Here is a 49,878-nt window from a genome sequence, read left to right on the forward strand (position 1 = left end):
GCCGATAACAAAATGATAACATTAGCTCGTATAGGCAGGATAATATGGATATATCAAATAATCAAAAGAACGAGAAACATTACAGAGAATAATTCCTAAACAAAAAGCGTTAGTCTTTGTAGAGTTTGAATAAAAAAATGGAGCTCGGAAATCCAGCATTTATGCGGGTTTCCGGGCTCTTACTATGTCTGTTGAGTACAGTTTGAGTACAAATTATTAATTTGAGTTAATTATTTTTTTGTAAAATGAGTTAGCACAAACCTTGGTATTGTTTTTGTCTAAACTTGTTGAAAATTTTATGAATTCCTGTATTTTGGAATTACTATATTCAAATGAAATGAGATTAAAGTTTTTGACGATATCACACCACCGCTCTGTGCGCATATCCCCAGCAGAAATTTTTTGGAGAACTTCTTCATCATGAGGTAAACATTGTTCAATATAGTAAATCCAATCGTTTTGAGAGAGTTTTTGTAATATATTAGTTGCGGGTGTAACAGCTTCATAGGATTTTCCGTAAGCATTTCCTAAAAGAACCATTAATGTTGCACTAATACACTCTTTAATTGCAGGTCTTGGAATTTTTGTTCCCATTTTATTTAATTTGTTAACGGGACCAGGTTCATTATAAAAATTATTCATAGCATAATGTGTGCTTTTAATCTTTTTGGCTGCTTCAATAAAGCTCAATGAACGTAAGTTTTCTGGAACATAGTCGAAACCGCCAACAGACATTAAGGCTTTCGTATATGCTGAGATAAGTTTAGTATTTCCAGCATTCTTATGTTTGCTAAATGTTAATCCTAAAAAATATTTATCATCAGATGTAAGACCAGCCCAAAGTGTTTTTATTATTAGAATGAAATTTGATTCTACCGTTTCGAATTCAGCACCTTCTGTTGATGAAAGCAAATTAACCAAAGTTCGTATAGTTGTTTTTTTATAAAAATATGGACTGGTATTAAGAGATTCCAGTTTTGCAGGATTGTTGACAAGATTTTCAATTTTTAAACTTGTTCTGAAGTCAGTATACTCAATTTGAATATTTGAATCTTCATATCCTAAAATATATTGTATACAAGGTCTGATGACAGAATCACTTTCATTTTGTGGCATTTCTTCTGTAACATCACGCCCTAAATAATGTTGAACTATTTCATTAGCATGTGTTAATCGCATCTTTCCTGTAGAATTTATAAAACCTAATTCCATTGCCAAATTTATTACTTCAAAAGCAGGTAGATTGTGAATATAATCAAGATTATCAATTCCCACCATTTCACTAACAAACTGAGGTCCTAATGCTAAAACTCTATTGCGTAAAATGGTAATAGAACGATTCCAAATAGATTCAGAAGCCATTTCAAAGAAACCAGCATTATAATTTGTGGAGATTGCAGATAGTTCCCGTGTTTTTAACTGATAATTATAACTCAATATAACATCCAAATTTGCAACTTTTGGAAGTTCTATACCGGAGTTGCTTTGCCAGAGAGTTTGAGAAACTATATTTGCATTATTTACCGGAACAATCTCTAAATGTGTATTTTCCACAGTAATAACCTCCTCCTTTTCATGCGAAATAAGTGCATATTCATAAGAGTTTGAGTTCCTATTTGCGATAGACGGGTTCCCAACTATTGTACCAATTAAAGTAGGTGTTTGTTTTTTATAATTTTGTGAACACCAAATTTTCAGATTTTCACATATTTGTATTTTTAACTTGTCTAAGAGTATTGGTTGATCTGGCGGACTATTTTTTATAGCTTCAGCAAGATAATAAGTAAACACTCCTTGTTCCAAATTTGTATCAGGATAACTACATTCGTTTTCAGAACAAGAGGCTAATGTAACACAACTTTTATCTGATAGGGTTTCAATGAACAAATTACCTATATCACCTCTGGGCAAAATGCCAGAATGACAAGCATCTAAAATTATAAAACAGTTACATGTTTTATTTAACATTATTTCATTTAGCTTTTTTAATTCAAGAGCTGTGTTTGAAACGTTGTTTCTTTTAGTGTTTGGTAGTATTAAGAAACCTTCTGTTCCAATTTTCATGCCATGCCCTGCAAAATAAAACATAACTGTATCATCAGAAGATGCATTGTTTATAAGTTGTGATAGTTTTCCGTAAATTTGTTCGGGTGTATTATCATCATCGATATATGCCATATTCAATTCTAAGTTTGAATAATCATAATCACAGTAGTTCGTGAGTGTTTCTTGCATCAGAAAAGCATCACTGTGACAATAATAAATATCATCATATTGTTTATATTCTTCACAACTAAGAAGTAATCCATATCGTTTCATAATTTATCATCCTTGATGTTGGCGTGATTTAAAGTGGTTGTTGTGACTTCTGTAATTCCAACTCCACTTTTTCTTTCGTTTCTGTAATTTCATCAATAGCTGCTTGAGTAGCCTCGTTTGGATTTCCTCCAGCGGACTTCAAAGCACTATGGTAAATGAAATTCATTTTTTCCCACTTTAACAGGTCATTCAATACTTTGTAGCTTTTGATATTTAACAGAATATCCTGCAAGGATAATGTGTGTGCTTTCCATCTGGTGGTATATCCAAATTCCAGATAAGAGGAAAGGATAGGATTGAATTGAATAGATACTGTTTCTTCTTTCAATAGCTTATCCTCCCCACGTTCGCCACTGATCTGTAGGATGCCGGAATTACAAAGCACCATAAGCACGCCAATGAGGTCACCGACTGTTTTCAGACGGAGCCCGGCAGTGTCACTGCCGTTCAGTGCGTTGTAACTAACACCGAGAGCAGCTGCGATCTTCTCTAATTGAGGAGGTTGTGGCTGCATTTTGTTTGTTTCATATTTTCGGATGGAAACAGGATGGATACCAGTTAATTCAGCTAATTTATCCTGTGTGATACCGATTTGTTTTCTGCAATACTTAATTTTTTGGCCTATGGTCATTTTCATCACCTTTCCTGTATCGAGATGACTACATTATATCATGATTAAAAAATTTTTTCTATAAGCATTTTAAAACGCTTGACAATAGCGATATCGCTACATATAATGAAGATATAAAAAGTAGCGATAAGGCTACAATGAGAAAAGGAGGAAAGAAATATGGCAGAAGAAAACAAAATTTATATTACTGCAAGTGAACTCGCTGAGATGTTGGGCGTTTCTGTTGGACATGCTTATAAGATTATTCGAAAGCTGAATCAGGAACTGGCTGAACAGGGATTCCTGGTCATTGCAGGCAAAGTTCCCAGACGTTATTTAGAAAAACGCTGGTATGGCTATAGTACGTAAGAAAGGAGAGGTAAGACATGAAGGCTGAAAAGGATCCTAAAACAGGAAAATGGTTAATCCAGTATCGATTTACGGATTGGCAGGGAAAGCGCCGGAAATCAACAAAACGGGGATTTGCTACCAAAAGAGAAGCGGAGGAATGGCTGAGGACTTTTCTTGTCACACAAAAAGCCGATTTCGATATGAAATTTGAGGAGTTTCTGAAGATGTATTACGCAGACATGGAAACACGTCTGCGTGAGCATACCATGAGAACGAAAAAATATATTATCGATTTGAAAATTCTTCCGTACTTTGGGAAGAAACGTGTGAATGATATTACCGCTGCGGATATCAGACGATGGCAGAACGAACTGATTAAAAAAGGTTACTCGCCTACCTATCTGAAAACAATCAATAACCAACTGAGTGCAATATTTAATTATGCGGTCAAGTATTATGACCTGAAAGGCAATCCCTGTACAAAAGCCGGAAGTATCGGAAAAAGCAGGGCAGAGGAAATGAGTTTTTGGACGATAGACGAATTCAGACAGTTTGTAGATTGCATCATGGATAAGAGGCAGTCATATATGTCCTTTATGATACTGTACTGGACAGGGATGCGTTTGGGAGAACTGCTTGCTCTGACATCGGCAGATTTCAATTTTGAAAAGAAAACACTTCGGATAAACAAGTCATATCAGAGGCTGGAAGGTAAAAATGTAATTACAGACCCGAAAACACCAAAGAGTAACAGAACCATTCTAATGTAAATAAGGTATGCATAAGTCCTGCATAGCTGTCAATATCCGGGATAGCCAGTGCATGCGGAGAGACATCAAAAATATCAGCCAGTGCATTCAGATAGTTTTCTTTTGGACTGCGGGCACCTCAGCAGAGAACGAAGGATTGGCTTTACAAATCATAGAATCCAGAGAAGACGTACAGCTTTTGAAGGAAAGTAAAGAACAGGCGCTTAGAGATAAAAAAGCCGCAGAAAAGCGTGCAGAAACAGCAGAAAAACAATTAAAAAGCCTGGAAGAACGCAGGGAATAGTTACAGCCGATTATGGATAATGTGAGTAAGGAAATAAAAGAATATGGAACAGTTAAAATGTTGTTACCGGAAGCAGGCACGTTGGAACGGGCAGCAACCTACCGGGACAAAAAAATCAAACCGCTGTTTCTTCAGATAAAAAATAAGGTTGGGGCAATGGCTGCACAGTTTAAAGAACTTACAAAAGAGGTGGAAAATTGGAAGAGCAAATATCAAAAGCTGAAACAAAAATATAACGGTATTCAGAAGGAGTTGGATGATATGCGTAAAGAAAATCATAAATTATCAGAAGAAAAGAATATAATGCAAGGCGTTTCTGATAGGTATGATCGTGTTGTGTGTGTTCTGGGAATAGAGACGGTAGATGCGGCAGTACAGCAGGATATTTGCAACGAGAAAGCTCTGGAAGAAAAGTAGCGGATGGAACAAATGCCGAAGGGAAGTATTCATGAAAGATTAGCCTGGGGAATAAAAAAGAGTGAGATGGAGAATCAGCAGCGTAAGAAAAATAAATTAAAAAATAGAGAAATGGAGAGATAAAATCATGGAAAAACACATTTATGATGAAAAGAACGGATTAAGCTATATTCTGTGTGGAGATTATTATTTGCCGAATCTGGTATTGAATGAAGAAGAACCGACATATGGAAAATATGGAATGTTACGGAAACAGTTTTTGAAAGAACATAGACCAATACGGTATTAAAACTTGTTATTATCTGGCAAGTTGACAGCACATTTGAATCAGATTGACCAGGAAGCAACAGAGCAGGTAGAAGTGTTAATGAAACAGATGGCAGAAAAACAGGGCGTGAACGAAAACTTAAAGAGGCAGGATCAGATGAAATGGGTTGGTTTAATGAATGGCATCAAAGTCTGTGCAGAAGAAATTGTGTTGAAAGAGAGGGTATATATGTGAGTAGAAAGGGTGATCGAAAGGCTGCTTTTTACAAAGATGAAAATAAAAATTGCTGAAAAGGCATGAGTGTTGTAGTGTAAAACTCTTTTGACATTGTGTTTTCCGTTAAGTAAAATATCTTTGATAGACAGATAATGAAAAAATGATTATTCTTGGCTCAGATCAAGAGAACAAATTACTTGCGAAGGGAGGAAATTATATGGAGCTGAGTATACAGATAAAAAAATACCGAACAGAGCTTCATCTATCACAGGAGGAATTGGCAGAAAAGGTATATGTAACAAAGACAGACAATTTCTAATTGGGAAAACGAAAAGAGTTATCCTGATATTCATAGCTTGTTACTTCTTAGTTCATTGTTTAATGTATCTCTCGATCAATTAATTAAAGGAGATATAGAGAAAATGAAAGAAATTATTAGCGAGCAAGAAATTAAAAAGTTTAATTATTATGGTTCCATCTATACAGTTCATTTGGCCGTGTTGATTATATCGGCAGTACCTTTGTTTATGTGGCTCGGAAGGTATGCGTATATTCCGTTTGGGATTTTATTTATTATTACAAAGTACTGGGCGTTAAAGGTTGAAAAACTAAAAAAGAAAAATGATATACAAACCTATAAGGAAATTGTTGCATTTACGGAGGAAAAAAAATTGGATGAACTTCATAAGGCAGTTGAAGTGGGAAAACGTCCTTATCAAAATATATTAAAGGTTATTATCAGTGCGGGTGTTACAGCGATGATTTGCTTCTTAATTGGAGTACTGATGCACTTATTCTTGAATTAATTAAATTTAAGGATATTTTTATTTGTAGAACTATAAAATAGAGCATTTTTCTCGCAGATTTTAACCGGTAGTTAAGAAATCGAAGCCATAATTAAACGAAGGCTCAATTGTAAACACATATTAGAAATACTATAATGAGAATATAAACAGGAGGTAGGAACAATGCAAATTGGTGAGAAGATAAAAAACTATCGGAGAACTGCGGGATTAACACAAGAACAGGTGGCGGATTATTTGGACGTTTCTACTCCTGCGGTAAATAAATGGGAAAAAGGAAACACATATCCAGATATATCATTACTTCCGGCAATTGCTCGATTATTAAAAATTGATATGAATGAACTATTTTCATTTCGTGAAGAATTGACAGAAAAAGAGATTGGACAATTTGTGAATGAGCTTTCGGAAGTTTCATTGGATAGCTTTATAAAGGCTTTTGAGATGGGAAAAAATAAAATAAAGGAATATCCTCATTGTGATTCGTTGATTTATTCAATTGCTACTGTTCTAAATGCGGCGCTAACTTTATCCGATGTCGATGATGAGAAAAAGTTGGAATGCAATAATGTGATTGTTGAATGGCTGGAACGAACTGCTGAAAGTCCGAATGAAAAGGTAAGGATTTCCAGTATTTTTATGCTTGCGGCCAAATATATACAAATGGAAAAATATAAAGAAGCAAATATCTTTTTGGGTAAAATTCCAGATACTGTGATAGATGGCACAATTATGAAAACGAATGTATTAGCACACCAGGAAGGGACAGATATTGCAGCGTTCTTTTTAGAGGGAAAACTGATGCAGACAGTTACGAATATACAAAACTATCTGTATAAGTTGATAGAAATGGAAGAAGAAACCGGAAATCATTGTAAAGCAGAGGAGATTGCCGAAATCACAGAACATATGGTATCGTTATTTGGTCTGTGGGATTACGGTAAAGTAGTACCATATCTATTGATTGCCGTGTATCGAAAGGATGTAGAAAAATGTATTCAGTTGATAAAAGAAGTGCTGATGGAGTCACAGAAGCCATGGAAGATGGTGGAATCACCTTTATATTACAGATATGCGGATACAGTACAGGGAAAGTCTTCTTCAGGCGTTGGAAATAATTTTGTTCGTGCATTAGCTACAGAAATTGAAAATAAAGAAGAGTATGAATTTTTGAAAGAAAATAAAGAATTGGAGGCGATTTTTTCTCAATATTTAAAATAGATTGCGATAAAAATATATAGAAATGATAAAATAAAAGCTGTAAAAATCTACGTTGAATTTTACAGCTTTTTGTGTATAATAGAAGTAGCAGAAACAATTTGAAATCAAAGGAAGGAGCAGAAAGAATATGGCAAATATTTTACCAGTATCTGATTTGAGAAATTATAATGAAGTCCTGAAGAACTGTCATAAAGGAGAACCAGTATATCTGACTAAGAATGGCAGAGGACGTTTCGTTGTCATGGATATTGAAGATTATGAACGTGACCGGGCAGAGAAAAAGCTTCTGATGAAGCTGCAGGAAGCTGAAGAAGCAGTGAAAGACGGAGAAGGCTGGCTGGATTTGGATGAATTAAAAGCACTTGTGGGGGAATAAGATGTTAAAACTGCGGATCAATCCGATTGTTGCAAAGGATTTGAAAGATATCCGGGATTATATTGCCGAAGACAACGAGGAATATGCTGCGAAGACGATAAAAGAGATTTATGATAAATTTGAAAATCTTCAGATATTTCCTGGAATGGGGTCGGATCTCTCCAAACGGGTCAGCTTTCGGACAGATTATAAATATGCGATATGGGAAGATTATGTGATTATCTATAAGGTCGGTAACGAATATGTAGAGATTTATCGTGTAGTTAACCGATATCAGGATATTACAAGGATTTTTGAATAAGATTTTCCGTGCTTAAAAAGTTGGTGCAAGAGGACGCATAATTATGGATAAAATAATAAATTGGATTAGTGAAAATAAGGAATGGTTTTTTAGTGGTATAGGAGTAACTGCCGTAACATTGATACTTGCAGCAATAAAAAAAGTGTTTTGTAAGAAAAAGCAAGAAAAAAATCAAACAAGAATAGAGCAAGTTAATTATGGTACAAAAAGCACGCAAATAGGAATTCAAAATAACTATTATACGAAAGAGGAAAACGATGAGTGATGAGACAAAAGTAATACAGAAATCAGCACTGGGATCCGATACAACACAGATTGGGGAACAAAATAATTATTATGGTATGACAGCAGAAGAAGCGAGTAATTTAGCTATAAAATTGTTTATGGATAATTTTCCTAGACTGCAAGAAGAAGCCAAGAAGATTGCTAAAGAGCGAGCAGAAGAATTGTGTAAAAATATAGTAGATAAACTAAAAAAACAAGGGAAAACAAATTTCTCTGAATTTTCAGATCCTGATATTCAATATATTTTAAATAAGTCACATCAGGAATATGCACGATTTGGAACTCAAACATTACATGATTTGTTAAGTGATCTTATTGTTAACAGAATAAATTATGATAATGACTACTATATGAAAATCCTTTTAGATGAAGCTGTAGAAATTGTAAAATCACTATCAGAAGTTCATTTAAATTATCTTTCGCTAATATTTTTATGTAAAGAAACAAGGATGAATTCTATTAATTCTATTGATTTACTTAAAGAACATTGTGAATATATTTGCTCAAAAATGCCAATTACAAATGGGATAGAGAGCAGTGTCCCCTTTTTATATATGCTTAGATTATTAACTATTTCTTTAGGAAATGCAGACGAGGTGTATGCGAAAAGATACAATTTGGATATAGGCAAGGTTAAAGAAATACTACCATTAGCAATGAATAGTATTCCAGGGGATTATAGTTTAACCCCAGTAGGAATTATAATTGCAATTATAAATATACATAATAAAACAAATCTAAATTTAGACTTTAAAATGTGGATAAAATCTGTTTAAAGAAATATTGAAAAATTGTCTTAGGAAAATGATAACATATATTTGATAACAAAATGATAACACCGTTCAGTACAGCCTATGGATTTAGGACAGTAGGACACATATAAAACCAAACAGAACCATAATACCAATACTAAAAAGTATAGTGTCAAGATTTTATTTGCGAGTTTGAATAATTAAAATTCTATATGGGTTATTTTAGATGACAGGCAGTCTATGAGATTGCCTGTTGTTTTTCTATTAGGCTGTATTTTAAGGAAATAGACATTGAAATTCGTTATCAACGTAAAATTTTAACTGTGGATTTATTTATGAGATGGTGTGTGATATGCTTGTAGCACAAGTGTAGAGCATATTTGAAAAATAGAATGGGCGGGGTGAAGAGAAAATATGAAGAATATGAAAATAGATGCCAATGGAACAGAAATCAGAGTGATGGGCGATGTTGTTAATGAAGACGCTTACATTTCACTCACTGATATTGCAAAATATAAAAATCCAGACAATGCTTTTATCGTGGTAGCAAACTGGATGCGCAATCATTCTACGATTTCATTTTTGGGCTTGTGGGAACAAATTCACAATCCCAATTTTAAACCTATCGAATTCGATAGGTTTAAAGCAGAATCTGGTGATAATGCTTTTACGCTGACACCGCAGCAATGGATAAAAGCAACAGATGCAATCGGTATCGTATCAAAATCGGGACGGTATGGCGGCACTTATGCCCATACAGATATAGCTTTCGAGTTTGCTTCATGGATTTCACCGGAGTTTAAGCTTTATATTATCAAAGATTATCAGCGGTTAAAGAAAGATGAAGCAGATCGGTTAGTGATTGGATGGGATGTAAAGAGAGAACTTTCAAAAATAAACTATCGTATCCACACAGATGCAGTAAAAGAATTTTTGATAACGCCCACATTATCTCCGCAGTAAATGGCATATACATATGCTTCAGAAGCAGATATTTTAAATATGGCTTTGTTTGGAAAAACGGCAGCACAATGGAGAAGTGAAAAAGGAATAAAGGGGAAAACTCCTAATATCAGAGATTTTGCTTTAGCAGAAGAATTGGTTGTGCTTATCAATCTGGAAGATACAAATGCAGATTTGATAAGACAGGAAGTGTCTAAAATTGAAAGACTGAAAATATTAAGAGAAAAAGCGTACAGGCAATTAGAGCTTTTGAGAAAGAACCAGGATACGATTGCGGCATTAAAGAAAAATCTTATTGAAGATACAGAAACAAATGGTTGATTTCCTAAGCAAAACCGCTTATAATCTGAATCGGAATATATTGCTATTATCCACAGCTACGGAGCGGGTGTTATCAATACCGATAACAAATTGATAATATTAGCCTGTATAGGCAGGATAATATGGATAAATTAAATAATTGAAAGAAAAGCGAACATGGCAATAAATAATCTCTAAACAAAATTGATTAGTAATTGCCGAGTTTGAATAACGGATTAAAATGCCGAAATCCTGTATTTATGCGGGCTTCCGGCATTTGTTTTATCAAATGGCTCCAGTTTGGCTCTATTTGTGGGCGGGATAAGGGTTGCGAAAGCACTGATGGAGAAATAAAGGCATAATGGTAAGGAAAAAGTGATATATGCATCTTGGAAGCACAGCAATACTGAAAATTATAAGTTCAGCTGGAACAAAAAGTATGTTATGTACTGGAGAATTCCGGGGATCTGTGGGGAGTAATTGCGGGAAAAAAGGGAAAAGCGTATAATGCAAGAAAATAATGTTTTCACAGTGTAAAATAGAGGAGAGAACTATCATGCAGAAAATACTGATTGTAGAAGATGACACAAATATCAATAATCTGCTTCAGGAAGCATTATCCAAAGCAGGCTATTCCTGTGAGCAGGCGTTTTCCGGAACTGAGGCAAAGCTGCTTTTGAATATGCAGGAGCATAGCTATGCACTGGTGTTGCTGGATTTGATGTTGCCGGGAATTACAGGAGAAGTAGTTCTGGAGGAAATACGGAAAAAGGGAAATCTTCCGGTTATTGTTTTGACTGCGAAAGATAGCTTGGATGAAAAGGTAAAGGTTTTAACTAGTGGGGCTGATGATTATATAACGAAACCTTTTGAAATCAGAGAGGTACTGGCAAGAATTCAGGTACAGCTTCGTCATACAGAAGAAAAGGAAATAAAAGAATCTATCCTTTCGTTCAGAGAGATGGTATTGAACAAAGCTACTTTTCAGGTCAGCATTGGTGGAAAAATACTTCCTAAGATAACAAGACAGGAGTTTGCGATTTTAGAATTACTGCTCAGAAATCCGAAGCAGGTTTTCAGTAAAGAGGACATTTTTGAATATGCGTGGGACGAACCATATATGGGTGAAACAAAAACTCTGGATGTACATATAAGCAATATTCGTAAAAAGATAAAAACAGTTACATCTGAGGAATATATTGAAACAGTCTGGGGAATCGGTTATCGTCTTCATCTATAATCTTTACTCTTTTTTTACTATTTATTTGCGTTTGATTAGGATTATTCCTTTATGATAAATGCAGATAAGAAAAAGGAGATGAAAAACTTGAGCGAAATGTTATTGGAAACAAGAAATTTGACTAAGCAATATGGACACCATAAAGCTGTGGACAGTGTCAATATGCATATTAAAAAAGGTGCTATTTATGGTTTTATCGGTCGGAATGGAGCTGGGAAGACAACTTGTCTGAAGATGATCAGTGGACTTTCCAAGCCAACTTGTGGAGAAATCGAGATGTTCGGATACAAGGGAAAGGATTTGCAAAAAGTTCGATCACGGATAGGATGTCTGATTGAGGCACCGGGACTTTATGGAGATATGACTGCATATGAAAATCTGAATATCAAATGCAAGCTGTTTGGAATAAAGAAAAAAAGTTATATTGAAGAAATATTGAGAATTATCGGTCTGGAGAATGTGGGAAAGAAAAAAACAAAACATTTTTCACTTGGAATGAAACAGCGTTTGGGAATTGGTCTTGCTTTGGTTGGAGAACCAGATTTATTAGTTCTTGATGAGCCAATCAATGGATTGGATCCACAGGGTATTGCAGAGATCCGGGATACGATTCAGAGACTTCAGAAAGAGAAGAATATGACAATATGTATTTCCAGTCATATTCTGGAGGAATTATCTAAGATTGCTACAGATTATGGAATTATTCATAATGGAAGTCTCCTACAGGAAATTACAAGAGAAGAATTAATGAGGAGATGCAGTGAACGTATGGAGTTGACATTGGATCATCCGAAACTGGCGATTCCTGTGCTGGATTCTATGGGATTTACCAACTTTCAAGTAACAGATAAAGAACATATTCATATTTTTGAACGATTGAATGAAAGTGCAGCGTTGAATATGGAACTTGCAAAGTCAGGAATTCCGGTAAAAGGGATTTCCATAACCAGTGAAGAACTGGAAACTTATTTTCTGAATCTGACGGGAGGTGTGGATCATGCTTAATATAATAAAAATGGATTTATACCGGATGTTTAAAACCAAAAGTATGTATGTAATCTGGATCGTACTGGCAGCAATATTATTGATTACAACATCTTTATGCAAGACAGATTATGAGCTTTTGACTGAAAAGGATGCCATGAAACAGGAGCAGGTTACTGAACCTACTGTGGATAATATTAATGTGGGAATGATGGTAACGCTGCCTACGGAGCCGGGAGAAAAGGTTACGGTATTTGACATCTTCTTTGCAAACTCACAGGGGAAATTTTATGCACTGTTTCTGGTGATTTTTGCTGTTCTGTTTTCAACAGCGGATATCAGCAGCGGCTATATTAAAAATATTGGAGGTCAGGTTGGAAATAGGGGATCTTTGATTTTTTCCAGGTCAATTGCATTGTCTGTCTTTTCGGTACTGACAATGACCGGGGCATTCTTATTTCAGGCAGCGGCGAACTGTATTGTTTTCGGGGAATTGGAATGGGGAAATACAAAGGCGATTTTATCTTATTTTGTGGCGGAGCTGGCTCTTCATTATGCACTTGTGCTGATTTGTATGGCGATTGCAATTATTTTGAAAAATAATGTAATCAGCATGGTCATTGCTGTCTGTCTTACTATGAATGTAATGACCATTGTGTATGGAGTGGTCAACAGTGCTATTCAAAAAATAGGAATTCAGAATTTCCAGATTTATAAGTATACGATAACTGGAAAATTATCACTGCTTCCTATGAATCCAAGTGGAAATGAGTGCTTGGCAGCATTCGGTGTAGCAATGGTGTTCATTGTTATAATGATATCTGTTAGTAGCGTTGTTTTTCAAAAGAGGGATATTTAACGGATGTATATCGTAATTGGGATATTAGCAGGAATTATTATTTTACAATTTATTATTATGTGGAAATACCAGCGGCAGGTGAAAGACATCTGCCGCCAATTGGCGTTTTTGATGAAACATGACAGTAACATGTTGATTAACCATGAATTTGATATGGGAGGAATAAGAACGCTTTCAGACAGGTTGAATGAACTTCTGGAACTGCGGAGAAAAGAGAAGCAGCAGTATCAAGAGAAAGAAACTCTGATTGCGGATACTTATACAAATCTTTCTCATGATATTCGAACCCCATTGACATCTTTGGATGGATATTTCCAGCTTATGGAAGAATGTGAAAATGTGGAGGATCAGAAACGTTATCTAGGCATTATCCACGAAAGAATTCATAGTCTGAATGAAATGCTGGAAGAACTTTTTACATTTACAAAGTTAAAAAACGAATCTTATAATTTGGAATTGACGCCTTGCTGTATTAACCGGATAATGAAAGAAACTGTTTTTTCATACTATGATGACTGGGTAAGAATGGAAATTCAGCCTGATATTCAGATTACGGAAGAACAGTTGTATATACATGGAAACAGGCAAGGGCTTCGCCGTGTTATCCAAAATGTAATAAAAAATGGGCTGGATCATGGAGAAAAGAAGATTAGCATTGTGTTGGAACGTGATCAAAATCAGGCGGTGCTTAGAATCAGCAATCAGGTTACACATCCAGAACAGATTAATATAGATCAGGTATTTGAGCGATTTTATAAAGCAGATGTTGCCAGAAGTAAAACATCTACTGGATTGGGACTATCTATTACAAGGGAGTTGGTAAGTCGGATGAATGGAGAGATTGAAGCAAAGATAGAGAAAGAAGAGTTTATTGTTGAAATGAGATTTCCGATTGTAACCGATGCTAAATAGTATTTTGCGACGTAGAGGGATAATCAATAATTTTTATTTATCCTTTCAGAAGCATTAGTTCTTATGATAGGATACTATCTAAGGAAAGTACCCATGGGATGTTTGCTCATAGGGACTTGTTTTTATCGGTTGTTTGCAGGGGAAATGTATCCATATGCGAGAAATAGCTATTGGAAAAGGCGGTTGATGCGATTGCACGCTGATTGCACAACAGTTTGATTTTTGATGGTTTAATTGTTTCCTATATTGCTTTAAATTGCCCTAAAATAGGGGATTTTACGGCATATGATAGAGTCTCGAAATGGAGTTTGAAAAATATTTTTTTCTCTTGTTTATATTCCAGATTCACCTGCAAATTTCGTGAAATCAGTTATTCTCATAAAATAAAATTAGAGTAAATATGAAGAACAGTTTGTTTTGATTGAAGTGATTTTCGTCAAGGCAGACTGTTTTTTTGTTGCCTGCATTTAGAAAACAGATACCACAGAAAGGTTCTTTATTTTCGATGAGCTAAACTCCATGACACAGTAACTACACTGATGGAGAATTAAAAAACAAGAAAATTTGATAAATTTCGGAAAATGATGTCCGATTTTGCATTTGCCAGTACAGAGTATATGAAGAGATAAATATTCAAAACACAGGAGGTACTGATTATGCAGAACAAATTATTTTTAAAGGCGGCCGATATATGTGAACTTCTGGAAGTAAAACAGACATCGGCTTATGAGATTATCGGAAATCTGAACAAGGAACTGGAAGAACAGGGCTACCTGACGCTTAGGGGAAAAGTTCCGACAAAGTATTTTGTGAAGCGTTTCTACGGAGTAGAAGATACTTGTGAGATTCCACAGGAAGAGGGAAAGGAATGGTTTCATGCGTAAGAGAAAAATGTATTTATCAGTGGAAGACATTGCAGAACTCTTTGGATTATCAGTTTCGTTTGCTTACCGGGTGGTGGGGTAAGGATATTCCGGACGGGTAAGAACTTTGTGCCACTGGGCACAAAGTAGGAGGAAGAATTATGTTGAGATTTATGATAAAACTGCCATTTCGAATTATTGCAGCTCCTGTTTGGCTGGTACTTGCAGCGGTGAATATTGTGCTGGTGTTCCTGGTTGGATTATCTGCTGGATTCTGCTATCTGATAGCTGGAATCTCTGTTGTGACAGAAGTCTTGAGTATTGGGTTTGGAATCAGCACGGACTGGACAATGAAATCAGCGATTCTTACGACAGTAGTGTTTGTTCTACTCCAACATATCGGTATGGGTATATCTGCAGTCGATGAAGTCAAATATTCGAGAAATCATTCGTTATATTGATGATACAACACTTGAAAAATCAAATGACGAAAAGAAAGCTAAACAGGAATCTACGAGTACCATACCAGAGAAAGTGCAGGAATTTGTGAATCTGACAATTACAGAGCATATGGGGAAAGCATATTTAGAACGGAAGTTGAATCAGGATAAAGAGCCAGTAAGTGAGATTGATAAGAAATACCAGAAATTACTGGAAACGTTATCCCAAGAACAGGAAGAAGTGATTACGGAATACTGTAATGCAATTTTTAGCAGTGGAGCAGAAACAGAAGAATTTTTCTATCGACTGGGATTAAAAGATGGACTGAATCTGAAAAATACGGTAAAATCTGTATTAGAAATGATATCATGAAATCGGAAGTTGGAGGATACACGCATGAAAATTGTAATCATTAATGGAAGTGCCAGAAAAGGAAACACGCTGACAGCAATCAATGCATTTATAAAAGGAGCATCAGAAAAAAATGAAATTGAAATCATTGAACCTGACAAACTCAACATTGCACCATGCAAGGGGTGTGGTGTCTGTCAATGCTTTAAGGGATGCGTCGATAAGGATGATACAAATCCTACAATTGATAAAATTGCTGCCGCAGATATGATTCTTTTTGCTACACCAGTTTATTGGTGGGGAATGTCAGCACAATTGAAACTTATCATTGATAAGTGCTACTGCCGTGGATTGCAGTTAAAAAATAAAAAAGTTGGCACGATTGTTGTAGGCGGTTCTCCCGTAGACAGTATCCAGTATGAGCTGATTGATAAGCAGTTTGACTGTATGGCAAAATATCTTTCATGGGATATGCTTTTCAAAAAATCATATTACGCAACAGCCAGAGATGAACTTGAAAAAAACAAGGATTCCATGAACGAACTTGAGGGGATCGGAAAAAATTTATAAAGCACGTTTCAAATTCCTGTTTGCATATTTCATTAAAAGGCACATATTAAAATTAACACAAAAGGAGATGTTAGAATGAAAGCTCATGAATATTGGTCTGTCGGAGCATTGATAACGATGCTAGGAACTTTTTATAGCGGATATAAAGGTTCAAAATCAAGCCATAAATATTTTGCGGCAAGTTCTTTGCTTTGTATGATTATGGCTATTTATACAGGTCATAAGATGATATCTAAAAACAAGAAAACAAAGAAAGAACCAATATCATTAGGAAATGAAGAATAATACAACCAACCTTGTGCCCACTGGGCACGAAGTTGGCACAGTCACTACGGTGTCAGGAGAAATCCTGACATCTTTTTTTATGTCTTTTTACACCTCAAAAAAATAATTTATAAAAATTTCTAAAATTATGTCCGGTTTTGTCGCTCCCAATACAGAGTATATGGAAGGTAAATTGAAAATCCTCTGATTTCCAAAAATCACAAACGTAAAAGAGGTTCAGACAGTTCTTCCGATTGCACCTTGACAATTGAAGGCGCTGATACATCTTGAGAAACATGCTTACCGGAGTTAATCCGGCTCGTGCAGGCGAAGACTCCTACGGGAAGAGCGAAGCAATAATGATACCACCGAAAGGTACAGGACCTCTGATGAAACAGAGACTGTGGCTGTATTTTTACAGCCGGGTTATCTGAAATGATAACGATCAGATGTATATGTACAGACAAAGCCCAAATGCGAATACTTAGATTTTCTTATTTATATTACAGGAGAAATCCTGTAGCAAGTGGGGAATGGTTCGACTCCATTCCTCATTTTTTCGTGCAGAAAATGCACAGATTATTATCCTGTTTGAAATACCAGGGAAAGGTGTTGCAGGAAGAAAGGGAGGACAAAAAGAATGAATACGATTGTTTTAATGGGTAGACTTGCCAGAGATCCAGAAACTAAGCTGGCATCTACTCAAAAGGGACAAACCAAAGTATCTAGGTTTCCACTGGTAGTAAAAAGAAATTGCGGTTAGACAGTATAAAAAATACAAAATGGCGGCTGGTGTTGTATGCTCTAAAAGACTTCTTAATCAAGCGGTTGGGAAGTCTCTTAGAACACACAACCTAAAACCGAAGAAAGGAGCGCAAGTTATGAGAAAAAATGAGAAAATCACAGCTCTGTACGAACGACTGAGCCGTGATGACTTTGGCAAAGATGATGACCAACAGCGTGAGAGCAATTCCATATCCAATCAAAAGGCAATGTTGGAGGAGTTCGCCGCACGGCAGGGCTTTACAAACATTGTCCATTTCACGGACGATGGCATTAGTGGTACTTGCTTTGACCGTCCCGGATTTTTAGCAATGATGAAAGAAGTGGAAGCCGGGAATGTGGAGTATTTGTGCATCAAGGACATGAGCCGCATGGGTCGTGACTATCTGAAAGTCGGTCAGATTATGGAAATCCTGCGTCAGCGTGGCGTTCGCCTTATCGCCATCAATGACGGCGTGGACAGTGCCAGAGGGGACGATGATTTTACCCCTTTCCGCAACATTATGAACGAGTATTACGCCAGAGACACCAGCCGTAAAATCCGTTCCACTTTCCAGTCCAAAGGCAAGTCCGGCAAGCACCTCACAGGCACGGTCATTTACGGCTATCTCTGGAACGAAGCCAGAGACCAATGGTTGGTTGACCCCGAAGCCGCTGATGTGGTCAAGCGCATCTTTGCCATGACGATTGACGGCTACGGTCCGTATCAGATCGCCAGCAAACTGAAATCGGAAAAGGTGCTTATTCCGTCTGCTTACCTTGCCCAACACGGCGAGGGCGTGAACAAAAACAAGACTTTCAAAGATATGTACGGCTGGGGTTCTTCCACCATCTGCAACATTCTTGAAAAGCGTGAATATCTGGGACACACCATCAACTTCAAGACTCGAAAGCACTTCAAGGACAAGAAAAGCCATTATGTCCCGGAGGACGAATGGACGATTTTCGAGAATACCCATGAAGCTATCATTGACCAGCAGACCTTTGACCTTGTGCAGAAAATCCGTGGGAATGTCAGACGCTACCCGGACGGCTGGGGCGAAGCAGCTCCCCTCACAGGCTTGCTTTATTGTGCCGATTGCGGCGGCAAGATGTATGTCCACCGCACCAACAACGGCAAGCGCATTTCTCAATATACCTGTTCCCAATACAGCAAAGTCCCAGTTGGAAAGCTCTGCACGACACAGCACCGTATCAATGAAGATGTGGTACTGTCCCTTGTTTCCGAAATGCTCAAAGCTATTGCCGAGTATGCGAAGCATGACAGAGCCGAGTTTGTCCGAGTGGTGCAGGAAGCGCAGTCCAGCCAGCAGACGGCAGAGGTCAAGAAACAGCGGACACGCCTTGCCACCGCAAAGCAGAGAGTTTCCGAGCTGGAAGTCCTGCTCTGCAAAATCTATGAGGACAACATTTTAGGAAAGCTGTCTGACAGCAGATATGCCACTCTGGACGCTCAATATGAAAAGGAGCAGACCGAGCTTACCGCTGAAATCTCTGTTCTGGAAAAGGCTATCAAGAGCTACGAGAAGCACGAAAAGGACGCTGACCGTTTTATCGCTCTGATTGACAAGTATGAGAACTTCGACAAGCTGACGATTGCCATGCTCAATGAGTTTATTGAGAAAATCCTTGTGCATGAGCGTGACCGCAAGGGCAGTATTCAGACCACACAGGAGGTCGAGATTTACTTCAATTTCGTGGGTCGTTTCGTTCCCCCTGCGTTTGGCGAAGTGGAGCTTACCCCGGAGGAATTAGAGGAAATCCGCAAGCGTGAGGAACGCAAGGACAGGCTCCACCAGAACTACTTGAAGCGGAAAGCCAATGGTAAACAGAAAGAGTATGAGGAGCGCACGAAAGCCAAGAAAAAAGCGGAGATTGAAGCCAGAAAACAGGCAATCCGCACCGAGGATATTGCCAGAGGGGTATTTATCCCGGTGAGCAGTTTGCCGCAGCTGGGACCGAGAAAGGGAGCGTGATTTTATGAAAGAGTTGAAACCGAGAATCCATGAGAACGGTATGGACTATGTGTTGGTGGGCGACTACTATGTGCCGGACTTGAAGCTGCCGGAGGAACGCCGACCTATTGGGCATTGGGGACGCTTGCACCAGTCCTATCTGAAATTGCACCGTCCCATGCTTTACAACGAGCTAATTTTGTCCGGCAGGCTCCACACCGTCGTTGCCGATCTGAACGAGCAGGCGGCAGACAGGCTGGACTTGATTATCCGGCAGATGATGAAAGCCGAGGGCGTGACCGAAGCCATGAAAGCGGAAAATCAGATGTTATGGGTGCAGTCAATGAACTCCATCCGCTGCCGGGCAGAGGAAATCATCAAGACGGAACTAATCTACTGTTGAGAGAGGTAAAGCTATGATTTTGGAAGCCATGTATAATGGGGAGTTTTATCCCTGCGAGACAGTTGTACCTACATCACCGGAATACCGAAAGGCAGTCATAGCCTGTGAAAAGCTCATGGAGCAGTTGTCCCAGCGGCTCAGCAAAGAGGACTATGAGCTGGTGCAGGAACTCCGGGCGCAGACAGCAATCGCCCAATGTGAAGAAAGTGAAAGTCACTTCAAGTATGGCTTTTCCGCTGGGCTGATGTTCAGCAGGAAGCCCATGAACAAGTGCAGCAGAAGAAAGAAAAATAGATGAAGAAAGCCGCCTGAGCAGAAAGAAACTGTTCGGGCGGTTTCAGCATTCGCCAGTAGATTTATTCACACTCTTGTGATAAAATTTACTACAATAAAGAGCGTGATAGCACTAATTTTATGGGGGGATGCTTAATGAATAGAATTTTGAAAAAATTTTTACAGCGGGGTGTCGATTTAAGTCCTGTGGGAGTTGAACTCCGTGAGGATAATACAAATTATTTTTGTACCCCAAAAGGGGCATCGGTTTTTGGATGGGCAGGGATAGATGGTATCCACTTCTGTTTCATTCGTGGATTTGGAGAGATGGTTTTCTCTGTCAGCCCCATGAATACTTCTCCTGATTATGTTCATCCAGTAGCTGAAAATTTTACCGACTTTCTGCGGCTTATACTGGCTTGTGGTGATGTGGCGGCAGTGGAACAAGCGTGGATGTGGAACGAAGCACAGTTTGAAGCCTTTCTCAATGAAAACCCTACAACCCAGGAACAACAGCAAACTTTATCGGAAATTTCAGAGAAGATGAATTTGTTGCCTATGGAACAACCGTGGACATATATCAAAAACCTGCAATCTTCCTTTGATTACAGTCAGATTAAATACACAGAAGATTATTACGATAATGATATGACTTCAGAGGCAGAATTGGTTGCCCCTGAATGGAAGGTCTACTTTGATGGAGATTTCTGGGGACATCGAGGTAAAGACCGTGCCGGAAAAGAGATCAAGCTGGATAAACAATTCGATTGGGCTGGATATCATTGGGTAATTCCGGCAGCTTATTCATGTAGCAAAGGACTTGTCGTTGATTTTTGTATGCGAGTTGATTCAGAAAGCATCCGTGACTTCATGAAAAAATGGAATCTGGACTGGGAAAATGACTCATGTGAAAATTTTACCCGTGAGCAACAGATGCAGATGGAATGGGAAAACCCACTTTGTTTTAACTTCAAACCTTGCTTGAAGTTAAACGAGAAAATATTACAGACAACCCATGGCTGCGCTGTGAGCTTTAATCCTTGTCTGCCAGATGGCGTCATCAATGAGTTGGAAGCAAAATGGGCAATCGACCATTATGGGCTGGATAGTACTTATGGCTGGGTCATATGCAGAGACGTATTTCCTTGGGGAACCAAGCATCACCCTGAAATCAATAAACTTTTTCTTACAATGGAGCAGCAACCAGGACAAGTTCCAGGCTCACATTTCAAAGTTCACGCACCCGGAGATTCATTTATGTTTTCCCATCCTGTTAGCGGAATAACCCATACACTGACCGTGCAGGAAATAGAACAGCAGACAGTTCCTCAAAATAGTTTTGGTTCTGATCGCTGGATTTATCCGACACATTATATTGCCATGAGTTATACACTTACCCCTGAACCGATGGAGAACATTTCGGTTTTTGACTGTGATGAAGGCGATAGACCGATAGAAGTTACACCAGACGATCATTCGTTCCGTCCAGTTGGCAGTAGTTCCTGTTTTGTTGTTGGTGTTATTGGTGGTGCAGATGGTCCGACAGCAGTTATATATGGAACAAATTCACAAGAAAAACTTCATGCTGCTTGTTCTGCTCTGCACTTTGAACCGGTTGGTGATGATGTCGAGTGGCGTATCGTGTTCAATGTTACGCAGTTTGACAAAGAAACATTCCCAATTATCTAAAAATACCCTTAGAACTCTAAGGGCGCACTTCTATACTCTCTATCGAGAGTAGTGCGTCCTGCGGAGCTTCATTCTCTGTCAGCAGAAGAAAACTGCTTGCCTGCGAATGTTGCGTCACTTCGTTCCGTCAAGGTGGCTACACCCCCTTGCACCGCTAAAGCGGCTATCCCCTGTGGACTTGCCGTCCGCAAACGGTTTTGACAAACCGTTCGCCGCCAGCAAGTTTGAAAATAGTAAACGATAATTTAACAAAGGAGCGTGAGCGTATGAAAAAGATTATGTTTGGAAACAGTTTAATGCTATTGGGTATTGCTATAATGATACTTGCAGGATTAAAGGTGATATATGTAGGAACACTGTGGGTGTCGTTTCTTTTAATTATCGTGGGTTTTGTTATGGCTACGATTGGTTTTTTCGGTAAGGATAGCAAATAAATTATCTAACTGAATACAACAACCGAATACCGAAAAATAGACCGTTGACTGGTCGCAATGTGCGAAAAGTTGGCGGTCTTTTTTTATACCCATTTTCAAAAAAGGAGGTCAACCAAAATGGCAAAACAGAAAAGCCTTGAACAGCTTCGAGCTGAAAAAGAGCAAGTGGAAAAGCGGCTTGCACAGGAACAGCACAAACTGGAGCGTTTGGAGAACAGAAAGAAATATCTGGAGAAAGGCGAAAGGCAGAAACGTACCCACCGCCTTTGCAATCTGGGCGGCACGATTGAGAGCCTTGCCCCGGAGGTCAAAAATCTCACACGCACCGAAATGACCGAGCTGATGGAACACATCTTCGGTCTGCCGGAGGTACAGAGAGCCGTCCGGCACATGGAGATTACACACATCAACCAAGCAAACAGAGGAAAGGAGCTGAAAGCCAATGGCACTATTCCACTTCACAGTAACCCAAACGAAACGCAGTAAAGGTCAGTCTGCGATTGCTTCTGCCGCCTATCGTTCCGGCGAAAAGCTGTACAGCGAGTATTACGGCGAATACAGCGACTACACCAGAAAGCGTGGTGTTATCTGCTCTGACATTCTCCTGCCGCCCCATGCACCGAAAGAATACGCAGACCGTCAGACCCTATGGAACGCAGTTGAAAAAGCCGAGCGTGGTAAGAACGCCCAGCTTGCATACAGTTTTGAAATTTCCTTGCAGAATGAATTTTCTCTTGAAGAAAACATCGCTCTGGCAAGGGAATTTTTGTTTCGGGAGTTTGTCAGCCGGGGCATGACCGTTGATGTGTCCTTTCACGAAAAGGAGTGTGAGGACGGCGGCACACCCAATCCCCATTTTCACTTTCTCTGCCCTATTCGACCAATGGAGCAGGACGGCACATGGGGCATAAAACAACGGCGAGAATATGTGCTGGACGAGGAGGGCAACCGTATTCGAGACGCAAACGGTAAGTATGTGTTCAATGCCGTTCCCACTACCGACTGGGGCAGTCCCGAAACGCTGGAACATTGGCGTGAAGCATGGGCGGAGATGTGCAACGCCAAGTTTGCGGAGAAAGGTCTGGATGTTCGTATCGACCACCGCAGCTATGAACGGCAGGGCGTGGATTTACTTCCCACCATTCACGAGGGAGCAACCGTCCGAGCAATGGAGAAGAAAGGTATCCGCACCGAAAAGGGCGAGTTCAACCGCTGGATCAAGGCGACCAATGCCGTTATCAAGGACATCAGAAAGAAAATCTCTCTCCTGTTCGACTGGATAACGGAGATAAAAGCTGAGCTTGCCAAGCCGCAGACACCCGACCTTGTTTCTCTGCTGAGCGATTATTACACCCAGCGAAAAGCCGGGGCATATTCGCAAAAAGGCAAAATCAGCAATCTGAAAGAGATGAACGAGACCTACAATTATCTCCGGGCAAACGGCATTTACACCCTTGAAGATTTGGAAAGCAGATTGCAGAGCCACCGCACCACCGTTGACGGCTTAAAGACAACGATGGACAGCCAGAACGCCCGAATGAAAGCAATCCGCAGTCTTAATGATTACTCTGCCACCTACAAGAGCTTAAAGCCTGTCTATGACGGCTTGCAGAAAATCAAGTTTGAGAAATCGAGAGCCAAGTACAAGACGGAACACGCTGATAAGCTGAAAATGTTCTACACCGCCAGACGAAAGCTGACCGAGGAGTTCCCGGACGGCAAGGTGGATATGGGAAAGCTATCCAAAGAGTATGACACGCTGGAACAGGAGCATGAGACCACCTATGCCGAGTTTAAGACCGTCAGAGAGGATTTACAGCGGCTTTGGAAAGTAAAGTCAAACATTGATACTGCCGTCCGATTTAATCAGCGTACAGCGGAACAAAAGCTCCAAAATCAACCCCAAATACGACACAAAAAGGAGGATATGACACGATGAATTACACGCAGGCACAGATTGACCGGGCAAATGCCGTCAGTCTGGAAGATTTTCTCCACACACAGGGAGAAACACTTATCAAAAGCGGGCGGGAGTACTGCTGGAAAGAGCATGACAGTTTGACCGTCCGGGGAAACAAATGGTTTCGCCACAGTCAGAGCAAAGGCGGCTATCCCATTGATTTCGTCATGGAGTTTTACGGAAAGTCTTTTCCCGAAGCTGTCCAACTGCTGACAGGTGAAAGCGGCGAGGGACAGACCGAAGCCACCACAGCACCGCCCGCAGAGTTCCACTTGCCCCTACACAACCGCACAGTCGACAGAGCAATTCAATATCTTTGTGAAAGCCGAGGTCTCAACAAATCGCTTGTTGAGACTTTTCTTCTTTCCGGGGATATTTACGAGGACAGCAAACGGCACAATGTTGTGTTTGTCGGCAGAGACCGAAGCGGCACACCGAGATATGCTCATGTGCGAGGAACGCAGGAAAGTTTCAGGCAGGACATTGCCGGCTCTGATAAATCTTATCCGTTCCGCTATGAGGGAAACGGCAGTCAGCTCTTTGTCTTTGAAGCACCCATAGACCTTTTATCCTTTATCTGCCTTTATCCGCAGGACTGGCAGACGAGAAGCTACCTTGCCCTGGGCGGTGTGTCTGGCAAGGCTCTTGACCGTTTTCTCTCTGAACGCAAGGACATCTTGAAAGTGTTCCTCTGCCTTGACAGCGACACCGCAGGAAATGAAGCCTGTACCCGACTGGCACAGACTATTCCCGGCGAGAACGCTGTCATTCGTCTTGTCCCGGCAAGAAAAGACTGGAACGATGTTCTCCGTCAGCAAGGGGATATTCCCAACCGCAAATTCATAGCCGAGACAATCACGCTGCGAGAGCTGCCAACCGCCCAGCCTGTCCCTATGCTCCGCATGGCTGATGTGGAGCTGACGAGCGTGGATTGGCTATGGTTTCCGTATATCCCATTCGGAAAGCTGACCATCATACAGGGCAACCCCGGCGAGGGCAAAACCTACTTTGCCATGCGTCTTGCGGCGGCTTGCACCAATCGAAAGCCTTTGCCCGGTATGGAGACCCTTGAGCCGTTCAACATCATCTATCAGACCGCCGAGGACGGTCTGGGTGATACCGTCAAGCCGAGACTGATAGAAGCGGACGCAGACCTTGAACGAGTGCTTGTCATTGATGACAGGGACATACCGCTGACCCTTGCCGATGAACGCATAGCAAGAGCAATCCGGGAGAACAATGCCAAGCTGGTTATCATAGACCCGGTACAGGCGTTTTTAGGAGCAGATGTGGATATGAACAGAGCAAATGAAGTCCGTCCCATCTTCCGCAGTCTGGGAGATATTGCACAGGCTACCGGGTGTGCTATCGTGCTGATCGGACACCTCAACAAAGCCGCAGGAACGCAAAGCACCTACCGGGGATTAGGCTCTATCGACATTACGGCGGCAGTCCGCAGTCTGCTGTTTATCGGCAAACTGAAAGACAATCCCACAACGAGGGTGCTTATCCATGAGAAAAGCTCTCTTGCACCACCCGGACAGTCCCTTGCTTTTTCTCTGGGAGACGAAAAAGGGTTTGAATGGATAGGTGCTTATGACATTACCGCCGATGAACTGCTTGCCGGAACGGACACAGCCAAGACGGAAAGCAAGACCGCACAGGCAGAAATGCTGATACTGGAACTGCTGGCAAACGGAAAGAAAATGCCAAGTGCAGAGCTGGAAAAAGCGGTCAATGACCGAGGGATTTCCTCACGCACCATGCGAACGGCGAAAAGCCGTATCGGAGACAGGCTCATAACCGAGAAAGACGGCACAGCATGGGTTTGCTATCTCCGAAACTGACACAGGAACAAGGCAAGCGTGGCAAAGACGGCAAGGTGTTTATAGATACCTTAATGTTGCCGCCTTGCCTTGTTCCCTCATACTGACACCGCCCGATGATGAACAGTCACCGGGCATTTTTCATTTACAGGAGGATTTTGAATGAACAATACCGCAACCAACACCGCCACTTGCCCGACTGTCAGAAAGCAGATCGGCAAGACAACCTATATCGTGCGTGTGCATTTCAGCCAGACCGCCAAGGAGACGATGGAGGACAAAATCAAGCGTCTGCTCCGTGAGGAAGTCCGCAAAATGTGACTGCTTTTTGAATTTGATGAAAAAGTCCTTGACTTTTCGTCTCTGGAAAAACTGCCAAAAGTATTCTTATTTCCTGTAGTGCAAGGCTGGCACCATTTGATCAGTAAATATAGATTATCGCAGCTGTCGGGAATTTCCCAGTCGTCACTGGGGAGAATCATGGCGCAGGAAAACCTGCCGTCGCTGATTACACTTGAAAAAATATGTACAGCATTAGGCGTGACATTATCACAGTTTTTTTTGTTTTTGAACGTAAAAACGGTAATGTTTTTCTTGTGTACAGCAGAGCACTATAGTATAATAAATCCAGTTTTATAGCATAAGCTTAAAGGCTATAATAAGGAAAACGGCAAACCAGATGAAAGTCTGGGACGCAAAGCCAGAAGGGGCTAAAGTCAGAAAGTTTGACCAGGTCAGCCGGTTGCCACTGTTTCCATATCATCATAATATATGGAAAAGATGTTTGAATAGAAGAGATTCCGATACCTTTTATACTATATAGATGTGTGATTTTAGAGAAATATAGTAGGGGCACTGGCAAGATTTTGGCAAGTGTCCTTTTTGTATGCAAAAATAGGTAACAAAACTAGCAGGGACAGGTTCTCTGTATACAGATAAAAGCAGGATGAAGAAGGCATAAGACGAAGAGAGGACTTTTATAAAATGAAAAATTGTGAAGACAAAATATATTCATTAGGTGAGACTGTAACGGGGCAGACACAGGCTATGTCACAGGCCATACAGAAAACACTGGAAAATAATGGCGGGGTAGGTATAATGACAGGATCTTATGACCAAAACCTGTCTATTTTGTCTGTGGATAATCTGCTGTTGCATAGTACAGGATATACATTCGATACTTTCATGGAACAGACAAAAGGCTCATTGAGAAACTTCTTTTATGACGCGGAAGATATACTGGAGCGAGACCGCTTTTTGCAGCTTCACGGAACAGGGGAAGCACAAATCATTGCAGCAAACGGTACAGTGAATAATGTACGGCTTTGTAAAGAGGATGCGACAGATGAGGCGGGCAGAAAGATCTGGGTTATGTCCGTACAGGTCAACTGGGATCATGTAAATTTGACACTGCTCAATGAGGCTATCTATTCCGGCTTCTGGTATTTTGACTGTGACGAAAACAGTGAGATTGTGAATGCAAACTGGAGTCATGAATTCCGAAAAATGCTTGGCTATCATGACACTCTGGACTTTCCGAATAAACTGGAATCCTGGTCAGATCTTTTGCATCCACAGGATAAAGAAAGAGTAATGGTGCAGCTTCAGGCGGCAATTAAGGATAAGACGAACCAGATAAAATACCAGGTAGAGTATCGTATGAGAATGAAGGATAATCAATACCAGTGGTTTCGGACATCGGCAGAGGTAATACGCCGTCTGGATGGTTCTGCCAGCAGGATTGCCGGGATTTTTATTAACATTGATGGGGAGAAAAAAGAAATCATGCAGGCACAAAAATCTGCTGCTTTCCACCGGGCTTTTACGAAAGCAGATCTGTGCGAGTATTATGTGAATCTGGAAGCGAATACTTTTGATACCTTTAAGGTTGAACCGTCCCTGATGACAGTTTTTGAACAGAGTCGTACATGGGATGAACTGATCCGGCATTTTGTGGATTCCTATGTTGTGGAAACAGATAAGAAAGCGGTAGCTGCTTTTTATGACCGTGGTTATATTGCAGAAAAATTGAAAGGTCTGGAAACAGAATTATCTTTAGAGTGTCGAATCACTCTGGATGGAGAAGAACGATGGGTCCGCAATGTGATTATACGTGGCGAAATAGAGGATTCAGAATATGCCATGATCTTTCTGCGTGATATCACGGAGGCTAAGGTAGAGAGCGCACGGCATCTGCAGATGGCAGCGGACAATGCTTCCATGGAGCAGCTGATCCAGAGCATTGTGCGTCTGGTTGACCGTTTTGTTGTCTGTGATCTGGAAAATGACAGATATGAATTCTACAATCTGAATGGACAGATGATATATAAACCTCTGGGATTTTATCATGATTTTCAGATGCAGGTTCTTGAAAAATATAAGACACTGGAACCATTGGAAGCTATAGATATCCTGATAGCCCCGGATAATATTCGGAAAAAACTGAAAAGTGAAAATGATATTTATAAGTTTGAGTATTGCAGCCGGGATGAAAAGACTTATAAAATCGCTTCTTATATTCCCTTGGAATGGAAGAATGGAAAGCTGGAAAAGGTATTGCTGGCATCCATGGATGTGACACAGGAGAAGAAAGCAGAGATTGAATCCCGTCAGGCACTGAAAGAGGCTTACCGGTCTGCAGAAAATGCTAATCGTGCGAAAACGGAATTCCTTTCCAATATGTCCCATGATATCCGGACACCAATGAATGCCATTGTGGGTCTGACGGCAATCGCAGGAGCAAATATTGAGAGTCAGGACAGAGTGATTGAATGTCTCAGCAAGATTACAGAATCAAGCCGTCATCTGCTGGGACTGATCAATGAAGTGCTGGATATGGCACGTATCGAAAGCGGAAAAATGACGCTGGCACAGGAAGATTTCAATCTGTCAGATCTGGTAGATAATCTTATTACACTTACGAAACCGGTGCTTGATGAACATAAACATAATTTTGATATACACATCAATCATATTGAACATGAGGCTGTCTGTGGTGACAGCTTGAGGATTCAGCAGGTATTTGTGAATCTGATGAGTAATGCGATCAAGTATACACCGGATGGTGGAAATATTATTTTTTCCATAGAGGAAAAGCCCAATGGATTTTCAGAACTTGGATGCTATGAATTTACGATTGAGGATAATGGAATCGGTATGTCACCGGAATTCCAGAAAATCATGTTTGATCCTTTCAGCCGTGCAGATGACCACCGGACAACCAGAGTTCAGGGAACCGGTCTTGGAATGGCAATCAGCAGAAATATTGTGAACCTGATGAATGGTAATATTAAAGTGGACAGTACTTTACATAAGGGAACCAGAATTACGGTAACAATTTATCTGGAGCTTCAGGAAAAAGAAAAAGAACAGGACAAAAAACTGATGAATCTGCCGGTTCTGGTAGTGGATGATGATAAGACATGCTGTGAAAGTACAGTTGCCACACTGAAGGAAATCGGTATTACAGGTGAATGGGTTCTCTCTGGCAGGGAAGCGGTTGAGCGCTGTTATGCACGGCATGAGTTGAAAGATGATTACTTTGCTGTTATTTTAGACTGGAAGATGCCGGAGATGGATGGTATAGAGACTGCCAGACAGATCCGGAAACGGATCGGGAAAGAGATTACCATCATTGTATTGACATCCTATGAATTCAGCGAAATTGAAGAAGAGGCAAAGGCTGCAGGTGTAGATGCTTTTATTGCAAAACCGCTGTTCCGTTCCCGGCTGACGGCTACACTGCGGCAGTTTACTTCAGGCAGAAAAGAAAATACAGCGAGAAATTATCTGGAGAAACTGTCAGAAGCAGATTATACAGGAAAAAGGATTCTGCTGGTTGAGGATAATGAGTTGAACAGAGAAATTGGTGTTGAAATTTTGCAGATGACAGGGGCAGAAGTGGAAACAGCAGAAAATGGAAAAATCGCAGTTGAAAAAGTGGAAGCTTCTCCGATAGGTTCGTATGATCTTATTTTTATGGATATCCAAATGCCTGTCATGAATGGTTATGAGGCAACTGCAGCAATCAGGAGCCTTCCGGGTGAAAAGGGAAAACTGCCTATTGTTGCCATGACTGCCAATGCTTTTGCAGAAGATGTACAGTTGGCCAAAAATACAGGCATGAATGGACATATCGCGAAACCGCTGGATATGCATAAGCTGAATGATGTTCTGGAAAACTGGCTGTAAGTTGGTTTTTATAACCGTGCTGATCGTTCTGCTTCTTATCCTGACTGTAATGGTACATATGAGGAACAGAAAACTGAAAAGTACGCTGGAAGAACAGATGGCGGAAAGACGGCTTTTGGATAAGATATTTATTTAACATGAGTCATGATATCCGGACTCCGATGAATGCAATTGTAGGTTTTTCCGGTTTGTTGGAGAAGAATCTGCAAAATGAAAGAAAGGCAAAAGAATATCTGGAAAAGATACAGTCTTCCAGTAATCTTTTGCTGAGAATCATCAATCAGGTTCTGGAGATGGCCCGGATTGAAAGTGGTACTGCGGTATTGCAGTTAAAAGCTGAAGATATGGATGCATTATTTCACAGAGTAAATACAGTGTTTGAAGAGGATGTCAGAAAGAAGAACCTGCAGTATCATGCTGTTTTAGATGTAAGACATCATTATGTTGTCTGTGATCAGACAAAGTTACAGGAAATCATGATGAATATTATCAGTAATGCTATAAAGTATACCCCGGAGGGACATTCAATCTATGTAGAAGTACATGAGGCGGTATCAGAGAATCCTTCAAAGATACGCTATATTTTTTCATGTGAAGATACGGGCATTGGTATGAGTGAAGAATATCTTCCACATATCTATGAAGAATTTTCCAGAGAACATAGTACCACAGAAAACAAAGTGCCGGGAACCGGGTTGGGACTTCCTATTATCAAATCTATGATAGAGCTGATGGGTGGAAGTATTCAGGTAGAAAGCAGACAGGGTATTGGAACAAAATTTACGATAGATCTTTCTTTTGACATAGCATTGAAAGAAGAGGTATATGGAAGTGAGGATACCATAGAGTCATCTGCAATTCATACAATAAAAGGGAAAAGAATTCTCCTTGTAGAAGATAATGAGCTGAATGCGGAAATAGCAAAGACAGTTCTCGAAGATGTCGGAGCGTTAATTACCAGAGCGGAGAATGGACAGCAGGCACTGGAACTATTTAAAGAGAAACCGGCAGGAACATTTGATGTAATTTTGATGGATCTGATGATGCCTGTTATGGATGGATATACAGCTACGAGAAAAATCAGGGAATTAGAACGTTCAGATGCAAAAACAGTACCGATTGTAGCTATGACAGCAAATGCATTCCAGGAAGATGCTGAAAAGTGCATTGCCGTGGGTATGAACGCTCATTTGGCGAAACCTTTGGATATTGAAAAGATGAAAAAGACTATTAAAAGTATTTGTTCCTAATATAGGGAGAAAGTAAATGAATAGCATAGTTATTGAAATAAATATTATTTGAGATTCGGGATAAATTGTGAAATGCAGACAAACAAGAAAAATAAAAATATAATAGGTATTATACAGAGTTTCCTTATATTGATATTAGTGGTTCTTGTTATTTTTATGATGATTCAGATTAGCAGGCTGCAGGGGACAGCACGCGTAATAAATTATGCAGGTCTGGTACGTGGAGCTACACAGCGCGAAGTAAAATTAGAAATTACAGGGAACCAAAATGATGAATTAATTAAATATTTGGATGATATTCTTCTTGGATTGAGATATCAGGATGGACATTATAATCTGGTAAAACTCAATGACGAAGAATATCAGGGAAAATTGAAAATCCAGAGTGATTACTGGGATAAATTGAAAACAGAAATTGAAGCAGTAAGAAACAAGGGATACGAAAATACAGACATTGTTAATATGAGTGAAATATATTTTACGATGGCAGATGAAACTGTCTATGCCGCAGAAAGTTATTCAGAAAAGATCGCTATAAAGATTCGTACCATAGAGCTTTTGTCGGCACTTGATATGTTGATTCTGGTAATATTGGTTATTATGCAGACTCTAAAGGCAATGCAGATGGCAATGCAAAACAGACTGCTGGAACAGAAAGCATTCGTAGATGCCCATACTGGGCTGCCAAATAAAAATGCCTGTAATGAGCTTCTTAATAAAAAAGATATAATTACAGATTCTACAGCATGCATAATGTTTGATTTAAATAATCTAAAAACTGTAAATGATACAATGGGACATTCCGCAGGAGATCAGTTAATAATGAATTTCTCAAAGCTTTTGCGCAGTGTTATTCCAGAAAAGGATTTTGTTGGAAGATATGGCGGAGATGAGTTTATAGCAGTCATTGATCATACAAGTGAGGCGGAAATTAAGGAAATATTGAAATCCTTGTACAGAGAAAAAGATAGATTAAATAGTTATGAAAATCAAATACAAATCGACTATGCATGCGGATGGGCATTATCCTCCGATGATATGTCGTGTACAATGCAGATGTTATTGGATGATGCAGATGCTTATATGTATAAAAATAAACAGTTATGCAAGAAATATAAAGGAAACAGAAAATATGAATAAAAGACAAAAAATACTGATTGTCGATGATGCAAAGTTCAACAGGGATATATTGAAAGAATTACTTTGTTAGTAAATTGACACAAGTTGGCTGTAGAGTATAATTATAGTAAAAGTACAGCAGAAGCTGTCGCAAAGATATATATATAAATGTTGTGGGGGTATTGAACATTAATGAATGTAAAAATAAAATCTGGAAGCAAGCAAGCAACTGTAGCCTGGAGGGTGGGAGAAAGATGAAGAAGTGCAAATTAGTACAGAATATAAGAAATTTCAAATTTTGTTATTTTATATTTTGCACAATTATATGTTTAATGGTTTTATCCGTTCCTACATTTGCCCAAGAAAACTCTGACAATGTTATCCGGGTAGGATCTTTTGAAGAAACTTATAATACCGTCAATGAAAAGGGAGAAAGAAGCGGCTATGGTTATGAGTATCTTCAAGATATTGCAGGTTATGCAGGATGGACATATAAATACATAACAAGTGATTGGAAAAACTGCTTTACACAGTTGGAAAATGGAGAGATTGATATTCTTGGTGGCATTTCCTATACAGACGAACGTGCTGAAAATATGCTTTTTTCCGATATGCCTATGGGGGAAGAGAAATACTACATCTATACGGATGCATCCAATATGGATCTTACAGCAGGAAATTTGGATTCTTTTGAGGGAAAAAATATTGGTGTGTCTAAAGATAATATAGTGGAGGATGTGCTTAATAAATGGGAATCAAAATATGGTCTGCATACGAAGCATATCAATGTTTCTACAACCACAGAAATTATGGACAAACTGTCGAAACATGAAATTGACTGCTTCGTTTCGGTAGAAGAATCCCGTTGGGAAGAATCGGATATTTCACCGCTTACATGTATTGGAGAGACAGAAATCTATTTTGCCATAAATCCCAAACGTCCGGATATCAAAAAAGCACTGGATAGTGCTATGCGCAGAATCAAGGATGACAACCCATTTTACACAGATGATCTCTACAGGCGTTATCTTTCTGCACAGAGCAGCTCGTTTCTTTCAAAAGAAGAAAGGGAGTGGATCGGGCAGCATGGAGCAATCAGGATAGGGTATCTGAATCAGGATGGAGGTATCAGCAGTGTAGATCCATCAACAGGCAAATTGACAGGTGTCATCACAGATTATGTGAATCTTGCAGAAAATTGTCTGCAAGGTCAGACTTTGGAATTTGAATTAAATGGATACGATACAAGAAGTGAACTGCTTCAGGCACTGCAGGATGGAGAAATAGACCTGATTTTTCATGCAAACCAGAATCCATACTTTGCAGAAACAAATGGATTTGCTTTGTCGGATACGCTATTGACTCTCAATATGGCAGCAATTACGGCAAAGGATTCTTTTGATGAAAATAAAGAGAATATAGTTGCCGTTGAAAAAGATAATTTTGCATTGAAAGCATATCTTTCATACAATTATCCGCAATGGGAGGTTGTGGAATATGAGACATCAGATGCAGCAGTAAAAGCAATGCAGAAAGGGGAGACGGATTGTATTGTAAGCAATTCAGGTACTGTTTCAGACTATTTGAAAAATAATAGGCTTCATAGTGTTTTCCTGACAAAAGGAGCTGATGTTTCATTTGCTGTTCAGCAGGGAGAACCGGTTCTTTTGTCCATTCTGAATAAAACACTGACATCTATGCCTACAACTCAATTTTCAGGTGCAGTAGTTTCGTATAATGCTTCTTCACGAAAAGTTACAGCGAAGGATTTTATTCAGGACAATTTACTGGCTGTCTCACTCATAGTTGGAATCTCTATTTTTGTTGTCCTGTGTATAATTCTTGATTCTTTGAAAAAATCAAAACGTGCGGAAGAAAAATCCAAGAAGTCTGCTGAGCAAGCATTGAAGCTGAATCAGGAGCTTGAAGAAAAACGGCAGGAATTACAAAATGCACTTGTAGAAGCACAGAGTGCCAATATGGCTAAGACTTCCTTTTTAAATAACATGTCTCATGACATCAGGACACCGATCAATGGCATTATTGGTATGCTTACAATTCTTGAAAAAAGCGGAAATGATGGTGAGCGGGCAAAAGATTGCCTGAATAAAATAAATGAGTCTTCGAAACTGCTATTATCATTGGTAAATGATGTTTTGGATATGGCAAAGTTAGATTCGGGTACCATGGTTTTTAGTGATGAATCCATCAATCTGGATCAGGTATGTAAAGAAATCTCGGAGTCGCTATACTTTCAGGCAGAAGAAGAAGGACTTCGTGTTATGGAAGAACATGATGATTATAGAGGTGTATATGTCTGGAGCAATGCAGTTCACCTGAAAAAAATATTGATGAACTTGTTTACAAACAGTGTGAAGTACAATACGGTGAATGGTTCTATTTACTTGAGTATGAGAACGATTGAAAGATCAGAAGATCATATGACATGTGAATTTAAAATAAGAGATACCGGGATTGGAATGTCAGAAGAATTTATAAAAAATAAATTATTTACTCCATTTGTACAGGCAGACAATTCCGCACGTTCCAAATATAGTGGGACAGGTCTTGGAATGCCTATTGTGAAACAACTTGTAGAAAAGATGGGTGGAACCATAACAGTTGAAAGTAAGCTGGGTGAAGGGAGCTGTTTTACTGTAGTACTTCCATTTGAAATTGATACGAATGCACGACCGGAAGAAAAAGAAGATTTCAATGCAGATATATCAGGTGTCCGGATATTATTGGTTGAAGATAATGAGCTGAATGTGGAAATAGCAGAATTTATGCTGACGGAAAATGGGGCTAAAGTAGAAACAGTGAAAAATGGGTTAGAAGCTGTTCAGCATTTTGAAGCTTCCGAACCGGGAACATACGATGTTATTTTAATGGATGTCATGATGCCGGTGATGGATGGGCTTACTGCCACAAAAACAATAAGATCCCTGGAACGGCAGGATGCAAAAACAATCCCTATCATTGCTATGACTGCAAATGCATTTAGGGAAGATGCCGAAAGGTGTATGGAAGCAGGAATGAACGCACATCTTGCAAAGCCGTTGGATGATGAAAAAATTAAGCAGACCATAAGAGAAGAGTTGAGAAAGCAAATATAATAGCTTCAACTGTGCGTACCTGTGAAGGCGTGAGTCGGCGGGCTGAGACTATGAAGAAAAGTCTGTAAATAATTCTTCTATGATAATGATTGAGCTGGAAGCGCTAAATTAGAGCTTCCAGCTCTTGCTTTTGTGGCTTCAAAAGTTGCCAGATACAGGGCTTTCAGGAGTGCTGTATCACTTGGAAATACGCTTCCCTGACGGTTGAGCTTACGGTAGGTAGAATTCAGACTTTCAATTGCATTGGTCGTGTAAATAACCTTTCCGACATCCGGTGAAAACTTGAAAATCGGCGTTATTGCATCCCAGTTATCATACCAGCGTTTCATAAAATTCGGGTATTTTGCGGTCCATTTTTCAGTAACACGATCTAGTACTTTTTAAGATAAAGTAGAAATAGTGCAATTTTCACAGGATATTATACAAGAATTACATAGAAATATATCGTATTATTGATATAGTATTCTTGAATTGTATGTGAGGAGAAAACTATGGCAGCTGAAAGAAAAACATTAACACAGTTATCTGTGCCAATATGCTTAGAAACTTTATTTTATATGCTTTCAGGTATGGTCGATACGCTTATGCTATCATCTGTAAGCGACCAGGCTGTAGGAGCAGTGGGAACAGCAAATACATATATAGGTGTTTTTATTATCATGTTCGGCGTAATATCGTCGGGTATGATAGCTGTTATGTCACAAAATATCGGAGCCGGAAGACCGGGGATAGCGTATCAGGCAAGACAACTTGGACTTATATTCAACGCATTGATAGGTATCGTAATGTCTGTCATTCTTGCTACTTTTTCTGGTGGGATACTTCGAATCGTAAGTATTGCTCCGGCTTTGTTTGAGCCGGCTGAAATATATCTTAGAATTGTTGGCGGCGCATGTTTTTTAAATGCACTGATTCCTATTTTCTCCAGTTATTTGAGAGTGTTTGGATATACAAAACATTCTTTGATAGGAACTGTTGTTGGAAATGTTCTCAATATAATACTTAATTCAGTATTCTTATTTGTATTCAACTGGGGTGTAATGGGAGTTGCTGTTGCCACGGTTATTTCAAGAGTTGTAAATCTTATTATTGTAGCAGGTATGGGGGCTGTGATTATAAAAGCAAAACAGAGTCCTGAGCGAATTGCATCAAGAAAGATATTTGCGCAGATTGTTAAGATTGGTTTTCCTTCTGCGCTTGAAACAGCACTTTACAACATCGCAATGACCTTTATTGTGCGTTTTATGAATCAGATGGATGTGGATGGAATGAATGTTACAGCACGCTCATATGCTGTACAGATTGCAAATTTCTCATATTGTGTGGGAGCTGCCCTTGCTCAGGCAAATGCAATTATGACCGGTTGGAGAATTGGAGCAAAAGAGTTTGAGGAATGTAACAGGGGAACGAGAAAAGCTGCGATATACGGTATCATCACAGCGACCTGTTTTTCCGTGACATTTGCATTGGCAGGACATTTTATCGTGCATATATTTACTGATGATACACAGATGATAAATCTTGTGGTAAAGTTGTTAATAGTAGATGTCTTTCTTGAATTTGGAAGGGTAACAAACCTTGTATATGGTCAGGCATTAAAAACGAGTGGAGACGCACTTTTCCCGGTTATACTAGGTGCAATATTTATGTATTTGTTTGCAGTTGGCGGAACTTATTTTCTCGGAATACACATGGGACTTCTGGCTGTAGGATCATATATTGCTATGGCAGGTGACGAATGTGCGAGAGCTGTGGGAATGGTACTTAGATGGAAGAGTGGAAAATGGAAAAGTAAAGGTCTTATAGAAGTATAGGAGAGATTATGTACTTTGAATTAAAGGAAAATAAACCGCATGGTACAAAGGACGATCCGTTTAGTACATATCATATAAAAAATGAGGGACGATCATTTCAGATACCGGTACATTGGCATGATGAACTGGAAATTATATATGTAAAAAGTGGGTTTTTGACTGTAAGTATATCAGGAGAAAATTATATTGGAACCCCCGGGGATGCTTTTGTAGTGTCGCCGGGCAATCTGCATTTCATGGGTTCACAGGCTGGAGAAGTGGATTATTTTACTTTCCTTTTTCCACTTGAATATATCTCTTTTTGCACAGATGACATGTTAGATGATAAATTGCTTACTCCATTAAAAAATGGTCATTTGATGATAAGACCAAGGATCAAGGATGCAGCAAAAGAGTTGTGCGAGCAGTTGGCCGAAATATATATGGCAAAAAATGATGAAAAGAAGTTGAAAATAGCTGTTCAGATAAAGACAAAAATAATTCTTTTACAATTTATTCTTCACATGTGGGAGAATGGATTTATAATCGAAAATGATAAAAGTGGAAGAAATACTGTAGAAAAAGAGATGATTTCATACATACAGCAGAGTTTTACAGGGGAGATATCATTAAAGAAATTTGGGGAACAGTTCCATCTTTCTGAAAAATATGTATCGCAATATTTTAAAGAACATTTTCATATTACGCTTTCAAAATATGTTACATATTTGCGGTTGGAGCATGCAAAACAGTTGTTACAAAATTCGGACATTCCAGTTACAGAGGTTGCAATGCTCAGTGGCTATCAGAATGTAAGTTATTTTATCAGAAGCTTCAAAAAAACATACGGAGTGTCTCCGTTAAAATATAGAAAAAATGAGCCGAGTACATGGATTTAGCGGAGTGTGAAAGAAACCAATAAAAATGTACTGATTGAAACGCCATTAAGAAGACTGGATAACGCAAAGAATCCACTTTTTCCCAGTTCAATACGATCTTGTCTGATTGTAGTCAGTGGAGGTGATGTATAAGCAGCGATTGGCAGATCATCAAATCCGATAATGCTGACATCATCAGGAACCTGATATCCGAGCTGTTGGCATTGGATAAGAGCTGCATTCGCAAGGGTATCCTGGCTTGCCATATAGCTGAAAAATTATGAAATGTTCCTGTTTTTTCACTTGCATATACTACCGATGAGCGTGTAAATTTCCATTCTACAATGTAAAAATTCTTTGTTGACGGATATATTTGGATAAGGATATAATCTGTATCAGAGAATTTACAGGGAGATAAATAAACATGAGTCAGGATATTATTAATAATCGTTTTTTTGAAGAGTCGGTATTTGCTATTGCCGATGGATACTGCGTGATCAATCTCACAAAGAATATCGTACGTGGTTCCATGTATCAGGTAGTTAATGGAAAAAAATATAATCTGAATGAACAATTAGGTTTGCCGGAAAATTCAAGCTTACAGAGTCTGGTAGATGCATGGGCATTGACCATACCTGAGGAAGGTCTTAAAGATTTTCTGCACGAGTTTGACAGAGAACGATTATTAAATCGGTTTGAAAATGGTGAACGGCATATATCATTCCGATACTGGACCAGGACTGCTACTTTTGAGCCCATGCTTGCAGAAGATCACATGGCCCTGTACCGTGAAGAGGAAACAGGAGATGTCATTGCAGTTAATTATGTTCTTGACCGTACAGAACATTATCGCTTAGAGGAAAAAGAGCGGGCACTGGAAAAATCAAACAGAGAGTATGCGAAGCTTCTGGAAGAAGAGAAAAAGCATACAGCTATGATCGAGGAATTGACAAAAAAACTGCAAAGTCAGCTGGAGTTATTTACCGTATCCATCCCCGGCGGCGTCAAAATCAGCAATGATGACCCGGAATACTCTTTCAAATATGTTTCAGAACAATTTGCAAATATGCTCGGTTACGCAACACCAAAGGAACTGTTGGACGCTTCTGGCGGTAATATTATCGGCCTTGCTCATCCGGATGACGTGGAGGTCGGACTTGCAGATGCATTAAATCAATATACGCATTCTGATCATTATGCTACTATTTACCGGATACGCTGTAAGGACGGCACATACAAATACATCGAGGATCGTGGACAGAAAGTAATAAAGGAAGACGGAACCATTGAACATTGGAATCTCATGCTGGATAAAAATGACTTCATGCACAAATCAATTGCCTTGGAAAGTGAAAAGAAAGCAAATAAAAGCAAGTCTGATTTTCTCTCCAGGATGTCTCACGATATGAGAACCCCGCTGAATGGAATTATCGGATTGCTGAAGATTTCTGAGAAACATTTTAATGACAGGGAATTGGTCCTGGAAAATTTCAGAAAAATGCAGGTAGCTGCAGACTATCTATTGTCACTTATTAACGATATCCTTCAGATGAGCAAAATTGAAGATGGAAATGTATCTTTGACGCAGGAAATCATCAACTTTGAGGAATTAAGTCAGGATGTTCTGACTATCATAGAACAGCGGGCAAAAGACAGAGGAATCCAGATGCAGTTCCGTGCAAAAAAGGAAGGGCTTCGATATCCTTTTATTTATGGAAGTCCGGTACATTTAAGACAGATATTTCTTAATATTTATGGAAACTGTATTAAGTATAATCGGATTGGCGGCAAGATAATAACGGTGTCAGATTATACAGAAGCTGTTGACGGAATTACGACATATGAGTGGACCATAACTGATACTGGCATTGGTATGAGCAGGGAATACCAGGAGCATATATTTGAGCCGTTTTCGCAGGAAAGAGAGGATGCAAGAAGTACACAGCAGGGAATTGGACTGGGAATGGCGATTGTAAAAGGTCTGATTGAAAAGATGGGTGGAACTATCGAAGTTAAAAGCGAAGAAGGCATTGGCTCAACCTTTATCATCAGGATTCCGTTCAAACTTGCTCCCGCACCAGATACAGTAAAGAAAACAGCGGCACAGATGGATATCAGCGGATTAAACTTATTGCTGGTGGAGGATAATGAACTGAATGCAGAAATTGCGGAAACGCTGTTGTCTGATGAAGGTGCAAATATGACAGTTGCAAGAGATGGATTGCAGGCGGTCAGAATGTTCCAGGAGAAACCGGAAGGTTATTTTGACGCAATTCTGATGGATATCATGATGCCTGTAATGGATGGGTTTACTGCGACAAAAACAATCCGGTCACTGAAACATCCAGATGCTGAGACAATCCCGATTATTGCCATGACAGCAACTGCATTCAGAGAAGATAAAGAAAAGTGTCTGGCAGCAGGAATGAATGCTCACTTGGCAAAGCCTATAAAAATTGAAAACATAAAGAGAATTTTGTATGAATATTGTGTGTAGTGATTGCAACTTCTCAAATCCGTATACCTATTTTTCACGTTCTGTAGGATATTATCATGTGAATGTGAAACTGGCAGGTGTTTCTGCTGAATAAGAATGCAAATATGAATTGAAAGGTCATGGTACGAACCATGGCTTTTCTTTTATTCCAATATCCCCTATTGTCTACGATTCCCAATCTATAGATAGGTCGATTGTGGATACAGTACGATTACACAGAAAAATGTTAATAGTATTGCAAGATATTTTTGGCAGTTTGATATCATACAACATCCCCATTTCATAAGGAATCCCCATTTCCATTATGATTTTTATATATTTATTTATAAAATATCATATATTTTGGTATATATTGTCAATAAATGTTGATTTTATCGAGAGTTCATTGTATACTACAAAGTTTTATTCCATATATGGACAAAAAAAATTATGGATGTATACTATCGTGGTATTTACTAAAAAGCAAAAGCAGGAGGAAATAATACTGTGCGCGATGTACTGCGGGAAGAAAAGAAATTTCTACTTAATCAGGTAGAAGCATTAAAACTTCGGAATTATTTGTCAAATGTGGTTCATACTGACTCACATAATGGACCGGATGGTTATCAGGTACGTTCTTTGTACTTTGATTCTTTGTCAAATCGGGATTTTCAGGAAAAGGAAGATGGTCTGGAGTTAAGAAGGAAGTTTCGTTTGCGGGTATATAGTCCTGATGCGGATTTTGCACTGTTTGAAATGAAGCAGAAGCAGGGACCTTATCAGCGGAAGCGATCATTAAGATTATCCAGAAGGGAAGCGCAGGCTCTCATTGAGGGTGATTATTCTGTACTTTTAAACAGTGGCAGTGAGTTTGGACAGGAATGTTATTCAATTATGGAAATGTGGGCATACCGTCCTAAAACAGTTGTAGAATATGACAGATTTGCATTTATCGCGCCGGAAAATTCTACTCGAATAACTTTTGATTCTGGAATACGGGCTAATGAAGTAAATTTCAATATGTTTGATAGAAATCTGGTGTTAAACAGTGTAATGTCTCCTTTTGCTGTAGTGTTGGAAGTAAAATATAATGGTTTTTTGTTAAGCTATATCAAGCATATGCTTCTGCCCGTTCAGAAAAGCGAGCTTTCCGTGAGCAAATACTGTATGGCAAGACAAATTGGCTGTGACTACAGATTTTAGGAGGAAAGGAAATGAAAGAGACGATTTATAACCTGCTTGCCCAGCAGGGGGATATGGCCTGGCAGCAAATTACAATGCATATTCTGGTAAGTGCTGTCATTGGTCTGTTTATTTTTATTTCATATGTGATCTCACATAAGGGAACGATTTACAGCAAAAAATTTGGAGTAACACTAATCGTTCTGACTGTTATGACAGGAACAGTTATGACTGTCATAGGAAACAATATTGCATTGTCGCTTGGTATGGTCGGTGCATTATCTATCGTGCGTTTTCGAACTGCAATAAAAGATTCCAGAGATACTGTATATATTTTCTGGACGATCATTGTGGGAATATGTTGTGGAGTTGGAGATTATCTGGTTGCTGCAGTAGGCAGTTCTGCTATTTTTCTTATCTTTCTTATCATGGGAGCAATCCGCAGTGATAACCGTATGCTTTTGATCATCCGTGCAAAAAGAAGCCGCTGTGAAAATATAGAATCCCAGGTCTTTTGTTATTTTGGGACTGGTGCTGTTCTTCGGGTAAAAAATACGACAGAGGAGAATGCTGAGTACATTTATGAATTATCCAGAAAAATACTGGAAAAAGTTCAGAAACAGCATCCGGTTTTAACAGATGATTTCTATAACCTTGGACAAATTGAAAGTGTTAATATTGTAGCTCAAAGCGATGAGATTTATAACTGATATGAAATATAAAATAATAGGATTTACATGCTGCTTTGCGGTTATCCTGATTGCTGTTTTTGCGCCACTGCTTTATCGGGACTATCAAAAAACAGAGAGAATTCACCAGCATGAACAGGAAATTCCCCAGGAACCATGTACGGATCCTGCGGATGGCGGTCTGTGTACATATCTTCCGATTGTCAAAATTGATACAGATGGGGTGGTAATCCCGGGAAGATCCATTAAGGATGATGGAAACAACCGCATTTATACACGTGCTGCTGATGGGGAAACTACAATTGCTGCTCAGATGGATATAATCGGAAATGACAGCAAAGAGTACCATCATGCAAATGAAACGGCAGATGTATCTTCTGCAATCCGCATACGAGTGAGAGGTAATTCCTCAAGAGAGTTTGATAAGCCAAGCTATGCCATCAGACTTGTAGATAAAAAAGGGGAAAACAATCCGCTTTCCATTATGGGAATGGATGCGCACCATGAATGGGTATTATACGGCCCCTGGCTTGATAAAACAGCCATACGAAATTATATGTTTTACAATCTTGCCGGAGAAATGATGTCTTATGCGCCAAATGTAAGATTCTGCGAAGTAATCCTTAATGGTGAATATGAAGGTCTATATGTAATGACTGAAACGATAACCGGCGGAAAAGATGGCGCCAGACTGGGACTTCGTGTAAATGCCAAGCAAAGCACATTTTCCGGATACCTGCTTCGCCTGGATCATCAGCATGCGGGCGAAGAAGCTTTAAACAGCTTTACAACGTATACCTACAAAACCCCCTTCCAGCTGCAGATAGAATATCCCGGAAGCAGGAACAGGGATGCCAGACTGACAGAAGAAATCCGGCAGGATTTTTCAAATTTTGAAAAAACTCTGTATTCATATGATTATGACAGGGAAAAATATGGCTACACTTCTATGATAGATGTGGACAGCTTTGTAGATTACTTTATAATCAATGAGCTTTCCAGTAATGCAGATGCCGGAAACTATTCCACTTATATTTATAAGGGAACAGATAATCTGTTTCATATGTGTGTATGGGATTTTAATAATGCCTGCAATAACTATTTCGAGGAGGAACTTCCTTATACCGGATTTTTCCTGAACAACCGATTATGGTTTGAAATGCTGATCAAAGATGAGGATTTTACTGAACGGGTCATCCAGCGATATCATTCCTTGCGAAAAGGTCTGTTAAGTGAGGAATCACTTTATCGTTATATTGATGAAACCCTTGATTTTATCGCACCAGCTCTTGCAAGAAACGATGCACGATGGGGAAGTGTGGAACAGCAGGCAAAGGGACTTCTGGTTCCGGCATCGAGAAATTTGGACAGTAGATCTGCCGCTGAAGGACAGTTAAAAGGTTACTTGCGAAACAGAGGAAAATGGCTGGATGAAAATATTGAGACTTTGCGTCAGTATTCAGCATCCTCCCGTGTAAAGCAGTATAATGAGGTTAATGATTAAAATATGAAACGATTTATTATCAGTATATCTGCCATCATTCTGCTTCTATTTATTGGATTTATAGCTGTGTTTTATGGCGGATTTTATATGGACTCAGACTGGGACAATCATGTAAACACATTTGTCCGGACTGAGAATAAAGAGATACTTATAAAGGACAAAGATAAGTGGAAACCATTTGAAGTCAGAGGAATTGACATGGGAAGCGGTATTCCTGGTGAATGGTCTACAGATTATGCGATCACCAAAGAAACCTATCTGCGCTGGTTTCAGCTGATCCAGGAAGCAGGAGCAAATACGCTGAGAGTCTATTCTGTCCAGAATCCGTCTTTTTATAAAGCGTTCTATGAATACAATTCCCAACATGAGGAGCCGTTATACTTACTTCAGGGAATCTGGGTAAATGATTATATACAAAACTCCCGAGTGGATGCATATGCCGATTCCTTTGCAGGAAAGCTTCTGGATAATTGCCTGGTCACTGTAGATGTGATCCATGGAAAACGACTTATCATCAATAATGATGCAGATACAAGTGCAGGGCTTTATTTACACGATGTCTCGAAATGGGTGCTGGGATATATTATCGGAAATGGATGGGAAGATACAACAGTTGCATATACAGATGAGAAATATCCGGATATGGAACCTTATAAAGGAACCTATCTTACTGCTTCAAAGGATGCCTCTGCCTTTGAATCCCTGCTTGCAGAAATAGGTGACAGGATGCTACACTATGAATCAACAAGATATGATGAGCAGCGTCTGATCTCCTTTTCCAGTGGAAATGCAACAGATCCCTTTGATTATCCTAAAGAGATTGCAGAATATTTCCGAAAATGTGCCCGGATCGACACAGAACATATAACTGCAACTGATAAATTTATATCAGGTCAGTTTGCCAGCTACAGTGCATCTCCATATGATCAGGATTACTTTTCCTGTATGGAATACACAACATGGAACAGCTTGTCTGATAAAAAGATTGACTTTAGTGACTGTATCACTCCTGACGGAAAGCGGAATACTTATCGGGCATATTTAAGACTTTTAAACGAACATCATACAATGCCGGTTTTGGCTGTTGAATTTGGTGCAGCCACAGGACGAGGTGAGATTCAGGAGAATCAGGTGACCAGCAGAGGACTTGGATACTATTCTGAAAAAGAACAAGGAAAGATTCTGGTAGATTGTTATGAAGACATTATGGCTGCCGGACTTTCCGGAGGCTGTGTCTATTCCTGGCAGGATGAATGGTTCAAGCGTACCTGGAATACCATGTATGCTGTAGATTTAAGCCGTAATATTTACTGGGAAGATGCTCAGACAAATGACCAGCATTTTGGCTTGCTGGCATTTGACTGTGGGAAAAAAGAAAGTGTTTGTTACGTGGACGGGGATACTTCCGAATGGACGGATAAAGATATGGTGATCCAATATGAAGACGGCTCTTTCATCAGTGTGAAGTATGATGCCTCCGATGTTTATTTATATCTCCATAAAAAGGACTTTGATCTGGAAAATGACACGCTGTATGTTCCGGTTGATACGACCCCTAAAACAGGCAGTACCCGTATGGAAAATTGTACAGCAGAATTTGAAAGACCTGCAGATTTTGTACTGATCTTAAATGGAAAAGATAATACTCGTCTGTTGGTTCAGGATCGGTATAATCCCATTCATGCCAATTATGAGGAAGATATTACAGGAGAAGATCCTTATATTGATCCACCAGCCAGGGACAGCGCTGTATTCGAAAATATCAGCATGGTATTACGGGATGTTATTGGTCAGTATCAGGATGCTGCCACACCGTTAAAAACCTTTGAAAGTGGAAAGTTGTATTATGGTAATGGAAATCCATCTGCATCTGATTATGATTCCAGGGCAGATTTTATCTGTAACGGAGATGATGTGGAAATTAGAATCCCATGGCAGCTGCTGAATTTTTCTGATCCGTCCCGAATGCAGATCCATGATGATTATTATGACGGAAATTATGGCATTGAAGCAGTAGGGATCAAAGAGATGTTTATAGGTTTTGGCGGAGAAGGAAATACAATCGAGATGGGAGGCCTTAAACTGAAAGGATGGGAGAATACAGTATCCTACCATGAAAGATTAAAAGAAGCATACCAGGTTCTGAAGACATACTGGACAGGAAAGGAATACGAATGATAGCACAGCTTGTGATTGTTTTTTATTTTATTGTCTGTGTGGAGATTATCATTTTTAACTGCTTTACAGAGATAATTTCAAGATATCGTTCCTGTGTTCTGAAAAGGAGGGAACAACGATATTGCGAAGAATACAGACATTTGTTTTTAGAAAATATAACGGAAAATAAAAAGCAGGAAAAAAGGTTGGTTAAAGAGCTTCATTCAACCAGTAGACTTCTGACGTTCAGTGAAGCATTATCTAAAGTTGAAAACAGTATGCCGGAACAATTCCAGCAGGGAATAGCATCTGTAAGTCGGCTGATGGAAGAACTGATACCGGTTTATAAAAGAAAATCGGATATGGAAAAGGCCTGCTTGGCTTATGTATTTGCCATATTTCATATGACGAAATTCCAGGCTAAGGAAATTGTTTTCCCATTTCTTTTTGACCTGCTTGGAAATAAAAGTCTCTATTGCAGGGAGAATGCTTTGCGGGCATTATACAGTTCAGAAGATATACACGCGGTTATGCAGGCATTGACATTTCTGGATGCAAATGAGCAGCTGCTTCCGCATAAAAAAATACTTGCAGATGGACTTCTTTCCTTCGATAAAAAAGAAGAACTGATACCACTCCTTTGGAAAAAAATGAGTGAATTTCATCCAAGGATGCAGGTAAGCTTGTTGGATTATATTCGATATGCATCGTCAAACTGGAAGGATGAAATGCTGTCTATGTTGGAAACAAGCCAGGATATGGAAATTCAAATCGCATGTGTCCGCTATTTTGGCAGATATCAGGATGAAAGAAGCGTTTCTTTTTTGCTTCATCACGCCGAAGAAGAAAAGGAAGGGGTCTGGGAATTGCAGAATGCCTGTATTTCTGCTCTTGCTGTGTATCCCGGACCGCAGACACTGGAAATCTTGAAAAAAGGGACTTCCAGTAAAAACTGGTATGTCCGTCATAATGCTGCAAAAAGCCTTGCAGTTCTGAATACAGATAGGGATGCATTAGCTGATATTTTACAGGGAAATGACCGCTACGCAAAAGAAATGTTAGAGTACCAGCTGGATGCAGTAAAAGCACAAAGGAGGGCGGGTTTATGACCGATGCATTTCGTTTTTTTCTGGAATGTATCAATCTGTTTTTTATTATATACCTGATTGGATATTCCAGCTTTTTGTTTTTGTCGGTTGTAGCAGGCGCAATTGAGCTGTACAGATCATACCGCCTTGAACAGCTGCACAATAAACTGTGGCAAAGCTATTACATACCGGTTTCCATTCTTGTTCCGGCTTATAACGAAGAGGTTACGGTGAAGGATACAGTCACTTCACTTCTCAACCTGGATTATAAACTATATGAAATTATAGTAATAGATGATGGTTCTAAAGACAAAACATCTCAGGTTCTGATCGATGTATTTCATATGGAGCGAGTGGAACGCCCGATCCGTCATCTGATCCAATGCCAGCCTGAGGAAGAGGTTTATGAATGCCCGAACCAGAAAGTGCCCATTACTTTGATTCGCAAGAAGAATGGCGGAAAAGCAGATAGCTTAAATGCCGGAATCAATGCAGCCAGGTATCCTTGGTTTATCTGTATGGATGCGGACTCTATTTTACAGCATGATTCGCTGGAGAAAATCGTTCGCCCGGTTCTGGAGGACGAAAATGTAATAGCCGTTGGTGGAAGTGTCCGCCCAGCCAATGGTGTTGTCATAAAAAAAGGTCATGTGATAAAATACAGGCTACCCAGAAATATAATAGCAAGAATGCAATCCCTGGAATATGCCCGTTCTTTTCTGGCAGCACGTATCCTGCTGGATAAAATCAATGCAAACATGATCATATCCGGAGCTTTTGGATTGTTTGAGAAAAAAACAGTGATTGCCGTAGGCGGATATGACAACAGTACAATGGGCGAGGATATGGAACTGGTAGTCAGACTTCATGAATTCAGCCGCATAAATCGTAAGCCATATAAGATTCATTTTGCCCAGGATGCCATCTGCTGGTCGCAGACTCCGGAAAAATTAAGTGAATTGGGCAAGCAACGGAAAAGATGGCAGAGAGGATTGTTCCAGTGTATGTGGGGACACCGTAAAATGCTGGCAAACCCACGGTACGGAGCTGTAGGACTTTTATCCTATCTTTATTTTCTGCTTTACGAATTATTGTCACCATTTATTGAACTTTTGGGTGTACTTACAATGGTTTTATCTGTGATGATGGATATGCTGAATGTGAAATTTATGCTGGTATTTCTTGCCTGCTATGCCCTGTATGGTATTTTACTCACATTAACTGCATATTTTTCAAGAATCTATACCATTGACCAGAGGGTTTCTTTTCGAGAACTGATCCTTGCTATTACTGCTTGTTTTTTTGAAACAACTTTTCTCCGCTTTTATCTGGAATTTGTCCGTGTGACTGCATTTGTGGGATACAAGAAGAACAAACTGAACTGGGGTAAACTGGAAAGAAAGAAAATGAACAGAATATAGTTTTATTACTATATAAACAGGGCATTTTAGAGCAGATAAAGTTCTATTTGATAACAAAATGATAACACGAGAGATTTTGGCATTATTTATTCGGAATCTTGTGGTTATCAGGTAATATGTGTGAACCAACAAAAAGGTCTTACTGAATTGAGTGAAATCAATTTGGTAAGGCCTTTTTCGTTGGTTTTTTATTTGTCGTTTTTTGGATGTAAACGGTAGAACCTAAGTACCTTGAAAAATATTCATATGGTTTCAGATGGTTTGCCTTCGAAATACACGCAGATACCGATCCTGGTTCAGGGCATAGGTAAATGCTTCCTTTATTTTGACGCTTTTTGATACCCTGTCTGAACTCTGTTTCAGGTACGCAAAGAAAGCATCCACCAGTGGTTTTACCACCAGCTGACGCTTGGCAGTCTGTTCATCTGATGAAAGACCGGAAAGCTTTCCTTCCTCCCGGTAGATCGCACGAATCTGGTTCATGATGAGGTACAAAACAGACTGTTTCCTCAGAACTTTCGGTATGACTTCCAGTGCCTCATGGAACTTGCGCCTGCAATGTCTGATGGAAAGTCTTACAGGTGCCATCATGGTGATTATAACGAGCAGGCCCTTTTGGTGTTTGCGGACACTTTGACTGGGTATCTTCAAGAATGCATAGATAATGGCAATAAACCGGCTACGATCTGCAAAAAAGAAAGAACCTGTATTGTTTTTCTTGTGTGCAGTAGAGCACTATAGTATAATAAAACTAGTTTTTTTGCATAAGATTAAAAGTTTAAATAGGATGATCGGCAAACCAGATGAAAGTCTGGGACGCAAAGCTACAGGGCCTGTAAAATGGCAGCCCCTTGAATGAAAAACTAAAACCCAACTGAAAATACGTCTAATAATCAAAATTCTGTTCTGAGGTCAAATAAAGCCCTAATAATGGATGTTCAAATTCAAATATCATGCTATAATTAAGGCATT

The 49,878-nt window shown here is 39.5% G+C and carries 45 protein-coding genes, 6 pseudogenes and 2 riboswitches; of the genes and pseudogenes, 45 read left to right on the forward strand and 6 right to left on the reverse strand.

The window, feature by feature from the left end; all coding sequences use genetic code 11:
* Positions 1-216: 216 nt before the first annotated feature.
* Positions 217-2,319: a caspase family protein gene (locus tag NBH03_RS13540; protein WP_250799882.1), complete on the reverse strand. Its 2,103-nt coding sequence runs from the start codon at positions 2,317-2,319 to the stop codon at positions 217-219.
* 28 nt (positions 2,320-2,347) lie between these two features.
* The gene (locus NBH03_RS13545; protein ID WP_250799883.1) at positions 2,348-2,956 is read right to left on the reverse strand and encodes a helix-turn-helix domain-containing protein; all 609 of its coding nucleotides are present in this window, start codon (positions 2,954-2,956) and stop codon (positions 2,348-2,350) included.
* A gap of 153 nt (positions 2,957-3,109) precedes the next feature.
* On the opposite strand from NBH03_RS13545, the gene NBH03_RS13550 reads away from it, so the two are divergent.
* Both NBH03_RS13550 and NBH03_RS13555 read left to right on the forward strand, forming a co-directional pair.
* On the forward strand, positions 3,110-3,298 hold the full coding sequence (locus NBH03_RS13550; RefSeq protein WP_250799884.1) for an HTH domain-containing protein: 189 nt from the start codon (positions 3,110-3,112) through the stop codon (positions 3,296-3,298).
* 17 nt (positions 3,299-3,315) lie between these two features.
* Positions 3,316-4,041, forward strand: a pseudogene (locus NBH03_RS13555) (tyrosine-type recombinase/integrase); the annotation flags it as partial.
* Here the strand turns inward: NBH03_RS13555 and NBH03_RS16135 are convergent.
* Positions 4,040-4,168, reverse strand: a pseudogene (locus tag NBH03_RS16135) (helix-turn-helix domain-containing protein); the annotation flags it as partial. The pseudogenes NBH03_RS13555 and NBH03_RS16135 sit on opposite strands and share 2 nt — an antisense overlap.
* Before the next feature lie 18 nt (positions 4,169-4,186).
* Here NBH03_RS16135 and NBH03_RS13565 point away from each other — a divergent pair.
* From NBH03_RS13565 to NBH03_RS13725, 34 genes and pseudogenes are all read left to right on the forward strand, one after another.
* A complete protein-coding gene (locus tag NBH03_RS13565; RefSeq protein ID WP_250799885.1) occupies positions 4,187-4,333 on the forward strand; it encodes a hypothetical protein in 147 nt (48 codons plus the stop codon).
* A gap of 12 nt (positions 4,334-4,345) precedes the next feature.
* Positions 4,346-4,750, forward strand: coding sequence for a hypothetical protein (locus tag NBH03_RS13570; protein WP_250799886.1), 405 nt, complete (start codon positions 4,346-4,348; stop codon positions 4,748-4,750).
* A gap of 127 nt (positions 4,751-4,877) precedes the next feature.
* Positions 4,878-5,252: pseudogene (locus tag NBH03_RS13575) on the forward strand (TnpV protein).
* 404 nt (positions 5,253-5,656) lie between these two features.
* Entirely contained in the window at positions 5,657-6,040 is a 384-nt protein-coding gene (locus tag NBH03_RS13580) for a hypothetical protein (RefSeq protein WP_331476149.1), read from the forward strand.
* Between the two features lie 162 nt (positions 6,041-6,202).
* Positions 6,203-7,258 carry a helix-turn-helix domain-containing protein gene (locus NBH03_RS13585; RefSeq protein ID WP_250799887.1) on the forward strand — a complete coding sequence of 352 codons (1,056 nt, stop codon included), beginning with the start codon at positions 6,203-6,205 and terminating at the stop codon, positions 7,256-7,258.
* Positions 7,259-7,385: 127 nt separating this feature from the next.
* Positions 7,386-7,634 (forward strand): type II toxin-antitoxin system prevent-host-death family antitoxin, encoded by a 249-nt coding sequence (locus tag NBH03_RS13590; protein ID WP_005333597.1) that lies wholly within the window; start codon positions 7,386-7,388, stop codon positions 7,632-7,634.
* Position 7,635: 1 nt separating this feature from the next.
* Positions 7,636-7,935 (forward strand): type II toxin-antitoxin system RelE/ParE family toxin, encoded by a 300-nt coding sequence (locus tag NBH03_RS13595; RefSeq protein WP_250799888.1) that lies wholly within the window; start codon positions 7,636-7,638, stop codon positions 7,933-7,935.
* A gap of 43 nt (positions 7,936-7,978) precedes the next feature.
* A complete protein-coding gene (locus tag NBH03_RS13600) occupies positions 7,979-8,200 on the forward strand; it encodes a hypothetical protein (protein WP_250799889.1) in 222 nt (73 codons plus the stop codon).
* Entirely contained in the window at positions 8,193-8,996 is an 804-nt protein-coding gene (locus NBH03_RS13605) for an LPO_1073/Vpar_1526 family protein (protein WP_250799890.1), read from the forward strand. The genes NBH03_RS13600 and NBH03_RS13605 overlap by 8 nt, the downstream gene beginning before the upstream one ends.
* 390 nt (positions 8,997-9,386) lie before the next feature.
* Positions 9,387-10,256, forward strand: a pseudogene (locus NBH03_RS16140) (KilA-N domain-containing protein).
* 535 nt (positions 10,257-10,791) lie between these two features.
* On the forward strand, positions 10,792-11,475 hold the full coding sequence (locus NBH03_RS13615; protein ID WP_250799891.1) for a response regulator transcription factor: 684 nt from the start codon (positions 10,792-10,794) through the stop codon (positions 11,473-11,475).
* A 51-nt stretch (positions 11,476-11,526) separates the two neighbouring features.
* A complete protein-coding gene (locus NBH03_RS13620; RefSeq protein WP_250799892.1) occupies positions 11,527-12,480 on the forward strand; it encodes an ABC transporter ATP-binding protein in 954 nt (317 codons plus the stop codon).
* Positions 12,473-13,318, forward strand: a complete 846-nt coding sequence (locus NBH03_RS13625; protein WP_250799893.1) for an ABC transporter permease — start codon at positions 12,473-12,475, stop codon at positions 13,316-13,318. Before NBH03_RS13620 ends, NBH03_RS13625 begins: the two co-directional genes overlap by 8 nt.
* A gap of 3 nt (positions 13,319-13,321) precedes the next feature.
* On the forward strand, positions 13,322-14,230 hold the full coding sequence (locus tag NBH03_RS13630) for a sensor histidine kinase (protein WP_250799894.1): 909 nt from the start codon (positions 13,322-13,324) through the stop codon (positions 14,228-14,230).
* Between the two features lie 656 nt (positions 14,231-14,886).
* Positions 14,887-15,114, forward strand: a complete 228-nt coding sequence (locus NBH03_RS13635) for a hypothetical protein (protein WP_008705329.1) — start codon at positions 14,887-14,889, stop codon at positions 15,112-15,114.
* A 140-nt stretch (positions 15,115-15,254) separates the two neighbouring features.
* Complete coding sequence (locus tag NBH03_RS13640) at positions 15,255-15,554, forward strand: hypothetical protein (RefSeq protein WP_250799895.1); 300 nt, start codon at positions 15,255-15,257, stop codon at positions 15,552-15,554.
* Positions 15,517-15,906: a hypothetical protein gene (locus NBH03_RS13645; protein WP_250799896.1), complete on the forward strand. Its 390-nt coding sequence runs from the start codon at positions 15,517-15,519 to the stop codon at positions 15,904-15,906. The genes NBH03_RS13640 and NBH03_RS13645 overlap by 38 nt, the downstream gene beginning before the upstream one ends.
* 24 nt (positions 15,907-15,930) lie before the next feature.
* A complete protein-coding gene (locus NBH03_RS13650) occupies positions 15,931-16,455 on the forward strand; it encodes a flavodoxin family protein (RefSeq protein ID WP_250799897.1) in 525 nt (174 codons plus the stop codon).
* Between the two features lie 75 nt (positions 16,456-16,530).
* Entirely contained in the window at positions 16,531-16,740 is a 210-nt protein-coding gene (locus NBH03_RS13655; RefSeq protein WP_009300563.1) for a DUF6219 family protein, read from the forward strand.
* A gap of 619 nt (positions 16,741-17,359) precedes the next feature.
* Entirely contained in the window at positions 17,360-17,482 is a 123-nt protein-coding gene (locus tag NBH03_RS15925) for a single-stranded DNA-binding protein (protein WP_284703468.1), read from the forward strand.
* Positions 17,483-17,600: 118 nt separating this feature from the next.
* Positions 17,601-19,478 (forward strand): DUF4368 domain-containing protein, encoded by a 1,878-nt coding sequence (locus NBH03_RS13660; RefSeq protein ID WP_250799898.1) that lies wholly within the window; start codon positions 17,601-17,603, stop codon positions 19,476-19,478.
* 4 nt (positions 19,479-19,482) lie between these two features.
* Entirely contained in the window at positions 19,483-19,860 is a 378-nt protein-coding gene (locus tag NBH03_RS13665) for a TnpV protein (protein WP_005944774.1), read from the forward strand.
* A 13-nt stretch (positions 19,861-19,873) separates the two neighbouring features.
* Positions 19,874-20,158 (forward strand): DUF6809 family protein, encoded by a 285-nt coding sequence (locus tag NBH03_RS13670; RefSeq protein WP_005944778.1) that lies wholly within the window; start codon positions 19,874-19,876, stop codon positions 20,156-20,158.
* A gap of 131 nt (positions 20,159-20,289) precedes the next feature.
* Complete coding sequence (locus NBH03_RS13675) at positions 20,290-21,822, forward strand: hypothetical protein (RefSeq protein WP_015573038.1); 1,533 nt, start codon at positions 20,290-20,292, stop codon at positions 21,820-21,822.
* 266 nt (positions 21,823-22,088) lie between these two features.
* Complete coding sequence (locus tag NBH03_RS13680; RefSeq protein ID WP_009259853.1) at positions 22,089-22,256, forward strand: hypothetical protein; 168 nt, start codon at positions 22,089-22,091, stop codon at positions 22,254-22,256.
* 117 nt (positions 22,257-22,373) lie between these two features.
* Positions 22,374-22,742, forward strand: coding sequence for a DUF3847 domain-containing protein (locus NBH03_RS13685; protein ID WP_009259852.1), 369 nt, complete (start codon positions 22,374-22,376; stop codon positions 22,740-22,742).
* Positions 22,699-24,195 (forward strand): MobQ family relaxase, encoded by a 1,497-nt coding sequence (mobQ, locus tag NBH03_RS13690; protein WP_250799899.1) that lies wholly within the window; start codon positions 22,699-22,701, stop codon positions 24,193-24,195. Before NBH03_RS13685 ends, mobQ begins: the two co-directional genes overlap by 44 nt.
* On the forward strand, positions 24,192-26,063 hold the full coding sequence (locus NBH03_RS13695) for an AAA family ATPase (RefSeq protein ID WP_250799900.1): 1,872 nt from the start codon (positions 24,192-24,194) through the stop codon (positions 26,061-26,063). Before mobQ ends, NBH03_RS13695 begins: the two co-directional genes overlap by 4 nt.
* Positions 26,064-26,204: 141 nt before the next feature.
* A complete protein-coding gene (locus NBH03_RS13700) occupies positions 26,205-26,363 on the forward strand; it encodes a transposon-encoded TnpW family protein (RefSeq protein ID WP_006428300.1) in 159 nt (52 codons plus the stop codon).
* Positions 26,364-26,522: 159 nt separating this feature from the next.
* On the forward strand, positions 26,523-26,681 hold the full coding sequence (locus NBH03_RS13705; RefSeq protein WP_250799901.1) for a hypothetical protein: 159 nt from the start codon (positions 26,523-26,525) through the stop codon (positions 26,679-26,681).
* Between the two features lie 20 nt (positions 26,682-26,701).
* Positions 26,702-26,792, forward strand: a riboswitch (cyclic di-GMP riboswitch).
* Between the two features lie 234 nt (positions 26,793-27,026).
* Positions 27,027-30,233, forward strand: a complete 3,207-nt coding sequence (locus NBH03_RS13710) for a hybrid sensor histidine kinase/response regulator (protein ID WP_250799902.1) — start codon at positions 27,027-27,029, stop codon at positions 30,231-30,233.
* A gap of 137 nt (positions 30,234-30,370) precedes the next feature.
* A complete protein-coding gene (locus tag NBH03_RS13715) occupies positions 30,371-31,483 on the forward strand; it encodes a hybrid sensor histidine kinase/response regulator (RefSeq protein ID WP_250799903.1) in 1,113 nt (370 codons plus the stop codon).
* A gap of 72 nt (positions 31,484-31,555) precedes the next feature.
* Positions 31,556-32,623 (forward strand): GGDEF domain-containing protein, encoded by a 1,068-nt coding sequence (locus NBH03_RS13720; RefSeq protein ID WP_250799904.1) that lies wholly within the window; start codon positions 31,556-31,558, stop codon positions 32,621-32,623.
* A 233-nt stretch (positions 32,624-32,856) separates the two neighbouring features.
* Positions 32,857-35,718 carry a response regulator gene (locus NBH03_RS13725; RefSeq protein ID WP_250799905.1) on the forward strand — a complete coding sequence of 954 codons (2,862 nt, stop codon included), beginning with the start codon at positions 32,857-32,859 and terminating at the stop codon, positions 35,716-35,718.
* A 128-nt stretch (positions 35,719-35,846) separates the two neighbouring features.
* Here the strand turns inward: NBH03_RS13725 and NBH03_RS13730 are convergent.
* Positions 35,847-36,092 (reverse strand): annotated as a pseudogene (locus tag NBH03_RS13730) (transposase); the annotation flags it as partial.
* A 117-nt stretch (positions 36,093-36,209) separates the two neighbouring features.
* Between NBH03_RS13730 and NBH03_RS13735 the strand changes: the two are divergent.
* Both NBH03_RS13735 and NBH03_RS13740 read left to right on the forward strand, forming a co-directional pair.
* Positions 36,210-37,532 (forward strand): MATE family efflux transporter, encoded by a 1,323-nt coding sequence (locus NBH03_RS13735; RefSeq protein WP_250799906.1) that lies wholly within the window; start codon positions 36,210-36,212, stop codon positions 37,530-37,532.
* 8 nt (positions 37,533-37,540) lie between these two features.
* A complete protein-coding gene (locus tag NBH03_RS13740) occupies positions 37,541-38,410 on the forward strand; it encodes an AraC family transcriptional regulator (protein ID WP_250799907.1) in 870 nt (289 codons plus the stop codon).
* Here the strand turns inward: NBH03_RS13740 and NBH03_RS16145 are convergent.
* Positions 38,407-38,643, reverse strand: a pseudogene (locus tag NBH03_RS16145) (substrate-binding domain-containing protein); the annotation flags it as partial. The gene NBH03_RS13740 and the pseudogene NBH03_RS16145 sit on opposite strands and share 4 nt — an antisense overlap.
* A 170-nt stretch (positions 38,644-38,813) precedes the next feature.
* Between NBH03_RS16145 and NBH03_RS13750 the strand changes: the two are divergent.
* The 7 genes from NBH03_RS13750 (at position 38,814) to NBH03_RS13780 (ending at position 48,906) form a co-directional block, all read left to right on the forward strand.
* Positions 38,814-40,886, forward strand: coding sequence for a hybrid sensor histidine kinase/response regulator (locus NBH03_RS13750; RefSeq protein WP_250799908.1), 2,073 nt, complete (start codon positions 38,814-38,816; stop codon positions 40,884-40,886).
* 486 nt (positions 40,887-41,372) lie between these two features.
* Positions 41,373-42,068, forward strand: coding sequence for a polyphosphate polymerase domain-containing protein (locus NBH03_RS13755; RefSeq protein WP_250799909.1), 696 nt, complete (start codon positions 41,373-41,375; stop codon positions 42,066-42,068).
* A gap of 11 nt (positions 42,069-42,079) precedes the next feature.
* Complete coding sequence (locus NBH03_RS13760) at positions 42,080-42,757, forward strand: DUF4956 domain-containing protein (protein WP_250799910.1); 678 nt, start codon at positions 42,080-42,082, stop codon at positions 42,755-42,757.
* A 1-nt stretch (position 42,758) separates the two neighbouring features.
* The gene (locus NBH03_RS13765) at positions 42,759-44,240 is read left to right on the forward strand and encodes a CotH kinase family protein (RefSeq protein WP_250799911.1); all 1,482 of its coding nucleotides are present in this window, start codon (positions 42,759-42,761) and stop codon (positions 44,238-44,240) included.
* A gap of 87 nt (positions 44,241-44,327) precedes the next feature.
* Positions 44,328-46,418: a hypothetical protein gene (locus tag NBH03_RS13770; protein ID WP_250799912.1), complete on the forward strand. Its 2,091-nt coding sequence runs from the start codon at positions 44,328-44,330 to the stop codon at positions 46,416-46,418.
* Positions 46,415-47,506 carry a HEAT repeat domain-containing protein gene (locus NBH03_RS13775; RefSeq protein WP_250799913.1) on the forward strand — a complete coding sequence of 364 codons (1,092 nt, stop codon included), beginning with the start codon at positions 46,415-46,417 and terminating at the stop codon, positions 47,504-47,506. Before NBH03_RS13770 ends, NBH03_RS13775 begins: the two co-directional genes overlap by 4 nt.
* On the forward strand, positions 47,503-48,906 hold the full coding sequence (locus NBH03_RS13780; RefSeq protein ID WP_250799914.1) for a glycosyltransferase family 2 protein: 1,404 nt from the start codon (positions 47,503-47,505) through the stop codon (positions 48,904-48,906). The genes NBH03_RS13775 and NBH03_RS13780 overlap by 4 nt, the downstream gene beginning before the upstream one ends.
* A 252-nt stretch (positions 48,907-49,158) precedes the next feature.
* On the opposite strand, the gene NBH03_RS13785 is transcribed toward NBH03_RS13780, so the two are convergent.
* Entirely contained in the window at positions 49,159-49,497 is a 339-nt protein-coding gene (locus NBH03_RS13785; RefSeq protein WP_250799915.1) for an IS66 family transposase, read from the reverse strand.
* A 192-nt stretch (positions 49,498-49,689) separates the two neighbouring features.
* Positions 49,690-49,765, forward strand: a riboswitch (cyclic di-GMP riboswitch).
* The last annotated feature ends 113 nt before the right edge of the window (positions 49,766-49,878 follow it).

Source organism: Coprococcus intestinalis (assembly GCF_023656595.1).
Lineage (GTDB): Bacteria > Bacillota > Clostridia > Lachnospirales > Lachnospiraceae > Coprococcus_A > Coprococcus_A intestinihominis.

Excerpts from the sequence above, each read along its gene's own strand:
- NBH03_RS13540 (WP_250799882.1), bottom strand. The coding sequence starts at position 2,319 with ATGAAACGATATGGATTACTTCTTAGTTGTGAAGAATATAAACAATAT.
- NBH03_RS13545 (WP_250799883.1), bottom strand. The coding sequence starts at position 2,956 with ATGAAAATGACCATAGGCCAAAAAATTAAGTATTGCAGAAAACAAATC.
- NBH03_RS13550 (WP_250799884.1), top strand. The coding sequence starts at position 3,110 with ATGGCAGAAGAAAACAAAATTTATATTACTGCAAGTGAACTCGCTGAG.
- NBH03_RS13570 (WP_250799886.1), top strand. The coding sequence starts at position 4,346 with ATGGATAATGTGAGTAAGGAAATAAAAGAATATGGAACAGTTAAAATG.
- NBH03_RS13580 (WP_331476149.1), top strand. The coding sequence starts at position 5,657 with ATGAAAGAAATTATTAGCGAGCAAGAAATTAAAAAGTTTAATTATTAT.
- NBH03_RS13585 (WP_250799887.1), top strand. The coding sequence starts at position 6,203 with ATGCAAATTGGTGAGAAGATAAAAAACTATCGGAGAACTGCGGGATTA.
- NBH03_RS13590 (WP_005333597.1), top strand. The coding sequence starts at position 7,386 with ATGGCAAATATTTTACCAGTATCTGATTTGAGAAATTATAATGAAGTC.
- NBH03_RS13595 (WP_250799888.1), top strand. The coding sequence starts at position 7,636 with ATGTTAAAACTGCGGATCAATCCGATTGTTGCAAAGGATTTGAAAGAT.
- NBH03_RS13600 (WP_250799889.1), top strand. The coding sequence starts at position 7,979 with ATGGATAAAATAATAAATTGGATTAGTGAAAATAAGGAATGGTTTTTT.
- NBH03_RS13605 (WP_250799890.1), top strand. The coding sequence starts at position 8,193 with ATGAGTGATGAGACAAAAGTAATACAGAAATCAGCACTGGGATCCGAT.
- NBH03_RS13615 (WP_250799891.1), top strand. The coding sequence starts at position 10,792 with ATGCAGAAAATACTGATTGTAGAAGATGACACAAATATCAATAATCTG.
- NBH03_RS13620 (WP_250799892.1), top strand. The coding sequence starts at position 11,527 with ATGATAAATGCAGATAAGAAAAAGGAGATGAAAAACTTGAGCGAAATG.
- NBH03_RS13625 (WP_250799893.1), top strand. The coding sequence starts at position 12,473 with ATGCTTAATATAATAAAAATGGATTTATACCGGATGTTTAAAACCAAA.
- NBH03_RS13630 (WP_250799894.1), top strand. The coding sequence starts at position 13,322 with ATGTATATCGTAATTGGGATATTAGCAGGAATTATTATTTTACAATTT.
- NBH03_RS13635 (WP_008705329.1), top strand. The coding sequence starts at position 14,887 with ATGCAGAACAAATTATTTTTAAAGGCGGCCGATATATGTGAACTTCTG.
- NBH03_RS13640 (WP_250799895.1), top strand. The coding sequence starts at position 15,255 with ATGTTGAGATTTATGATAAAACTGCCATTTCGAATTATTGCAGCTCCT.
- NBH03_RS13645 (WP_250799896.1), top strand. The coding sequence starts at position 15,517 with ATGAAGTCAAATATTCGAGAAATCATTCGTTATATTGATGATACAACA.
- NBH03_RS13650 (WP_250799897.1), top strand. The coding sequence starts at position 15,931 with ATGAAAATTGTAATCATTAATGGAAGTGCCAGAAAAGGAAACACGCTG.
- NBH03_RS13655 (WP_009300563.1), top strand. The coding sequence starts at position 16,531 with ATGAAAGCTCATGAATATTGGTCTGTCGGAGCATTGATAACGATGCTA.
- NBH03_RS15925 (WP_284703468.1), top strand. The coding sequence starts at position 17,360 with ATGAATACGATTGTTTTAATGGGTAGACTTGCCAGAGATCCAGAAACT.
- NBH03_RS13660 (WP_250799898.1), top strand. The coding sequence starts at position 17,601 with ATGAGAAAAAATGAGAAAATCACAGCTCTGTACGAACGACTGAGCCGT.
- NBH03_RS13665 (WP_005944774.1), top strand. The coding sequence starts at position 19,483 with ATGAAAGAGTTGAAACCGAGAATCCATGAGAACGGTATGGACTATGTG.
- NBH03_RS13670 (WP_005944778.1), top strand. The coding sequence starts at position 19,874 with ATGATTTTGGAAGCCATGTATAATGGGGAGTTTTATCCCTGCGAGACA.
- NBH03_RS13675 (WP_015573038.1), top strand. The coding sequence starts at position 20,290 with ATGAATAGAATTTTGAAAAAATTTTTACAGCGGGGTGTCGATTTAAGT.
- NBH03_RS13680 (WP_009259853.1), top strand. The coding sequence starts at position 22,089 with ATGAAAAAGATTATGTTTGGAAACAGTTTAATGCTATTGGGTATTGCT.
- NBH03_RS13685 (WP_009259852.1), top strand. The coding sequence starts at position 22,374 with ATGGCAAAACAGAAAAGCCTTGAACAGCTTCGAGCTGAAAAAGAGCAA.
- mobQ (WP_250799899.1), top strand. The coding sequence starts at position 22,699 with ATGGCACTATTCCACTTCACAGTAACCCAAACGAAACGCAGTAAAGGT.
- NBH03_RS13695 (WP_250799900.1), top strand. The coding sequence starts at position 24,192 with ATGAATTACACGCAGGCACAGATTGACCGGGCAAATGCCGTCAGTCTG.
- NBH03_RS13700 (WP_006428300.1), top strand. The coding sequence starts at position 26,205 with ATGAACAATACCGCAACCAACACCGCCACTTGCCCGACTGTCAGAAAG.
- NBH03_RS13705 (WP_250799901.1), top strand. The coding sequence starts at position 26,523 with ATGGCGCAGGAAAACCTGCCGTCGCTGATTACACTTGAAAAAATATGT.
- NBH03_RS13710 (WP_250799902.1), top strand. The coding sequence starts at position 27,027 with ATGAAAAATTGTGAAGACAAAATATATTCATTAGGTGAGACTGTAACG.
- NBH03_RS13715 (WP_250799903.1), top strand. The coding sequence starts at position 30,371 with ATGAGTCATGATATCCGGACTCCGATGAATGCAATTGTAGGTTTTTCC.
- NBH03_RS13720 (WP_250799904.1), top strand. The coding sequence starts at position 31,556 with ATGCAGACAAACAAGAAAAATAAAAATATAATAGGTATTATACAGAGT.
- NBH03_RS13725 (WP_250799905.1), top strand. The coding sequence starts at position 32,857 with ATGAAGAAGTGCAAATTAGTACAGAATATAAGAAATTTCAAATTTTGT.
- NBH03_RS13735 (WP_250799906.1), top strand. The coding sequence starts at position 36,210 with ATGGCAGCTGAAAGAAAAACATTAACACAGTTATCTGTGCCAATATGC.
- NBH03_RS13740 (WP_250799907.1), top strand. The coding sequence starts at position 37,541 with ATGTACTTTGAATTAAAGGAAAATAAACCGCATGGTACAAAGGACGAT.
- NBH03_RS13750 (WP_250799908.1), top strand. The coding sequence starts at position 38,814 with ATGAGTCAGGATATTATTAATAATCGTTTTTTTGAAGAGTCGGTATTT.
- NBH03_RS13760 (WP_250799910.1), top strand. The coding sequence starts at position 42,080 with ATGAAAGAGACGATTTATAACCTGCTTGCCCAGCAGGGGGATATGGCC.
- NBH03_RS13765 (WP_250799911.1), top strand. The coding sequence starts at position 42,759 with ATGAAATATAAAATAATAGGATTTACATGCTGCTTTGCGGTTATCCTG.
- NBH03_RS13770 (WP_250799912.1), top strand. The coding sequence starts at position 44,328 with ATGGACTCAGACTGGGACAATCATGTAAACACATTTGTCCGGACTGAG.
- NBH03_RS13775 (WP_250799913.1), top strand. The coding sequence starts at position 46,415 with ATGATAGCACAGCTTGTGATTGTTTTTTATTTTATTGTCTGTGTGGAG.
- NBH03_RS13780 (WP_250799914.1), top strand. The coding sequence starts at position 47,503 with ATGACCGATGCATTTCGTTTTTTTCTGGAATGTATCAATCTGTTTTTT.
- NBH03_RS13785 (WP_250799915.1), bottom strand. The coding sequence starts at position 49,497 with ATGATGGCACCTGTAAGACTTTCCATCAGACATTGCAGGCGCAAGTTC.